Origin of the sequence: Dactylosporangium sp. NPDC051485 (assembly GCF_040682015.1) — a bacterium.
Taxonomy (GTDB): Bacteria; Actinomycetota; Actinomycetes; order Mycobacteriales; family Micromonosporaceae; genus Dactylosporangium.
Window position 1 is genome coordinate 1 of the sequence record NZ_JBFAZW010000082.1, and the last position, 49,456, is coordinate 49,456.

General features: G+C 73.2%; 46 protein-coding genes, 1 rRNA gene and 3 pseudogenes. 19 read left to right on the forward strand and 31 right to left on the reverse strand.

From position 1 onward, the window contains the following. The 3 genes from AB0M46_RS35960 to AB0M46_RS35970 all read right to left on the reverse strand — a co-directional run. The coding region (locus tag AB0M46_RS35960) for a glycosyltransferase family 4 protein (protein WP_363343583.1) at nucleotides 1–863 on the reverse strand (863 nt) is incomplete at its 3' end. A 197-nt stretch (nucleotides 864–1,060) separates the two neighbouring features. Next, nucleotides 1,061–1,459 carry a 6-carboxytetrahydropterin synthase gene (locus AB0M46_RS35965; protein ID WP_363343585.1) on the reverse strand — a complete coding sequence of 133 codons (399 nt, stop codon included), beginning with the start codon at nucleotides 1,457–1,459 and terminating at the stop codon, nucleotides 1,061–1,063. A 38-nt stretch (nucleotides 1,460–1,497) separates the two neighbouring features. Beyond that, complete coding sequence (locus AB0M46_RS35970; protein ID WP_363343587.1) at nucleotides 1,498–2,469, reverse strand: zinc-binding alcohol dehydrogenase; 972 nt, start codon at nucleotides 2,467–2,469, stop codon at nucleotides 1,498–1,500. A gap of 135 nt (nucleotides 2,470–2,604) precedes the next feature. On the opposite strand from AB0M46_RS35970, the gene AB0M46_RS35975 reads away from it, so the two are divergent. The 3 genes from AB0M46_RS35975 (at nucleotide 2,605) to AB0M46_RS35985 (ending at nucleotide 6,257) form a co-directional block, all read left to right on the forward strand. Further along, nucleotides 2,605–3,318 (forward strand): CDP-alcohol phosphatidyltransferase family protein, encoded by a 714-nt coding sequence (locus AB0M46_RS35975; protein WP_363343589.1) that lies wholly within the window; start codon nucleotides 2,605–2,607, stop codon nucleotides 3,316–3,318. Further along, nucleotides 3,318–4,925 (forward strand): sulfatase-like hydrolase/transferase, encoded by a 1,608-nt coding sequence (locus AB0M46_RS35980; protein WP_363343591.1) that lies wholly within the window; start codon nucleotides 3,318–3,320, stop codon nucleotides 4,923–4,925. Before AB0M46_RS35975 ends, AB0M46_RS35980 begins: the two co-directional genes overlap by 1 nt. Before the next feature lie 78 nt (nucleotides 4,926–5,003). After that, entirely contained in the window at nucleotides 5,004–6,257 is a 1,254-nt protein-coding gene (locus AB0M46_RS35985) for a glycoside hydrolase family 3 N-terminal domain-containing protein (protein WP_363343593.1), read from the forward strand. A gap of 353 nt (nucleotides 6,258–6,610) precedes the next feature. On the opposite strand, the gene der is transcribed toward AB0M46_RS35985, so the two are convergent. The 3 genes from der to AB0M46_RS36000 form a co-directional block, all read right to left on the reverse strand. Further along, entirely contained in the window at nucleotides 6,611–7,984 is a 1,374-nt protein-coding gene (gene der, locus AB0M46_RS35990) for a ribosome biogenesis GTPase Der (protein WP_363343595.1), read from the reverse strand. Next, nucleotides 7,981–8,652, reverse strand: a complete 672-nt coding sequence (cmk, locus tag AB0M46_RS35995) for a (d)CMP kinase (RefSeq protein ID WP_363343597.1) — start codon at nucleotides 8,650–8,652, stop codon at nucleotides 7,981–7,983. The genes der and cmk overlap by 4 nt, the downstream gene beginning before the upstream one ends. Nucleotides 8,653–8,764: 112 nt before the next feature. After that, nucleotides 8,765–9,361, reverse strand: a complete 597-nt coding sequence (locus tag AB0M46_RS36000) for a MarR family winged helix-turn-helix transcriptional regulator (protein WP_363343599.1) — start codon at nucleotides 9,359–9,361, stop codon at nucleotides 8,765–8,767. A 126-nt stretch (nucleotides 9,362–9,487) separates the two neighbouring features. Between AB0M46_RS36000 and AB0M46_RS36005 the strand changes: the two genes are divergently transcribed. Then, nucleotides 9,488–10,051, forward strand: a complete 564-nt coding sequence (locus tag AB0M46_RS36005) for an NAD(P)H-dependent oxidoreductase (RefSeq protein ID WP_363343601.1) — start codon at nucleotides 9,488–9,490, stop codon at nucleotides 10,049–10,051. A gap of 114 nt (nucleotides 10,052–10,165) precedes the next feature. Here the strand turns inward: AB0M46_RS36005 and AB0M46_RS36010 are convergent, their stop codons facing one another. The 5 genes and pseudogenes from AB0M46_RS36010 to AB0M46_RS36030 all read right to left on the reverse strand — a co-directional run bounded on the left by AB0M46_RS36010 (nucleotide 10,166) and on the right by AB0M46_RS36030 (nucleotide 15,317). Then, entirely contained in the window at nucleotides 10,166–11,152 is a 987-nt protein-coding gene (locus AB0M46_RS36010) for a WYL domain-containing protein (protein WP_363343603.1), read from the reverse strand. Between the two features lie 208 nt (nucleotides 11,153–11,360). Beyond that, nucleotides 11,361–12,185, reverse strand: coding sequence for a pseudouridine synthase (locus AB0M46_RS36015; RefSeq protein ID WP_363343605.1), 825 nt, complete (start codon nucleotides 12,183–12,185; stop codon nucleotides 11,361–11,363). Next, a pseudogene (gene scpB / locus AB0M46_RS36020) lies at nucleotides 12,172–12,744 on the reverse strand (SMC-Scp complex subunit ScpB); the annotation flags it as partial. The gene AB0M46_RS36015 and the pseudogene scpB, both read right to left, overlap by 14 nt. Before the next feature lie 587 nt (nucleotides 12,745–13,331). Then, the gene (locus AB0M46_RS36025) at nucleotides 13,332–14,276 is read right to left on the reverse strand and encodes a ScpA family protein (RefSeq protein WP_363343671.1); all 945 of its coding nucleotides are present in this window, start codon (nucleotides 14,274–14,276) and stop codon (nucleotides 13,332–13,334) included. A 105-nt stretch (nucleotides 14,277–14,381) separates the two neighbouring features. Then, complete coding sequence (locus AB0M46_RS36030; RefSeq protein WP_363343607.1) at nucleotides 14,382–15,317, reverse strand: ParA family protein; 936 nt, start codon at nucleotides 15,315–15,317, stop codon at nucleotides 14,382–14,384. Nucleotides 15,318–15,480: 163 nt separating this feature from the next. Here AB0M46_RS36030 and AB0M46_RS36035 point away from each other — a divergent pair, with 163 nt between their 5' ends. The 4 genes from AB0M46_RS36035 to AB0M46_RS36050 all read left to right on the forward strand — a co-directional run bounded on the left by AB0M46_RS36035 (nucleotide 15,481) and on the right by AB0M46_RS36050 (nucleotide 19,176). Next, nucleotides 15,481–16,773, forward strand: a complete 1,293-nt coding sequence (locus AB0M46_RS36035; RefSeq protein ID WP_363343609.1) for a serine/threonine-protein kinase — start codon at nucleotides 15,481–15,483, stop codon at nucleotides 16,771–16,773. Between the two features lie 207 nt (nucleotides 16,774–16,980). Then, complete coding sequence (locus tag AB0M46_RS36040; RefSeq protein WP_363343611.1) at nucleotides 16,981–17,622, forward strand: SigE family RNA polymerase sigma factor; 642 nt, start codon at nucleotides 16,981–16,983, stop codon at nucleotides 17,620–17,622. After that, complete coding sequence (locus tag AB0M46_RS36045; protein ID WP_363343613.1) at nucleotides 17,552–18,751, forward strand: hypothetical protein; 1,200 nt, start codon at nucleotides 17,552–17,554, stop codon at nucleotides 18,749–18,751. The genes AB0M46_RS36040 and AB0M46_RS36045 overlap by 71 nt, the downstream gene beginning before the upstream one ends. Before the next feature lie 227 nt (nucleotides 18,752–18,978). Continuing rightward, nucleotides 18,979–19,176, forward strand: a complete 198-nt coding sequence (locus tag AB0M46_RS36050) for a hypothetical protein (protein WP_363343615.1) — start codon at nucleotides 18,979–18,981, stop codon at nucleotides 19,174–19,176. Nucleotides 19,177–20,896: 1,720 nt separating this feature from the next. Here the strand turns inward: AB0M46_RS36050 and AB0M46_RS36055 are convergent. Both AB0M46_RS36055 and ald read right to left on the reverse strand, forming a co-directional pair. Continuing rightward, a complete protein-coding gene (locus AB0M46_RS36055) occupies nucleotides 20,897–21,865 on the reverse strand; it encodes a site-specific tyrosine recombinase XerD (protein ID WP_363343617.1) in 969 nt (322 codons plus the stop codon). A 6-nt stretch (nucleotides 21,866–21,871) separates the two neighbouring features. Then, entirely contained in the window at nucleotides 21,872–22,987 is a 1,116-nt protein-coding gene (gene ald / locus AB0M46_RS36060) for an alanine dehydrogenase (RefSeq protein WP_363343619.1), read from the reverse strand. A gap of 153 nt (nucleotides 22,988–23,140) precedes the next feature. On the opposite strand from ald, the gene AB0M46_RS36065 reads away from it, so the two are divergent. Beyond that, nucleotides 23,141–23,845, forward strand: a complete 705-nt coding sequence (locus tag AB0M46_RS36065) for an RICIN domain-containing protein (protein WP_363343621.1) — start codon at nucleotides 23,141–23,143, stop codon at nucleotides 23,843–23,845. 37 nt (nucleotides 23,846–23,882) lie between these two features. Then, nucleotides 23,883–24,158, forward strand: coding sequence for an FAD-dependent monooxygenase (locus AB0M46_RS36070; protein WP_363343623.1), 276 nt, complete (start codon nucleotides 23,883–23,885; stop codon nucleotides 24,156–24,158). On the opposite strand, the gene AB0M46_RS36075 is transcribed toward AB0M46_RS36070, so the two are convergent. Further along, complete coding sequence (locus AB0M46_RS36075; RefSeq protein WP_363343625.1) at nucleotides 24,148–24,624, reverse strand: anthrone oxygenase family protein; 477 nt, start codon at nucleotides 24,622–24,624, stop codon at nucleotides 24,148–24,150. The two genes, AB0M46_RS36070 and AB0M46_RS36075, sit on opposite strands and share 11 nt — an antisense overlap. A gap of 81 nt (nucleotides 24,625–24,705) precedes the next feature. On the opposite strand from AB0M46_RS36075, the gene AB0M46_RS36080 reads away from it, so the two are divergent. Beyond that, a complete protein-coding gene (locus AB0M46_RS36080; protein WP_363343627.1) occupies nucleotides 24,706–25,644 on the forward strand; it encodes an AraC family transcriptional regulator in 939 nt (312 codons plus the stop codon). Next, complete coding sequence (locus AB0M46_RS36085; RefSeq protein WP_363343629.1) at nucleotides 25,641–26,012, forward strand: YchJ family metal-binding protein; 372 nt, start codon at nucleotides 25,641–25,643, stop codon at nucleotides 26,010–26,012. The genes AB0M46_RS36080 and AB0M46_RS36085 overlap by 4 nt, the downstream gene beginning before the upstream one ends. Here the strand turns inward: AB0M46_RS36085 and AB0M46_RS36090 are convergent. Both AB0M46_RS36090 and AB0M46_RS36095 read right to left on the reverse strand, forming a co-directional pair. Then, nucleotides 25,991–26,560, reverse strand: a complete 570-nt coding sequence (locus AB0M46_RS36090; RefSeq protein ID WP_363343631.1) for a GNAT family N-acetyltransferase — start codon at nucleotides 26,558–26,560, stop codon at nucleotides 25,991–25,993. The two genes, AB0M46_RS36085 and AB0M46_RS36090, sit on opposite strands and share 22 nt — an antisense overlap. A 9-nt stretch (nucleotides 26,561–26,569) precedes the next feature. Next, nucleotides 26,570–26,977: an ATP-binding protein gene (locus tag AB0M46_RS36095; RefSeq protein ID WP_363343633.1), complete on the reverse strand. Its 408-nt coding sequence runs from the start codon at nucleotides 26,975–26,977 to the stop codon at nucleotides 26,570–26,572. Nucleotides 26,978–27,094: 117 nt separating this feature from the next. On the opposite strand from AB0M46_RS36095, the gene arfB reads away from it, so the two are divergent. The 5 genes from arfB (at nucleotide 27,095) to AB0M46_RS36120 (ending at nucleotide 31,287) form a co-directional block, all read left to right on the forward strand. Beyond that, complete coding sequence (gene arfB, locus AB0M46_RS36100; protein ID WP_363343635.1) at nucleotides 27,095–27,520, forward strand: alternative ribosome rescue aminoacyl-tRNA hydrolase ArfB; 426 nt, start codon at nucleotides 27,095–27,097, stop codon at nucleotides 27,518–27,520. A gap of 17 nt (nucleotides 27,521–27,537) precedes the next feature. Continuing rightward, entirely contained in the window at nucleotides 27,538–28,239 is a 702-nt protein-coding gene (locus AB0M46_RS36105; RefSeq protein WP_363343637.1) for a hypothetical protein, read from the forward strand. Nucleotides 28,240–28,244: 5 nt separating this feature from the next. Beyond that, nucleotides 28,245–28,889, forward strand: a complete 645-nt coding sequence (locus AB0M46_RS36110; protein WP_363343639.1) for an NAD-dependent epimerase/dehydratase family protein — start codon at nucleotides 28,245–28,247, stop codon at nucleotides 28,887–28,889. A 107-nt stretch (nucleotides 28,890–28,996) separates the two neighbouring features. Further along, nucleotides 28,997–30,703, forward strand: a complete 1,707-nt coding sequence (locus AB0M46_RS36115; protein ID WP_363343641.1) for a CTP synthase — start codon at nucleotides 28,997–28,999, stop codon at nucleotides 30,701–30,703. Then, the gene (locus AB0M46_RS36120; protein ID WP_363343643.1) at nucleotides 30,700–31,287 is read left to right on the forward strand and encodes an NUDIX hydrolase; all 588 of its coding nucleotides are present in this window, start codon (nucleotides 30,700–30,702) and stop codon (nucleotides 31,285–31,287) included. Before AB0M46_RS36115 ends, AB0M46_RS36120 begins: the two co-directional genes overlap by 4 nt. Before the next feature lie 117 nt (nucleotides 31,288–31,404). On the opposite strand, the gene AB0M46_RS36125 is transcribed toward AB0M46_RS36120, so the two are convergent. From AB0M46_RS36125 to steA, 6 genes and pseudogenes are all read right to left on the reverse strand, one after another. Continuing rightward, on the reverse strand, nucleotides 31,405–33,534 hold the full coding sequence (locus AB0M46_RS36125; RefSeq protein WP_363343645.1) for a hypothetical protein: 2,130 nt from the start codon (nucleotides 33,532–33,534) through the stop codon (nucleotides 31,405–31,407). Continuing rightward, entirely contained in the window at nucleotides 33,534–34,628 is a 1,095-nt protein-coding gene (locus tag AB0M46_RS36130; protein WP_363343647.1) for a glycosyltransferase family 4 protein, read from the reverse strand. Before AB0M46_RS36130 ends, AB0M46_RS36125 begins: the two co-directional genes overlap by 1 nt. Next, nucleotides 34,629–36,194: a lipid II flippase MurJ gene (locus AB0M46_RS36135; protein ID WP_363343649.1), complete on the reverse strand. Its 1,566-nt coding sequence runs from the start codon at nucleotides 36,192–36,194 to the stop codon at nucleotides 34,629–34,631. It abuts the gene before it with no gap. Between the two features lie 100 nt (nucleotides 36,195–36,294). Further along, a pseudogene (locus AB0M46_RS36140) lies at nucleotides 36,295–37,083 on the reverse strand (hypothetical protein); the annotation flags it as partial. Continuing rightward, on the reverse strand, nucleotides 37,073–38,020 hold the full coding sequence (locus AB0M46_RS36145) for a copper transporter (RefSeq protein WP_363343673.1): 948 nt from the start codon (nucleotides 38,018–38,020) through the stop codon (nucleotides 37,073–37,075). The gene AB0M46_RS36145 and the pseudogene AB0M46_RS36140, both read right to left, overlap by 11 nt. Nucleotides 38,021–38,035: 15 nt before the next feature. Continuing rightward, nucleotides 38,036–39,208 (reverse strand): putative cytokinetic ring protein SteA, encoded by a 1,173-nt coding sequence (steA, locus tag AB0M46_RS36150; protein WP_363343651.1) that lies wholly within the window; start codon nucleotides 39,206–39,208, stop codon nucleotides 38,036–38,038. Nucleotides 39,209–39,415: 207 nt separating this feature from the next. On the opposite strand from steA, the gene AB0M46_RS36155 reads away from it, so the two are divergent. Further along, a complete protein-coding gene (locus AB0M46_RS36155; RefSeq protein ID WP_363343653.1) occupies nucleotides 39,416–39,634 on the forward strand; it encodes a PASTA domain-containing protein in 219 nt (72 codons plus the stop codon). Between the two features lie 114 nt (nucleotides 39,635–39,748). Here the strand turns inward: AB0M46_RS36155 and AB0M46_RS36160 are convergent. The 6 genes and pseudogenes from AB0M46_RS36160 to AB0M46_RS36185 form a co-directional block, all read right to left on the reverse strand. Further along, a pseudogene (locus AB0M46_RS36160) lies at nucleotides 39,749–40,219 on the reverse strand (VTT domain-containing protein); the annotation flags it as partial. Between the two features lie 270 nt (nucleotides 40,220–40,489). Then, nucleotides 40,490–42,247 carry a DNA repair protein RecN gene (gene recN, locus AB0M46_RS36165; RefSeq protein WP_363343655.1) on the reverse strand — a complete coding sequence of 586 codons (1,758 nt, stop codon included), beginning with the start codon at nucleotides 42,245–42,247 and terminating at the stop codon, nucleotides 40,490–40,492. Nucleotides 42,248–42,318: 71 nt separating this feature from the next. Then, entirely contained in the window at nucleotides 42,319–43,212 is an 894-nt protein-coding gene (locus tag AB0M46_RS36170) for an NAD kinase (RefSeq protein WP_363343657.1), read from the reverse strand. Then, nucleotides 43,209–44,009, reverse strand: a complete 801-nt coding sequence (locus AB0M46_RS36175; RefSeq protein ID WP_363343659.1) for a TlyA family RNA methyltransferase — start codon at nucleotides 44,007–44,009, stop codon at nucleotides 43,209–43,211. The genes AB0M46_RS36170 and AB0M46_RS36175 overlap by 4 nt, the downstream gene beginning before the upstream one ends. Nucleotides 44,010–44,031: 22 nt before the next feature. Continuing rightward, complete coding sequence (locus AB0M46_RS36180) at nucleotides 44,032–44,250, reverse strand: hypothetical protein (protein WP_363343663.1); 219 nt, start codon at nucleotides 44,248–44,250, stop codon at nucleotides 44,032–44,034. Then, nucleotides 44,247–44,867, reverse strand: coding sequence for a hypothetical protein (locus AB0M46_RS36185; RefSeq protein WP_363343665.1), 621 nt, complete (start codon nucleotides 44,865–44,867; stop codon nucleotides 44,247–44,249). The genes AB0M46_RS36180 and AB0M46_RS36185 overlap by 4 nt, the downstream gene beginning before the upstream one ends. Before the next feature lie 109 nt (nucleotides 44,868–44,976). On the opposite strand from AB0M46_RS36185, the gene AB0M46_RS36190 reads away from it, so the two are divergent. Then, nucleotides 44,977–45,315 carry an SCP2 sterol-binding domain-containing protein gene (locus tag AB0M46_RS36190; RefSeq protein WP_363343667.1) on the forward strand — a complete coding sequence of 113 codons (339 nt, stop codon included), beginning with the start codon at nucleotides 44,977–44,979 and terminating at the stop codon, nucleotides 45,313–45,315. Between the two features lie 29 nt (nucleotides 45,316–45,344). Here the strand turns inward: AB0M46_RS36190 and AB0M46_RS36195 are convergent, their stop codons facing one another. The 3 genes from AB0M46_RS36195 to rrf all read right to left on the reverse strand — a co-directional run. Next, nucleotides 45,345–46,337, reverse strand: coding sequence for an HAD-IIA family hydrolase (locus AB0M46_RS36195; protein WP_363343669.1), 993 nt, complete (start codon nucleotides 46,335–46,337; stop codon nucleotides 45,345–45,347). Continuing rightward, entirely contained in the window at nucleotides 46,334–47,473 is a 1,140-nt protein-coding gene (locus tag AB0M46_RS36200) for a hypothetical protein (protein ID WP_363343675.1), read from the reverse strand. The genes AB0M46_RS36195 and AB0M46_RS36200 overlap by 4 nt, the downstream gene beginning before the upstream one ends. A gap of 1,892 nt (nucleotides 47,474–49,365) precedes the next feature. Continuing rightward, nucleotides 49,366–49,456, reverse strand: a 5S ribosomal RNA gene (rrf, locus tag AB0M46_RS36205); the annotation flags it as partial.

A 49,456-nucleotide genomic window follows, 5' to 3' on the forward strand; every position in this document is an offset into this window, starting at 1 on the left:
GGCGGGACCAGCAGCCCGGGCACGGTGCCGTCCGGGGCCCGCCCGACCGCGTCCGGCAGCCCCTTCGCCGTGGTCGCCAGCACCGGGATGCCGCGGGCCAGGGCCTCGGCCGCGACCATGCCGTAGGTCTCCCCGCGTGAGGGGTGGACCAGCAGGTCGGCGCCCGCGTAGAGGGCGTCCAGGTCGGCGCCGGCGCACGGGCCGGCGAGCGTCAGCCGGCCGCCCAGCCCGGCGGCGTCGATGCGCGACCGCAGACCGGCCACGAACGCCGGGTCGCGCTCCAGCGCGCCCGCACACGCGCAGGTCCACTCACCCGGCAGGCGGGACAGGGCCTCGACCAGCACGTCGTGGCCCTTGTGGCGGCCGAGCACGGCGACACAGAGCAGCGCACCGCCCGCGCCGGAGCCGGGCGCGACCGGGGCCGGGGCCACGCCGGGCGCGGCCACGTCGATGCGGTCGGCGGGCAGGGCGTAGAGCTCGGCCAGGCGCCGCCCGGTCCAGTCGCTGGTGGCGATCACCGCGGTGGCCGCCCGCAGCGCCCGGGCCTCGGCCGGGCGGGCCGCCGGGTCTTCGTCGCCGAAGGGCATGTGCACCAGGACGACGAGCCGCAGCCGGGCCGCGTGTGCGGCCAGCGGGCCCGGGCGGGCCGAGGCGACGAGGCCGTCGAGCAGGACGAGGGCGCCGTCCGGCCGGGCCGCCAGCAGCGCCTCCAGGGGCTCGAGGTCGGCCCGGTGCTCCCGCACCGTCCAGCCGAGGGCGGCCAGCCCGGCGCAGACCTCGCGGTCGTACCGGTTGCCGCCGCTCGGCGTCGTGGTGCTGTCGATGTCGCCCGGCAGCACCACGTGGACGACCGGACCGCTCACGCCATCACCTCCGCTGCGCTCCGTCGCCGGCGCGACGTGAAGGGTGCCCACTTCGCTCCGGACCGCTCACGCGAGTATTACGGTGCCCACTGGTTCGCGGCCCCTCCGATTCGCTGCGGACCGCTCGCGCCATCACCTCCGCTGCGCTCCAGCGCCGGCGCGAATGACACCGGGCCCTCCGCTGCGCTGCGGATCGCTCACAGGGCGCGCTCGTACGTGGCCCAGGCGACGTGGGACTCGCGCAGCGTGACGGCGATGCGCTCCAGGCCGGCCGCGCCCGGGCCGAGCGCGCCGGCGTGCACCCGCGCGGCCAGCCGGTCGGCGACCACGGCGGCGAGGAACTCGGTCGACGTGTTGACGCCGGCGAAGTCGGGCTCGTCGTCGAGGTTGCGGTAGTTCAGGGCGCCCAGGACGGTTTTGAGCTCGTCGGAGGCGAGGCCGATGTCGACCACCAGGTTGTCGGCGTCCAGCTCGGCGCGCGAGAAGGTCACGTCGACCACGTAGGTGGCGCCGTGCAGGCGCTGGGCCGGGCCGAAGACCTCCCCGCGGAAGCTGTGGGCGATCATCACATGGTCACGGACGGTGATGCTGTACACGCTGCTCCTGTCGTTGATCTGGGTTCGTTGATCCGGGGTTACCGGTAGGTGATCGCGTGGCACAGGGCCGGCAGCGCGCCGGTGGCCAGGGCCGGGAGCACCTGCGGCAGGTCCTCGAACGGGGACTCGCCGGTGATGAGCGCGTCGAAGGCGGGGTCGCGCAGCAGGCGCAGGGCCAGGGCCAGCCGGTCGGCGTAGGAGCGGCGCCCGGCCCGGGCCGGGGACACGGTGCCGACCTGGCTGCTGCGGATGGCGAGGCGGCCGGAGTGGAACGCGCCGCCGAGGGAGAGGGTGACGGGGCGGTCGCCGTACCAGCTCAGCTCCAGCACAGTGCCCTCCGGGGCGAGCAGGCCCAGCGCCTGCTGCAGGCCCGCCTCCGTGGCGCTGGCGTGGACCACGAGGTCGCGGCCCGCCGACGCCTCCTGCGGCGTCGCGAAGGTGACGCCGAGTGCCTCGGCGGTGACCCGGCGGGCCGGGTCGACGTCGATGAGCTCGACCTCGACGCCCGGGAAGCGGGCCAGGAGCGCCGCGACGCAGCAGCCGACCATGCCGCCGCCCAGCACGCTCACCCGGTCGCCGACCAGCGGCGCGGCGTCCCACAGCGCATTGACGGCGGTCTCCACCGTCCCGGCGAGCACCGCGCGCCGAGGTGGCACCCCGCCGGGGATTTCCACGACCTTTTCCTGCGGTACCACATAAGCGGTCTGATGCGGGAACAGGCAGAACACCGCGCGGCCGACCAGCCGCGCCGGACCGGCCTCGACGAGTCCCGCGCTGAGGTAGCCGTATTTCACCGGAAACGGGAAGTCGCCCTCCTGGAACGGCGCGCGCATGACCGCGTGCTGGTCCGGGGGCACCTTGCCGGCGAAGACGAGCGTCTCGGTGCCGCGGCTCACACCCGAGTAGAGCGCGCGGACCAGCACCTCGCCCTCGCCGGGTCGGCGCAGCGGCTCGGGCCGGATTTCACCTTGTCCGCCGCCGACGCTCCAGAAAGCGCGGGCCTCGTGCATGAGCGGCTCCTTCGTTGTTCGGGCCCGTACATGTACCCATTCCGGCGAAGCATGCGATCGAACCGTCGCGCCGCCGTGCGCGTATGCATTGTCGGGTCCATGGTCAGAAAGCACAGCCTCGTATACGGAGCGATGATGCCGCGGGTTCGAACCGGTCCGGTCGCTGGACTGATCTTCCACTGCACGGTGCTGGCCGCCCTGGCCGCGAGCGTCGGGCTCGGCGCGGCGGGCTGGGTCGCCGGCCTCGCGAGCGGGCTCGTCGCGTTCGTGGCGCTCGGGCACGGGCTGCAACGCTCCGCCGCGGTGGCCTTCGGCGCGGCGAACTGGGTGACCCAGACCCGGGCCGGGCTCATCGGCGGGGTGGCCGCGCTGACCGCCGACTCGCTCTTCGGCCGCCCGGCGCCGGTCGGCGTGCTGTGCGCGCTGAGCGCTGTCGCCCTGGCCATGGACGCCGTGGACGGCAACGTGGCGCGGCGCACCGGCGGGGTGAGCGCGCTCGGCGCCCGCTTCGACATGGAGACCGACGCCTGGCTCATCCTGGTGCTCAGCGTGCAGGTCGCCCAGACGGTCGGCCCGTGGGTGCTCGCGATCGGCCTCATGCGCTACGCGATCTGGGTGGCGGCCGCGCTGGTGCCGTGGCTGCGCGGGCCGGTCCCGCCGCGGTACTGGCGCAAGGTCGTCGCGGCGATGCAGGGCGTGACCCTCGCCGTGGCCGCGTCCGGGCTGCTGCCGCCGGCGGTGACCACCACGGCGGTCGCCATCTCGCTGCTGTTCCTGGTCGAGTCGTTCGGCTCCGAGGTGCTGTGGCGCTGGCGCCGGCAGTCGCTCGAAGTGGCGGTGTCGTCCTGATGGCCGTGCGCACCGCGCTGCGCTGGACCGGCACCCTGCTGGGGGCCGCCGTCGTGTACTGCACGCTGGTGAGCCCGGACCGCCTGACCCAGTACAGCGCGGCGTCGTTCGTGCGCATCCCGATCGAGGGCCTGCTGCTCGTCGCGCTGTTCCTCGCCGCGCGCGGGCGGATGCGCACGGTCGTGCTCGGCGCGGCCGGCGTGCTGCTCGGGGTGCTGATCATCGTGCGGCTGTTCAACCTCGGCTTCTACACCGCGCTGTCCCGGCCCTTCGACCCGGTGCTCGACTGGGTGCTCCTGCGGCCGGCGTTCGAGCTGGTCGAGTCGTCCGTCGGGCGGGCCGCGGCGGTCGGGGCGGCCGTCGCGCTCGGGCTCGTCGTGCTGTCCGTGCCCGTGGTGATGACCTTCGCGCTGCGCCGGCTCGGCCGGCTGGCGCTGCGCCACCCGGCCTCCACGACCCGCGCCACGGCGGCGCTGGCGGTGGCGTGGGCGCTGCTCGCGCTGCTCAACGTGCAGTTCGTGCACGGCCTGCCGGTGGCCTCCGACGGGGCGACCGGCGCGCTGGGCGACCAGGTGGCGCTCGTGCGGCGGGACATCAACGACGGGCAGAAGTTCGACAGCCAGTCCGCCGTCGACGCGTTCCGGGACGTGCCGGGCGCGCGGCTGCTCACCGCGCTTCGGGGCAAGGACGTGCTGTTCACGTTCGTGGAGAGCTACGGGCGCAGCGCGGTGCAGGACCCGCAGTACGCGCCGGTGGTCGGCGCCACCCTCGACGAGGGCACGCGGCGGCTGGCGGCGGCCGGGTTCTCCGCGCGCAGCGGCTTCCTCACCTCGCCGACCGCCGGCGGCGGCAGCTGGCTGGCGCACGACACGCTGCTGTCCGGGTTGTGGGTCGACAACCAGCGGCGCAGCGACACCCTGCTGGCCGGCGACCGGTTCACCGTCAACGCCGCATTCCGGCGGGCCGGCTGGCACATAGCCGGGCTCATGCCGGCCAACGACCGGGACTGGCCGCAGGGCCGGTACTTCCAGTACCACGACCTGTACGACTCGCGGAACATGGGCTACCGCGGCCCCAAGTTCTCCTACGTCCCGGTGCCGGACCAGTTCACCCTCGCCTCGTTCCAGCGGCTGGAGCGCACCCCCGGCCACCAGCCCGTGTTCGGCGAGATCGCGCTGGTCTCCAGCCACGCGCCGTGGACGCCGATCCCGCAGCTGGTCGGCTGGGACGAGGTCGGCGACGGCACGGTCTACAACTCGATGAGCACCGCGGGCGACCCTCCGGATGTGGCCTGGCGTACGTCGGAGAAGATCCGCACGGCGTACCGCAACTCGATCGTCTACTCGCTGAGCAGCCTCATCTCGTACGTGCAGCGGTACGGCGACGACAACCTCGTGGTGGTCTTCCTGGGCGACCACCAGCCGTCCCCGATCATCGTCGGCGACCAGGCCGGCCGCGACGTGCCGATCACGATCGTCGCCCACGACCAGAAGGTGCTCGACCGGGTCGCCGGCTGGGGCTGGACCGACGGCCTGCGCCCGGACCCGCAGGCCCCGGTCTGGCCGATGAGCGCCTTCCGTGACCGCTTCCTGACAGCGTTCGCCTGACGCCGCGTTTGATCGGGGCGGTGGGTCCTGCCGTATCCTCGATCGCGGTGCGCAGCCCGACTCGCGGATGGAGCAAGGATGCCGAGAGGAACGCGCCGCCTCGGTGAGCGCGGGAGATCCGGCCCGTTCGCGCTGTGGGCGATCGTCACCGTGGCGGTGGCCGCCCTCGTGGCCGGCACGATCGTCGTGATCTCCACGATGCGCGACGACGCAGGCCCGCCGGCCACGGCGAGCGCCTCGCCGCGCCCGGAATCGCCCGTGGTGCCGACGCAGGGCGCCTCCGCCACGCCGGCGGACTGTGCCACCTCGCTGGTCGCCAAGCTGCCGATCGAGCAGCAGGCCGCCCAGCTGCTCATGATCGGCACCGCGATCGACTCGCCGGGCGGGGCCGTGGCGACGATCCAGAAGTACCACATCGGCGGCATCTTCCTGGCCGGCCGCAGCTCGGCGTCGGCCGCCACCATGCGCCAGGCGATCGCCCAGCTACAGGACGCCGCCCGCAAGAACGGCGGCCTCGCCCTGCAGATCGGCATCGACCAGGAGGGCGGCCAGGTCCAGACCCTCAAGGGCGCCGACTTCCCGGCCATCCCGACCGCCGTGTCCCAGGGCAAGCTCGACGCCGCCGCCCTGAAGACCCAGACGGCGGAGTGGGCCGCCCGGCTCAAGGGCATCGGCGTGACCATCGACCTGGCCCCGGTCGCCGACGTGGTCCCGGCCGACGTCGGCAAGTCCAACCCGCCGATCGGGGGCTTCGAGCGGCAGTACGGCACGACCCCCGACCCGGTGGCCGAGGACGTCGCCACCGTGGTCGCCGCCATCCAGGGCGCCGGCGTGCAGACCACCCTGAAGCACTTCCCGGGCCTGGGCCGGGTGCGGGCCAACACCGACACCTCGACCGGCGCCCGCGACGACCTGACCACCGTCGACGACCCGGCGCTGAAGCCCTTCGCCACCGGCATCAGCGCCGGCTCGGCCGCCGTGATGATCTCCTCGGCCGCCTACCCGAAGCTGGACCCGCAGAACGTCGCCGCCTTCTCCCCCGCCATCGTCACCGACCTGCTGCGCGGCAAGATGGGCTTCGACGGCCTGGTCCTGTCCGACGACCTCGGCGCCGCCCAGGCCGTGAGCGCCGTCCCGCTCGGCCAGCGCGCGGTCCGCTTCATCCGGGCCGGCGGCGACATGGTCCTGAGCGTCCGCCTGCAGGACGCCGGCCCGATGACGGAGGCCCTGGTGGCGGCGGCCAAGAGCGACCCCGCCTTCGCCGCCAGGATCACCCAGTCCGCCACCCGGGTGATCCGCAGCAAGCTCGCCGCGGGCCTCGTGAGCTGCTAAGGCGCTCGGCCGCGCTGCCGCACGCCGGCCGCTTCGTCGAGATCCTGATCGCCCCGCGGTCGCCACACCCCTGGCGGACGACCAGGACCGCCGCGGCGGCGAGCGGTCCGAACCGCTGCGGCCGCTGGCCGTACGACGACGTGCCCGCCGCGGCGGCGACACCGACGACGGCCGCGATCGCGATCCGCCGCCACGGCACCGCCGCAGAAGGACGGCGGACACCGACCTCACCGAACCCCGCCGCTGACGAACCGGGCCGCGACAAGTCGGGCGCCGGCGCGCCACGGCTCATCGCACTTGTGCCCGCGCGGGCGGCAAGTGCCGGTACACCCGAATCGGCCCGGCGCGGAGGGCTATTTCTTGTTCTTCTTGCGGGGCTTCACGGTGATGTGGATCGGGGTGCCCGTGAACTCGAACTCCTCGCGCAGGCGGCGCTCGACGAAGCGGACGTAGCCCGGGTCGAGGGCGCCGGTGGTGAAGAGGACGAACTTCGGCGGGGAGACGCCGGCCTGGGTGGCGAAGAGCACGCGCGGGGCGCGACCGCCGCGGACCGGGTGCGGGGTGGCCTGGACAAGGGCGGTCAGCCACTGGTTGAGCTGGCCGGTCGGCACGCGGCGCTCCCAGTTGGTCAGCGCGGTGCGCAGCGCCGGGGCGAGCTTGTCGACCGCACGGCCGGTCAGGGCGGAGACGTTGACCCGCACCGCCCAGGGAACCCGGCGCAGCTCGCGGTCGATCTCCTTGCCGAGCTGGTAGCGGCGGTCCTCGTCGACCAGGTCCCACTTGTTGAAGGCGATGACCAGCGCCCGGCCCGACTCGATGACCATGGTGATGATCCGCTGGTCCTGCTCCGAGATGGGCTCGCTGGCGTCGAGCAGCACGATGGCGACCTCGGCGGCCTCGATGGCGGCGTTGGTGCGCAGGGAGGCGTAGTACTCGGTGCCGCTGGCGTGCGTGACGCGCTTGCGCAGGCCGGCCGTGTCGACCAGGTGCCAGGTCTCGCCGCCGAAGTCGACCAGGCTGTCGACCGGGTCGACGGTCGTGCCGGCGACCGAGTCCACGACCGCCCGCTCCTCCTTGGCCAGCTTGTTGAGCAGGCTGGACTTGCCGACGTTGGGACGGCCGACGAGGGCGATGCGGCGGGGGCCGGCCTCTCGCGGTTCGATCTGCCGGGCTTCCGGAAGGTTCTCCAGGATCTTGTCGAGGAGGTCTCCGGCGCCGCGGCCGTGCAGGGCCGACACCGGGAAGGGTTCGCCCAGGCCCAGGCCCCACAGGCTGGCGATGTCGTTCTCGATCCGGTCGTTGTCGACCTTGTTGGCGACCAGAATGACCTTGCCGGCGCTGCGGCGCAGCATCCGCACGGCCGCCTCGTCGTCGGAGGTCGGCGGGATCGTGGCGTCGACGACGAAGAGGACCACGTCGGCGGTCTGCGCGGCGATCTCGGCCTGGGTGGCGATGGCCTTGGCGCGCTCGCGGGCGTCGGGCAGCCAGCCGCCGGTGTCGACGATCGTGAAGTGCCGGCCGGTCCACTCCGCGTCATACGCGACCCGGTCGCGGGTCACCCCGGCGACGTCCTCCACGACCGCCTGGCGGCGCCCGAGCACGCGGTTGACCAGCGTCGACTTGCCGACGTTGGGGCGGCCGACCACGGCGACGATGGGCAGGCTCAGCTCGGCCTCCAGCTCGGCCTCGACGGCCTGCGCGGAGACCTCCGCGGGCGTTGGGTTCACGCCATGACCTTGTCGAGCATGTGCTGCAGCCGCTCGACCACCTCGTCGATGCCGAGCGCGGTGGTGTCGAGCACGACGGCGTCCTCGGCCTGGCGCAGCGGATCGGCGGCGCGGGTCGAGTCGAGGCGGTCACGGCGGGCGAGGTCGGCGGCGGTCGCGGCCTGGTTGGTCGCGTTCTCGCTGCTGCGGCGGCGGGCGCGCTCCTCGGCGTCGGCGGTGAGGTAGACCTTCAGGTCGGCGTCGGGGGCGACCACGGTGCCGATGTCGCGGCCCTCGACGACGATCCGCTCCGCCTCGGCGATGATCTGGCGCTGCTGGGCGACGAGCAGGGCGCGCACCGACGGCACGGCCGACACGGCGGACACCGCCCCGGTCACCTCCGACCCGCGGATCTCCCGGTCGACCAGAACCCCGTCGACGGCGATGTGCGGCGCGGCCGGGTCGGTGCCGATGGTCAGGTGCACACCCTCGGCCACGGCGGCGACCTTGACGGCGTCGTGCAGGTCGACGCCGTCGCGCAGCACGGCGTACGTCACGGCGCGATACATGGCGCCGGTGTCCAGGTAGCGGGCGCTGAGCGCCTGGGCGACCCGCCGGGAGATGGTCGACTTGCCTGAGCCGGACGGCCCGTCGACGGCAACTACCAGTTGCCGGCCCTCGTCGTGCACGCCCGTCTCCTCTGCTCGATGAAGCCCTTCAAAACAGTACTTGACCCGCCGATGACGCCCACCCACGGGAGGTACCCGTGTATGTGGTTTGGCCCACCGGTCATCATCACATTCACATGCCGGACATTTCGGCGGCGGGCGGGCATTCCGGCACGGCGACCTCGCACGGGTCCACACCGGGCGGGCACGCCTCCCCGGCCTCGGCATCGGCGGTCGACGAACACGGCTCGCACGGCTCGCCGATCGCGCGGTCGGCCTCCGGGAGACGGGACAGCACCGCGCCGGAGAGCTCGATCAGCGCCTCGACATGCTCCGGGCGCAGCGCGTCGAAGAACCAGTGCCGCACGTGCGCGACGTGGCGCGGGGCCGCCGCCTCGATCGCCTCCCGGCCGGCCTCGGTGAGCACGACGAACGCGCCGCGGGGATCGTCGGGGCAGGGCTCGCGGGCCACCAGGCCGCGGGCCGTCATGCGCGTGATCTGGTGCGTGAGCCGGGTCTTCTCCCAGTCGGCCGCCTGGCGCAGCTGGAAGACCCGCAGCCGGCCCCCGGGCGCCTCTGACAGGCTGACCAGCACGGCATACTCGGCGGCGGTCAGGCCGGTCTCGCGCTGCAGCTGGCGGGCCAGGCGCCGCTGAACCTCGGCGTTGAGGGCAACGTACCCGCGCCAGGCCCGCTGCTCCCGCTCGTCGAGCCACCCCGAATTCGTCACACATGCAGTCTAGGGGATGGGTGACATGTCACCGTGGTTCTGCGCTACTGTCTCGGTGACACGTCACCCTTCCGGGTTCGTGCCGAACATCGGGTTCGTGCAGAACATTCAGAAAAGGAAGCATTCATGACCAAGGTCGGAATCATCCTCGGCAGCACCCGTCCGGGCCGCAACGGCGAGGCCGTGGCCAAGTGGGTGTACGACATCGCGTCCCGCCGCGGCGACGCCGAGTTCGAGCTGGTCGACCTGCTCGACTACAACCTCCCCCACCTCGACGAGGCGGTGCCCGCGTCGCTGGGCCAGTACGCGAACGAGCACACCAAGCAGTGGGCCGCCAAGATCGCCGAGTTCGACGCCTACATCTTCGTGACGCCGGAGTACAACCACTCGACGAGCGGCGCCCTGAAGAACGCGATCGACTTCCTCTACGCCGAGTGGAACAACAAGGCGGCGGGCTTCGTGAGCTACGGCTCGGCGGGCGGCACGCGGGCGGTCGAGCACCTGCGGCTGATCGCGGGCGAGCTGCAGCTGGCCGACGTGCGGGCGCAGGTCGCCCTGTCGCTGTACCAGGACTTCGAGAACTTCAGCGTCTTCAAGCCGGGGCCGCAGCACGAGGGCACGTTGAACACCCTGATCGACCAGACGGTGACGTGGGGCAAGGCGCTGGCGACGGTTCGCAACAAGGGCTGACGTTCCGGCCGTGTCGGGCGCCGTCGCGCCCGACACGGCGGGCTCAGCGGTCGCGTGGCGGCAGGGCGTTCGCCGAAGCGGGCGGCGGGGGATTCGGCGCCCGACACAGCCGGCTCAGCGGTCGCGTGGCGGCAGGGCGTTCGCGAAGCGGGCGGCGAGGGACCCGGCGGCCTCGAGCAGCTCGGGCGGGCCGACCAGCTCGAAGTCGACGCCGAACATGCCGAACCAGGCCGCGAGCCCGGTCCAGCTCCACGAGCCGGCCGTGACCCGGCACCGGTCCGGCGCGACGTCCTCGACGACCGCCTGCCCGCGCGCGGCGTCGTTGACGGAGGCCGCCGGGGCCCGCAGGATCGCGGTACCGCGGCACGGCAGCGCATCGTGGCGCTCGAACCGCTCGGCGATGAACTCGGCCAGGCTCGGCGCCGGCAACTCCCGCGGACCGAACCGCGGACCGGTGGGCGTGCGCGGGGTCATGCGGTCGACCCGGAACGTGCGCCAGTCCTTGCGGTCCAGGTCCCACCCCACGAGGTACCAGCGCCCGCCCCACGTCACGAGGTGGTGCGGCTCGGCCCGCCGCGGCGGGCGCTGCGGCCCGGGGCCTTCGGCCATCTCCCGCCGCCCCTCGTAGTCGAAGCGCAGCACCTCCCGGGCGCGGACCGCGGTCCCGATCGCGAGGAGGTGCTCGGCGTCGATGTCACTCTCGCGCCAGGCGTGCTTCACGATCCGGGTGACCTGCAGGGCGTCGACCCGATGGCGCAGGCGGGCCGGCATGACCTGGCGCACCGTGGCCAGCGCTCGCAGCGCCGCCTCCTCGACGCCCTGCACGGCCATCGTCGCCGTCTGCAGCGCCACCGCCACGGCGACGGCCTGGTCGTCGTCGAAGAGCAGGGGCGGCAGCTCGGAGCCGGCGTCGAGGCGATACCCGCCGTCGGGGCCCCTCGTCGCCTGCACCGGATAGCCGAGTTCGCGAAGGCGGTCGACGTCGCGGCGTACCGTGCGGGGGCTGACCTCCAGCCGGGCGGCGAGCGTCTGCCCGGGCCAGTCCCGGCGCGCCTGCAGCAGCGAGAGCAACGCCAGCAGCCGGGCCGAGGTCTCCAACATGCGTCAAGTATCACGGGTGATGAGGACAGCATCTGTCCTCATCACCCGGCCGCCGCCTCGCTGACCGCCTGGCCGAACTGGGCCATGCCGGTGGGCCGGGCAGCCGCCGCTACTCGCCGACCGCCTGGCCGAACTGGGCCACACCGGTGGGCCGGGCGGCCCCTGCTACTCGCCGACCTGGCCATGCCAGTGGGCCGGGCAGCCGCCGCTACTCGCCGACCGCCTTGAAGAGGGCGCCCACCTCGGCCTGGGACAGGTGGCGGGTGCGGCCCGGGCGCAGGTCGCCCAGCCGGATGGGGCCGATCTGGGTGCGGATCAGCCGCTGGACCGGGAAGCCCACCGCGTCGAACAGGCGCCGCACGATGTGGTTGCGGCCCTCGTGCAGGACCACCTCCACCAGCGCCGCCCGGCCGAACGCGTCCACGACCCGGAACGAGTCGACCTTCACCGGGCCGTCCTCCAGGGTGATGCCCGCCTTGAGGTCCCGGCCCATCGAGCGCGGGACCGGGCCGGAGATCTCGACCTGGTAGGTCTTGGCCACCTCATACGACGGGTGCATCAGCTTGTGCGCCAGCCCGCCGTCGTTGGTCAGCAGCAGCAGGCCCTCGCTGTCCTGGTCGAGCCGGCCGACGTGGAACACGCGGGTGTTGATGTTCGGCAGGAAGTCGGCGATCGCGTCGCGGCCCTTGTCGTCGTCCATCGTCGAGACCACGCCGCGGGGCTTGTTCAGCGCCAGGTACACCAGTCGGGTGTCGGTCACCAGCCGCTGGCCGTCCACATGGATCGCGTCGCGCACCGCGTCGGCCTTGTCGCCGAGCGTGGCCTCCTTGCCGTTGACGGTGACCCGGCCCTCGTCGATCAGGCGCTCGCACGTGCGCCGCGAGCCGAGGCCGGCCGCCGCCAAAATCTTCTGCAGGCGCTCCTCGTGACGCGGCGGCACGGCGTCCGGCGGCGCGTCGAAGGCGGAACCCTCGAACTGGCCGGCCACGAACTCGCCGGACTCGGACTCAACTGACGGGTCAACGCTGGGCATCGGCGATCTCATCTATGTCGTCGGGCAGGAACGGGGCAAGGGGCGGCAGCTGATCGACGTTGTCCAGGCCGAGCTTCTCCAGGAACAACGTGGTCGTCCGGTACAGGAACGCGCCGCTCTCCGGCTCACTCCCGGTCTCCTCGATCAGACCCCTGGTAACCAGCGTACGGACAACCCCGTCACAGTTCACACCGCGGATGGCCGAAATCCGGGACCTGGTCACCGGCTGCTTGTACGCGATCACCGCCAGTGTCTCCAACGCCGCCTGGGTCAGCCGAATCTGCTGGCCGTCGAGAACGAACTTCTCGACGTACGCGGCATATTCGGGCCGGGTGTAGAGCCGCCAGCCCCCGGCCACCCGCCGAAGATCAAACCCGAACCCCAGCGACGTGTACTGCGAGGAAGCCGCCTCCAGCGCCGCCAGCACCCGCTCGACGGGCTGCTCCAGCACCTGGGCCAGCGTCACTTCGCTGGTCGGCTCGTCGACGACGAGGAGGATCGCCTCCACCGCGCCGCGCAGCTCGCTGTCCGACATCTCCGCCCGCACGCTCTCGGCGGGAGCCGCCCCCGCCAGCGGCAGCGCCTGCTCGTCAACGGCCCCGGGCAGCGCCTCCGCCTCGGCCTCAGCAACAGGCTCGGCCTCAACAGACGGCTCAGCCTCGGGCTCGGGGACGGGCTCAGGCTCGGGGACGGGCTCAGGCTCGGGGACGGGCTCAGGCTCGGGGACGGGCTCAGGCTCGGGGACGGGCTCAGGCTCGGGGACGGGCTCAGGCTCGGGGACGGGCTCCGATTCGACGGGCTCGGGCTCCGGAGCGGCCTCAGCTTCCGCAGCCGGCTCGGACTCCGAGACAGGTTCGACCTCCGCGACAGGTTCCGCATCGGCCTCCGCGACAGGCTCGGACTCAGGCGGCTCAGCGGCGACCTCGGCAGGCTCCGCCACGACCTCCGAATCGGCCGGCGCCCCCTCCGCAGACTCAGCAACGTCGTGCGAAGCGGGCTCCGAGGCGGAGGGCGACTCCTCGGCGTCGGACTGCCACTGCAGCTCGGGGAAGGACTGCGCCTGCGGCTGCGGCTTCGGGCGGGCCCAGGGTGGAATCCAGTTCGCGGCCTGGTCGGCGAGCGACTCCGTCGGCTTCTCGTCCTGGCTCACTCGTCCACCTCGTTGTCCACGTCCACCGCGGCCTCGCCGGCCCCGGGCCCATCCACGTCCGCCAGGGAATCCGCATCATCCGCAGTGCCGCCGCCGTCCGCAACCGCGGCCCCGTCCGGCGAGCCGGACTCCGCGGCGGGCGGGGGCGCGCCGTCGTACTCCTCGACGGTGATGTCCACGTCCGCGTCCGTGGCCGCCGTCCAGCGGACCACCAGTTCCCCCAGGGCCTGGACCTGTTCGAACGAGATGAGGTCCTCGCGGTACAACTCGAGCAGAGCCAGGAACCGGGCCACCACCTCCAGCGTCGACTCGCAGTCGATGCACAGCTCGCTGAAGGTCGCCACGCGCTGCTCCATGAGGCGGTCGCGCACGATGTTGGCGTGCTCCCGCACGCTCACACGGACCATGTGGATGTGCGCGATCGACACGACGGGCGGCGCCTTGGGCGTGAACGCCTTGATGGCGAGCTTGAGCAGGCGCTGCGGCCCGACGCCCAGCACCAGGTCGGGCAGCGCCTCGGCGTAGCGGGGCTCCAGGGTCACCGCCCGCGGGTAGCGCCGCGAGCCCACCGCCTCCAGGCCCTGGATGTGCGCCGCCGCCTCCTTGAAGGCCTTGTACTGCAACAGCCGCGCGAACAGCAGGTCCCGCGCCTCGAGCAGCGCCAGGTCCTCCTCGTTCTCGACCGTGGCCGACGGCAGCAGGCGGGCCGCCTTGAGGTCGAGCAGCGTCGCCGCCACGACCAGGAACTCCGAGGCCTCGTCGAGGTCCCAGTCGTCGCCCATCGCCCGGATGTACGCGATGAAGTCGTCCGTCACCGTGTGCAGCGCGACCTCGGTGACGTCCAGCTTGTGCTTGCCGATCAGCTGCAGCAACAGGTCGAACGGCCCGGTGAAGTTGGCCAGCTTGACCTGGAACCCGGATGGGGCCGGCGCAGCCGGCACATCGACGTCGGCCGAAGGCGACGGCGACTCCGGGGACACAGAGACCGGCTCAGTCACGCGAAGAACCTAGCGCAAGAACTGCGCAAACCCCGAACAGCAAGCGCGTCAGAGTCGCCGCTCGGCCTGCTGCGCGATCACCTCGCGGGCCAGCTGCCGATAGTTGCGAGCCCCCGACGACGACGGGTCGAGCGTCGTGATGGGCGCCCCGGCCACCGTCGACTCGGGGAACTTCACCGTCTTGGTGATGACGGTCTGGTACACCTTGTCGCCGAACGCCTCCACGACCCGCTGCAGCACCTGGCGGCAGTGCGTGGTGCGGCTGTCGTACATCGTGGCGAGGATGCCCTCGAGCTCGAGGTCGAAGTTGAGCCGCTCGCGCACCTTGTCGATCGTGTCCAGCAGCAGCGCGACGCCGCGCAGCGAGAAGAACTCGCACTCCAGCGGGATCATCACGCCGTGGGCGACGGTGAGGGCGTTGATCGCCAGCAGGCCCAGCGACGGCTGGCAGTCGATGAGGATGAAGTCGTACTCCTTGAGCACCGGGCGCAGCACCCGGGCCAGGGCCATCTCGCGGGCGACCTCGGTGACCAGCTGGATCTCGGCGGCGGAGAGGTCAATGTTGGCCGGCAGGAGGTGCAGGCCGGCGACGTCCGTCTTGATCCTGATGTCCTCGACCGTCACGTCCGAGTCCATCAGGACGTTGTAAATCGTGAGATCGAGGTTGTGGGGGTTGACGCCGAGGCCGACCGAGAGGGCGCCCTGCGGGTCGAAGTCGACGAGCAGCACCCGCCGCCCGTACTCCGCCAGGGCCGCACCCAGGTTGATGGTCGACGTCGTCTTTCCGACACCGCCCTTCTGGTTGGCCATGGCGATAATGCGCGCCGGGCCGTGCCGATCCATCGGCATCGGTTCGGGGATCGGCTTGCGCATCGTGTACGCGGTCGGGTCCGCCGGCCCGAGCTCCGCACCGAGGTCAAGCGAGGCCTGCTCGGCGCGCATCGTGGTGGTCCACGACTCCGCCTGGTCGCCCATGCCTGTCATCGCTGTCTTCGCCCCTCCCGGCGGTGCTGTCTCCACCCGGGACCGATTCGGCGTCGGCCTGAATGGGGGGAGCGAGTCAGCCGCTGACCGACTGTACGTCACTGCAGGGTACATATCGCACAGCGCGCCCGGCGTGTCGCGAAGCTCATCGTTGGGTACCTTCATGCACGTGCTGCAACCAGGGGACGTTCTCGGCGACAGATACCGCCTCGATGAGTTCGTCGCCAGCGGCGGGATGGGACAGGTGTTCCGGGCCACGGACAAGACCCTTACCCGCACCGTGGCCGTGAAGGTGCTGCTGCCGGGGCACGTCAGCAACGCCGAGTTCGGCCGCCGGTTCCGTTCCGAGGCCCGGCTCATGGCCTCGATCGGCCACCCGGGCGTCGTCGGCGTCTACGACTACGGCGAGACCCCCGAGGGCACGCTGTTCCTGGTCATGGCCTTCGTCAACGGCCGCCCGCTGGGCGAGCTGATCAACGAGGCGGGCACCCTGCCGGTCGGGCGGACCCTGGCGATCGTGGCCAAGGCGGCCGACGCGCTGCAGGCCGCCCACGAGCGGGGGATCATCCACCGCGACGTGAAGCCGGGCAACCTGCTCGTGGGCGAGAAGGGCGCGGTGACGCTGGTCGACTTCGGCGTGGCACGCTCCGCGGAAGTGACTGCCGTCACAAAGGTCAACGCGGTCATCGGCACCGCGCTCTACATGTCCCCGGAGCAGGCCTCCGGCGACCCGATCTCGCCGGCGTCCGACATCTACGCGCTGGGCGTGGTGGCGTACCACTGCCTCACCGGCACCCCGCCGTTCACCGGCAACTCGCCGCTCGAGATCGCCATCAAGCACCTGCAGGACGAGCCCCCGCCGCTGCCCGAGACCGTGCCGGCCGCCACGCGGGCGCTGGTCGAGCGGGCGATGAACAAGGACCCGAAGGAGCGCTACCCCACCGCCGCCGCGATGGCCGCCGCGGCCCGGGCCGCCGAGGACGCCACGACGGAGGACGAGATGGCGCCGCTGGTGCGCGGCGCCGCCCCGGCGGCCGGCTCCGACGCCGACCCCGGCGGGGAGCCGGCCGGCCGCCCGTTGTGGGTCCCGATCGCCGCCACCGTGGCGGTCGCGGCGCTGGTCACCGGCGTGCTGCTGGCCGTGATCGCGCTGACGCGCAAGGTGATCAGCCCGCCGGACCCCGAGTCCCGCCCGACCGTCGCCGTCAGCCAGACGGCCCGGACGACGGAGCCGGAGGAGCATGTGACGACGCATGCTCCCAGCCGTACGACATCCGTCCCTTCCACGAGCGCCCCACCGTCCGCCGCGGCGTCCTCGGCCGAGCCCACGACGACCACGACCGCGACCGCGTCGGCGACGCCGACGACGCCCGCGCCGACGACGCAAGGCCCGGCCACGCCCACGACGCAGGGCCCGCCACCCTCGACCGCGGCCCCCACGGTGGGCCTGCCGTAGGCCACGGCGATCACGGCCAGGCCGGCGGCTGCCGCAAGTGCCGGCCACCGCGGTCGCCGTAGACCCGTCATCCGGTCGTGCCGATTTTCGCGGCATTCGCCCGGATAGCTCCCGGTAGCCGGTAGTTCGCCGGAAAAAGAATCTCCGAACGTGTGCAACCCTTCGGTCTGCGGTTCCGTCTACCCGCGACGAAGGGAGCCCGGACGGGTGAACCAAGACGACGAGGCGCACTTCCGCGAATTCGTCACCGCGCGATTCGACGGGCTGCGCTCGCTCGCCTACCTGACGTGCGGGGACTGGCATACCGCCGAGGACGCGGTGGCCGCGTCCCTGGCGAAGCTGTACGTGCGCTGGAACAAGGTCGACACGCCGCTGGCCTACGTGCGGCGGGCGATCGTGCACGCCCTGGTCGACGAGAGCCGCCGGCCCTGGCGCCGCCGGGAGCGCTCGGCCGGCTACGCGCTGCCAGACCTGCCCGGACCGGATCACGCCGACCAGGTCGACGACCGGATCCGGATCCGCGCCGCGCTCGCCCGCATGGCCCCCGGCCAGCGCGCCGTGCTGGTGTTGCGGTACTACGAGGGGCTGAGCGTTGAGGAGACCGCCGAGGTGCTCGGCCGCCAGCCGGGAACCGTCAAGAGCCAGACCGCCAGGGGGCTCGCCGCGCTCCGGGCGCTGCTCGGCTCGGAGGAACTCCGAGTCACGGATGGCGCTGCGGGCGGCGCTGCGACGAGTGATGTCGCCGGGCCCGGCCACAACCAGGATAGGAGGGAAGGGCATGGACCAGGACCTGCACACGCTGCTGAGCTCGGTTCGGGACGACGCGCCGCCACCACGGCTCAGTGTTGACGACATCACGGCCGCCGGCCGTCACCTGGCCCGGCGCCGCCGCGTCGCCCTGCTCTCCTCGATCAGCGGCGGTACGGCCGCCACGATCGCGGCCGTCGCCGCGGCCGTCGTGCTGGTCGCCGGCCCGAGCGCCCCGCTGACCGCGGCCGGCGACCGCAACCCCCTGGCTTCCCCGTCCGCCATACCGGTCGCGACGGCATTCGCCGACACGGCGCCGTTCGTCACCAACTACCGCGGCTACACCGCCGGCGACTACCTGGTGAGCGACCCGGACCTGGTCACCCAGGCCTACCAGCAGTCCTCCATCGACATCGGCTTCAGCGTGCCCGACGGGGCGGAGCCATCGGCGACCGCGCCCGGCGCCGGCGCTGGCGACGCCCCGTCGAGCCCGTCGAGGGCCGCCGACCTGCTGCGCGGCGGCATCCTGGTGGTCTACCGCCCGGGCGCCTTCGATCCCCGGGACTTCGAGAAGAGTGGCGAGAAGGTCCTGGTGCACTCGGCCGTGGGCCTGTTGAGCTACGCCGGCGGCCCGACCGAGCCCACCGTCTCGCAGAGCGACCTCCTGAAGCTGCAGAAGGTTCAGCCGGCGGTGCCGACGCTGGCGTGGCAGTACACCGACGACGCCTGGGCGGCGATCTACTGGTCGTCGTGGGAAACCGTGCCCGACCGTGACACGCTGCTGGCGATCGCCGAGGGCCTGGCCCCGGCGGCCGTCCGCCAGTTCCCGGTCGGCTTCGTCCCGGGCCCGCTCCCCCGCGGCTACCAGCTGCTGTCCGTGAGCTACGGCACCGACGTGAGCCCGGGCAGCCGGGTCCGCTCGGCCGTCCGGCTGACCCCGAAGCCGCCCGCGCTGCCGCTGTTCGCCCCCTACGACTTCAACAACCTCCCGGTGCTGACCCTGTCGATGGGCCGCCCCGACCCGAACCCGACAAAGCCCGGCCACCTCGACTGCCCGGACTCGAGCTCGTGCACCCGTGTGGCGGACGACGGCTCGACGTACGTCAAGGCCGACCTCAGCGGTGTGAAGCCCGCCTCCAACGTCCAGATCAGCCAAATCACGCTGGCCATGAAGCCCGAGAACCCGGACATCCTCTCGGCCTGGCCCTCGGCCCTGAAGACCTTCCCGTAACGCGCAACACCCCGGCCGGCGCGAAACGCACGTGCGCGACCGGCGGGGTGCTGTTACCGTTGTCGCATGCGTTTCTGAGCCCACCGACGCCGCGCGCGCCCGCCGCTGTTTCTGCCTGCGGCCGGCCCCCGTTGTGGGTTCATCACTCCCCGCTTCGCGTTCGCGCGGCCACGCCTGTCTGTTGTCGTGTTCGCCGTTTCTGCCCGTCCCGCGAAGGAGACGCTCGCATGCCTGCCGAAAACCAGCCCGACAACCCGGCCACCGAGACCGACGAGTCCGCCCCGGCCAACCCGCTCGAGGCCATCCGCCGCGCCCAGGCCAACCGCTCCCTCCCGCCGGGCTCCGGCAACCACGGCGGCGGCCGCGGCGGGGTGGGCAAGGGCGGCAGCCCGAAGGCCCCGCGCAAATACAACCGCCACAAGTAACCACACCCGCTGAGGGCCCGCCCGCTCGCGAGGGTGGGCCCTCAGCTTCCTCGGACTCTGGTCCGCGCAACCAGGGTGCCGTTACGCCCACTAGCGCCTGGTCCGGTTCGCCCAAGAGCGAAGCCCCATCGAGCCGGCGAAAACGAAGCGGTCGGCATTGGGCCCTGCCAGCACCGTCGTGCCACGAGCCTGGTCCGGGTCATCCGAGAGCGAAACCTCATCGGGCCGGCGAAATCGAGGCGGTCGGCACTGGGGCCGTCGTGCCACGAGTGACGCCCGGTCTTCTCCACGCGCCCGGGATCGAGCCCCGGCCGGGTCCGCGGCGCCAAGATATACCCGGATAAGTCGAATATTGGCGGAAACCGCTGATTTCGCGCTTGGGCAGGCGTGCGGACTTCGGGCCGGGTGTCGCCCTTTCACGCCTCGGGTCGCGGTCTCGCAGCGGGCGGGGTTGTGCCTACCGTTCCAGCGGGTCCCGGCCGTTCGGGGTGGATGACCTGCCGGACCCGCCGCCTGGAGGCGACCGTGACAGCGAGTGAGTGACAGTTCAGTGGCTCGGCGCTCTGAACTGCCGATGAGCGTGTATTCACTGAAATGCTCCGCCGGTGGCGCATTGGGATGGTGCTCAACCTTTTGCAGGCTTCGGCGGAATTGACAGCCGGCCGGACGCGGCAGATGCAAGAACCGGCTGCGATACGCTGCCGATGAACGCGGATGGCGGCCGATTGTTCGACGCGTTGCCGCACCGGCGGGCCGGCGTGACGGCGGCGGTGGCGTTGGTGCGCGACGGCCCGCGCGGGCACGCCCCGACTCTGCCGTGCCGCCCTTGCGGTCCGGCGGCGCGAGATCGGTGTGATCGGCGACGACCCGGCCGGCGGGGTGTTGGGCGGGGTGTTCGGCCTGTTCGGGCGATAGCGTCGGCGGGACCGGCGCGGGGGCCGGGTCGGGCGCAGGGGCCGGGTCGGGCCGCCGATCGTCGGCCGCGGTCACCGGCGGGACGCCACCATGGATGCGGCGTAGCTTCTCGGCGTGCCGTTGAGCAAGGCCCCACGCTCGATGCCGCTCATGTTCCCGACGGAACTGCTCCCTTGCCGGACAATAGCGCCGAGACCTGGACCTGTCACGCATGGCAGCCAATTCCGTGCGACTGAAGAATGACAGCTGCCCCATGTTTTGATTATCCCCGAGCCCGCCCGGAAAAACCGCCCCGGACGGTAGCGACAATGTCAAATGGTGCATGCTCAGACCGCGATCGCCAGCACGAGGTCCATCGCTACGCCAAGTGATCAACGGTTCAATGGTGCTGCCCGCCCAGACGGGTGTATCGCCGAAGCCGTGCCGGTCGGCCGGTCGGCCGGTCGGCCGGTCGGCCGGTCGGGGCAGAGGCGGCTGGGAACGTTCCATCGCCGTCAACGGGCAGGGCATCCGCTCGGCGTCGTCGCGGTCAGCACGAACCGGCACCACGCGCCGCCGCCCGGCCCAGCCCGGCCCTCAACGCGGCCGACGCGCAAGCTCGGCGGCCGCTGGCCCGACCAGGTCACCGTCCACTTCGACGCCTGCCATGAATCCACATAAATACCCCAAATCCGCATAAATCCGACAAGTCGCGGCGCCCGAAACGCCCCGACCCAGCGGGCTCTCGGTGGGCAGTCGGCGGTCACCACCGCGTACACCTGCGTCGTGGTCACCGAGGCGTGCCCGAGCACCAGCACGCCCCGGATCAGCGAGCCCTCGGATGGGCGGTCGCATAGATCTCGCGCAAGCGGTCGACGGTCACCAGCGTGTACACCTGCGTCGTGGTCACCGAGGCGTGCCCGAGCAGCTCTTGCACCACCCGGATGTCGGCCCCGCCGTCGAGCAGGTGGGTGGCGAAGGAGTGCCGCAGCGTGTGCGGCGACACCCCGGACGGCCCGTCGACCGGCAGCCCCGCCCGGTCCGCCGCCTTGCGCAGGATGGTCCACGCGCTCTGCCGCGACAACGGCCCCCCGCGCGCATTGAGGAACACGTTGGGCGACCCGGTCCCGTTGGCCGCCAGGGGCGGCCGGCCGCGCACCAGGTAGGCGTCCAGCGCCGCGCGCGCGTAGCTGCCCATCGGCACCAGCCGGGTCTTGCCGCCCTTGCCGTGCAGCACCACCATCCCCGGACGGGCGTCCAGGTCGAGGTCGTCGACGGCGATGCCGACCGCCTCCGAGATGCGGGCGCCGGTGCCGTACAGGAATTCGAGCAGCGCGGCGTCGCGCAGGTCCAAGGGCCCGGCCGCGGCCTGGGCCGGCACGGCCAGCAGGCGCACCACCTGGTCGACGTCGAGGGCCTTGGGCAGCCGCTTGGGCAGCGACGGCGGCTTCACCTCGCGGGACGGGTCGCTCGGGGCCAGGCCCTCCAGCAGGGCGAAGCGGTGCAGGCCGCGCACGGCGCTGGCGGCCCGGGCCGCGGAGGAGGCCGACAGCGGCGGGGCGTCGCCGGCCGGCGCGCGCAGGTCGGCGACGTGGGCGGCGATCTCCCGGGTGGTGACGTCGGAGAGGTCGGACACCCCCGCAGTGACCAGCCACTCGACGTAGCGGTCCAGGTCGCGGCGGTACGACGTGAGCGTGTTGACCGCGAGTGCCCGCTCGACCGTCAGGTGGTCCAGGTAGGTGTCGACGGCGCGGCGCAGCCGCGTGCCCGCTCCCCCGCCGTCGACTGTCACCATGGAGTTCTATGCCAGGACGTCCGCCAGGGCAATGTGGCTCATCCCATGCGCGTCGGCCACCGGGCCGTAGGTGACGTGGCCGTCGTGCGTGTTCAGGCCCAGGGCCAGCGCCTGGTCGCGGCGCAGGGCGTCGCGCCAGCCGCGGTTGGCCAGTTCCAGGGCGTAGGGCAACGTCACGTTGGTGAGCGCGTAGGTGCTGGTGTGCGGCACCGCGCCGGGCATGTTCGCCACGCAGTAGAAGATCGAGTCGTGCACCTGGTAGGTGGGCTCGGCGTGCGTGGTCGGGCGGGAGTCCTCGAAGCAGCCGCCCTGGTCGATGGAGATGTCGACCAGCACGCTGCCCGGCTTCATCCGCTTGACCAGGTCGTTGGTGACGAGCTTGGGGGCCTTGGCGCCGGGCACCAGGACGGCGCCGATGACCAGGTCGGCGTCGAGCACGGCCCGTTCGATCTCGTAGCCGTTGGAGGCGATCGTCTGCAGGTGACCCTGGTAGATCGCGTCGGCGCCGCGCAGCCGGGAGATGTTCTTGTCCAGCAGCAGCACCTCGGCCTGCATGCCCACCGCGATCGCGGCCGCGTTGAGGCCTGAGACGCCGGCGCCGATGACGACGACCTTGGCCGGGTAGACGCCGGACACGCCGCCGAGCAGCACGCCGCGCCCGCCGCCGGCGCGCATCAGGTGGTAGGCCCCGACCTGCGGCGCCAGCCGGCCGGCGACCTCGGACATCGGGGCGAGCAGCGGCAGCGACCTGTCGGGCAGCTCGACCGTCTCGTAGGCGATGCCGGTGACCTTGCGCTCGACCAGCGCCTGGGTGCAGTCGCGGGAGGCGGCGAGGTGCAGGTAGGTGAAGAGGACCTGCCCGGCGCGCATCCGGTGGTACTCCTCGGCGACCGGCTCCTTGACCTTCAGCACCAGGTCGCCCTCGGCCCAGGTGTCGTCGGCACCCGGCAGGATGATGGCGCCGGCCTCGCGGTACTCCTGGTCCGTGATCGCCGAGCCCTCGCCCGCGCCGGTCTCGACGAAGATCTCGTGCCCGTTCGCGGCGAGTTCGTGGACACCGGCGGGTGTGATCGCCACGCGATACTCGTGGTTCTTGACCTCGCGCGGAATTGCGACCTTCACGTTGGACCCCTCTCCGCTCAGCGCACCGTTACGCTGTGTGCATACGCCGGAGTTTATGGCCGTCGACCGGGCCGTGCGGGCTGCACAGTGTGAACTCCTGCGCGGGCAGATTGACACTGTGTCTGCCGACCGGCTGATCTATGCTTCACGGCCATGACCGTGTACGGCGGGCCCCGCCCCACGCCCCCCGCGCCCAAGCCAGACAAGTTGCTCCTCGGCGCGTTCGGCTTTCTCGTGGTGGCGGTGATCGTCGGCATCGTCTTCGCCGTGCAGGTCTTCCGCTCGCCGTCGCCGCAGGCCACCGGCGCCGCGGGCCAGCCGGGCCCGGCCAGCAACGCTGCGTCACCGGCCGCCCCGCCGCCGGCCGCCTCCTCGGCGGCGCCCCCGTCGTCGCCGGCCGCCTCACCCACGCCGGCCAAGGCGGCGCTGCTCGCGGCCAAGCCGACGCTGATGCGCCCCGACCACTCCGGCCTGTGCATGCAGGCCAACCAGGGCAACGGGGGCAACGCATCGCAGCAGCAGTGCGACGGCAACAACACCACGATGGTGTGGATACCCCGTGCCATGAACAACACGCAGGACACCTTCGAGTTCGTCAACGCCGCCGACAACCGGTGCCTGGACGTCAACGGCGGCTCGAAGGACAACGGGGCCCAGATCCTGATCTGGGACTGCCACGGAAGCCCCAACCAGCTGTGGAAGCTGGTCCGCAACGGCGACGGCTACCAGCTGGTGAGCCTCAACAGCGGCCGCTGCGTCGGCATCGACTCGGGCAACCCCAGCCCGGGCGCGGCGGCCCGCCAGTGGGACTGCGACAACTCCACCAACCAGCGCTGGAAGTTCCAGGCCCTCGCCTGATCCCCGCCGGGCCGGCCCCGACTTCTACTTCGACGCCATGGCGCAGGTCCGCCTCGAGCGGTACTCCTCGGGAAGGGTGGTCCTGCTCGGCGACGCCGGCTACTGTGCCTCCCCGCTGTCCGGCCAGGGCACCAGCCTGGCCCTGGTCGGCGCCTACGTGCTGGCCGAGGCCATCCGCAACGACGACCTCGGCGAGTACGACGAGCGGATGCGGCCCTTCGTGGCGGCGAACCAGGCCCTGGCCACCGAGAACCCGGGCGGCCCGGCGTCGGAGGAGTCGATCGAGCGGGCCAAGCGGGCCATCACGCTCTGATCAGCGCGATGGCCAGGGTCAGCAGCGAACCCGCCGAGGCGACGGTCCGCACGGTGTTCCAGCCCACCCACGGGCCCTCGAACGCCCGGCGGACCGCGGCCGGGTCGGCGATCGCCGCGGCCGGCCCGGCGGCGTCGAGGGTGTCGTTCATCGGCACGTTCAGCGCCGCGGTGACGATGAAGACGATGCCGTAGAGGGCCAGCGTGGCCAGCAGCCACGGCAGCGGGGCGCGGTGCCCGGGCGCGAGGTGCAGCAGGACGGCCGCGACGGCCAGCAGCAGCGCCCCGACGTACGCGGTCAGGAACCAGCCGTTGAGGATGGCCGTGTTGATCTTCTGCATGACGTCGATGAAGGTGCGGTCCTCGACCTTGCGCAGGGCGAGCATGACCGACGTGGAGTAGGCGAAGAAGACACCGGCGCAGAGCCCGACGAGCAGCGCGGTGGCGGCGAGGACTGCGGTTCTCATGCAGACCAGTGAATCCGTTCACCGCGAGACGTACCATGGCCAGGACGCGCCGATGCATAAGCCGGCGTCTACGGTGGGGCCATGGATGCGCTCACCGCCCTGCTCGACGGCCCCCGTGCCCGGGGCGCGTTCCTGCTGCGCTCGGTGCTCACCCCGCCGTGGTCGCTGCGCATCCGCGACGAGGCGGCCCTGGCCGTCGCGGCGGTGGTGCGCGGTGCGGCGCACTACGTGGGCGACGACGGCGAGACGATGGCGGCCGGCCCGGGTGACGTGCTGCTGATCCGCGGCCCGGAGCCTTACACGGTCGCCGAGCCGCCCGGCACCGAGCCGCAGATCGTCATCCATCCCGGGCAGCGCTGCACTACCCCGGACGGCGTGGACCTGGCCGAGGCCATGCACCTCGGGGTGCGCACCTGGGGCACCGGCCCGGACGGCTCGACGCTCATCCTCACCGGCGCCTACCAGGCGGCCGGCGAGGTGAGCCGGCGCCTGCTCGGCGCGCTGCCGCGGGTGCTGGTGGTGCCGCGGGCGGACTGGGACTCGCCGCTGGTGGCGCTGCTGGCCGACGAGATCGCCAAGGACCGGCCGGGCCAGGAGGCGGTGCTGGACCGGCTGCTCGACCTCGTGCTCATCACCGCGCTGCGCACCTGGCTGGCCCGGCCGTCCTCGGGCGCGCCCGGCTGGTACCGCGCCCAGTCCGACCCGATCGCCGGCCCGGCCCTGCGGCTGCTGCACCACAACCCGCAGCGGCCGTGGACGGTCGGCGGCCTGGCGGCCGAGGTCGGGGTGTCCCGCGCGCTGCTGGCCCGCCGCTTCAGCGAGCTGGTCGGGGAGCCGCCGATGGCCTACCTCGCCGGGTGGCGGCTGGCCCTGGCGGCCGACCTCCTGCTGGAGCCGGACGCCACCCTGGCCGCGGTGGCCCGCCGGGTCGGCTACGGCAGCGCCTTCGCCCTCAGCGCCGCCTTCAAACGGGTCCGCGGGGTATCGCCGCAGGCCCATCGGGAACAATGCTCGGCATGAACAACTGCCCGTGTGGACTCGGCGAACCGTACGACGACTGCTGCGGCAAGTACCACCGCGGCGCCGAGCCGCCGAGCGCCGAGCTGCTCATGCGGGCCCGCTACTGCGCGTACGTCGTGGGCGACCGGAAGTTCCTGCTGCGCACCTGGCACGAGAAGACCCGCCCGCGGGCGCTCACGCTGGAGGCGGACCAGAACTGGCAGGGCCTCGCGATCCTGGACCGGGTGGGCGGCGGGCTGTTCGACACCGAGGGCATCGTCGAGTTCCGGGCCCGCTACGTGGCCGAAGGCCGCCCGGGCACCATGCACGACCGCAGCCGCTTCGTGAAGGTCGACGGCCACTGGCGCTACGTCGACGAGGTCGACTGAAGCGAACGCCACTCGCGGTCGAGGATGGCGTAGATGTACTGGTCGCCGAACGAGCCCTTGAAGATCTCGTCCTCGACGAAGTGCGCCTCCCGGCGCATGCCGAGGCGGGCCAGCAGCCGCCAGGAGCCCTCGTTGCGGGTGTCGCAGGCGCCGAAGACCCGGTGCAGCCCCAGCCCGTCGAAGGCCAGCCCCAGCATCGCCTCGGCCGCCTCGCGGGCGTAGCCCTTGCCCTGGTAGGCCGGGTTGAGCACGAAGCCGAGCTCGCCCTGCCGGTGCTCCACGCTGGCCCACTTCAGCACGACCTGCCCGATCACCGTGCCGTCGAGGTCCAGCGCGAGGACGAGCCACTGCCCCTCCTCGGTCAGCGCGTCCTGGGCCGTCCGCCTGGCCAGCGCGGCGCGGGTCTCCTCCAGGGTGTGCACGTCCCAGTAGAGGTACCGCACCACCTCCGGATCGCCGGTGAGGGCATGCAGGTCGTCGACGTCGCGGCCGGCGAAGGGACGCAGCAGGAGCCGCTCGGTGCGGATCGGATAGTCGGGTCGCAGCACGACCCGATGTTAGACCGGCACCTTGCTGCTCAGCCGCACAATTGTTCCGGCCTCGCCGGTGCTCACGGCGACGTCGTCGACCAGGTGCCGGGCCAGCCACAGCCCGCGGCCGCTGACCGCGTGGCTGGGCGGGAGGGCCTCGCCGCTGAGCCGCTCGCCGGGGATGCCCTCGCCCCTGTCGGTGACCTCGCACACCACGACACCGTCGGACGCCCACATGCGCAGCGTGCCGCCGCCGCCCGCGTGCCGGACCGCGTTGGTGACGATCTCGTTCACCGCGAGCACGAAGTCCTCGAGGCGCTGCCCCCGCAGCCCCGCCGCGGCGGCGCCCTGGCTCACGGCGTGGCGCACCGGGGTGATCTGCGCGACGCCGAAATCCTCGACCAGTAGCGCCGTCGTCTGAACGGCCTCAGCCACGGTGCCACCTTTCCCAAGCGGCTTCGCCCCGGCTGAGACTACCCCCAGCCGCAGCGGGCCCGATGTCAAGTCACCCTGCGGTGCAACATGCATTCCCCACCTCGCATCCTGGACGGCATGGACGACGATCTGCGGGTGACCGACGACATAGCCCTGCCGCGGGCGGAGCTGGCGTGGCGGTTCAGCCGCTCCGGCGGGCCCGGCGGGCAGTCGGTGAACACCACCGACTCGCGGGTCGAGCTCCGCTTCGATCTGGCCGGGACGGATGCGCTGCCCGAGCCGCTCAAGGAGCGGGCGCTGCAGCGGCTGGCCGGGCGGCTGGTCGACGGGGTGCTGTCGATCGTGGCGTCGGAGCACCGCTCGCAGCTGCAGAACCGGCGGGCGGCCGAGGAACGCCTGGTGGCGGCCATCGCGGCCGCGATCGCGCCGCCACCCCGGCCGCGCAAGCGGACAAAGCCTTCCAAGGGCGCGGTACAGCGGCGCCTCGACGACAAGCGCCGGACCGCCATTCGCAAGCAGGAACGCCGCCGCCCGGACGAATAATCGGCGAAAATCCGGATATGTCCCGCCGAATCGCGCCTGCGCTCTGCGCCGTCCTCCTGGCCGCCGCATGTGGCGGCCACCACGACGAGCCGGCGGTGACCGGCGAGCCGCCCGGCCACCCACCGGCGACCGGCGCGTACCCCAGCCTCGCCGGCAGCCTCGCCACGGGGAGCCCGGTGGAGCTGGCCGGCTGGGAGGTCACCGTCTACTACACGGCGGTGGAGACCCTGCACACCGACAAGAAGACCGCAGTCACCGGCTGCCCCACCATCGACTGTGACAAGAACCGCAACCAGCGGCCGCTCGGCGACTTCCCGGCCTCGTTCGTCAAGGCGGTCAAGGACGAGGGCACCGGGAGGACCGCCGACGGGCGGTACCTCAACTGGTCCTACGACACCGGCTACTGGATGGACACCGCCCCGCGCGACACCGCCGGCCGCCCGCTGCAGCCGTGGAGCTCCGCCGCGGCCGACAGCGGCGTGCTCAAGGCGGGCTCGCGCTTCACGATCATGCGCTGCGGCACCGCCGAGGTCACCGCCCGGGTGTGCGCCCGGCTCAAGGCCCCGACCTGGACCATCGTCGACGAGTTCACCCCCGGCCTGGGCGGCGGCAAGCACGTCGACGTCTACATCGGCGAGGAGACCGAGCCGGACTTCACCGGCTCCGACATGTACACGACGCTGGAAGGCGCCACCCTGTCGGCGATCCGGGCATCATGAGAGCCATGAGGATCATCGTCTTCGGTGCGACCGGCATGGTGGGTCAGGGCGTGCTGCGCGAGTGCTTGGGTGCCGCCGACGTCGCCGAGGTCCTGGTGGTGACCCGCACGCCGACGGGCGTGGCCCACCCGAAGCTGCGTGAGATCCACCACGAGGACTTCACCGACTTCGAGGGCGTGGACTTCGGGCCGTACGACGCCTGCTTCTACTGCCTGGGCGTGAGCTCGGTCGGGATGTCCGAGACGCTGTACCGCCGCATCACCTACGACTACACGCTGGCCGCGGCGCAGCGCATGGCGGCGCAGCGCCCCGGCATGACCTTCGTCTTCGTCTCCGGCGCCGGCACGGACACCGGCGGCCGGCAGATGTGGGCCCGGGTCAAGGGCCAGACCGAGGACGACGTCGCCGCCCTCGACCTGCGGGCCTACGCGTTCCGGCCCGCCTTCATCCTCCCGGAGCACGGCGCCCGCTCCAAGGTGCGCCTCTACCGGGCGATGTATGCCCTGCTCAGGCCGCTGTCGGGGGTGCTGGTGCGCTTCGCGCCGGGCGTCGCGACGAGCACCTCCCAGCTGGGGCGGGCCATGCTGGAGGTGGCGCGGCACCGGCCGGACCAGCGGGTGTGGGCGTCGCGCGACATCGCCGCGGTGTGACGCGAGTGACGCCAGGTGTGTCTTCTGCACCGCCGTTTACCTGGTGTTAGGCTGGACTCCCGTGGATCGCTGACTTGGCAGCGTGACGAACCCCACGGGAGCAGGCTTTGTCCTCAACAGCACGGTCCGGTGCGAGCCGGCAGGCTAAGCACATCTTCGTCACCGGGGGCGTCGCCTCCTCACTCGGCAAGGGCCTCACCGGCTCGAGCCTGGGCAGCCTGTTGAGCGCCCGCGGGCTGCGGGTCGTCATGCAGAAGCTCGACCCGTATCTCAACGTCGACCCCGGCACGATGAACCCCTTCCAGCACGGCGAGGTGTTCGTCACCGAAGACGGCGCCGAGACCGACCTCGACATCGGCCACTACGAGCGGTTCCTCGACCAGGACCTCTCCCGCAACGCCAACGTGACGACGGGCCAGATCTACTCGGCGGTCATCGCCAAGGAGCGGCGCGGCGAGTACCTCGGCGACACCGTCCAGGTCATCCCCCACGTGACCAACGAGATCAAGGCCCGCATCCGGGCGATGTCGGCCCCCGACGCCGACGGGGTCGCGCCGGACGTGGTGATCACCGAGGTCGGCGGGACCGTCGGCGACATCGAGTCGCTGCCCTTCCTGGAGGCGATCCGCCAGGTTCGCCACGACATCGGCCGGGACAACTGCTTCTTCCTGCACGTCTCCCTGGTCCCCTACCTGGCCCCCAGCGGCGAGCTCAAGACCAAGCCGACCCAGCACTCGGTGGCCGCGCTGCGCAGCATCGGCATCCAGCCCGACGCGCTGGTCTGCCGGTCGGACCGGGAGATCCCCGACAAGACCAAGAACAAGCTGGCCCTGTACTGCGACGTCGACGCCGAGGCGGTCGTGTCCGCCCCCGACGCCCCGTCCATCTACGACATCCCCCGCGTGCTGCACGAGGAGGGCCTCGACGCCTACGTCGTGCGCCGCCTCGGCCTCTCCTTCCGCGACGTGGCCTGGAAGAAGTGGGACGACCTGCTCGAGCGGGTGCACCACCCGCGCCAGACGGTCACCGTGGCGATCGTGGGCAAGTACGTCGACCTGCCCGACGCCTACCTCTCGGTCACTGAGGCGGTGCGCGCCGCCGGCTTCGCCCACCGGGCCCGGGTCCAGATCCGCTGGGTGCCCAGCGACGCGTGCACGACCCCGCAGGGGGCCGCGCAGGCGCTGGCTGGCGTCGACGGCGTGGTCATCCCCGGCGGCTTCGGGGTGCGGGGCATCGAGGGGAAGATCGGCGCGGCGCAGTACACCCGCGAGCGTGGCATCCCGACCCTGGGCCTGTGCCTGGGTCTGCAGTGCATGACCATCGAGGTGCTGCGGCACGTGGCCGGCGTCAAGGGCGCCAACTCGCTGGAGTTCGACGCCGACGCCGCCGACCCGGTGATCTCCACCATGGCCGACCAGCAGGACATCGTGGCCGGCAAGGGCGACCTGGGCGGCACGATGCGGCTGGGCGCCTACCCGGCCGTGCTGGCCCCCGGCACCCTGGTCGCCGAGGCCTACGGCGAGACCGAGGTCTCCGAGCGGCACCGGCACCGCTACGAGGTCAACAACGCGTACCGCGACGCGATGACCGAGGCCGGCCTGCGCATCTCGGGCACCTCGCCGGACGGCCGGCTGGTCGAGTTCGTCGAGTTCGACCGCGAGCGGCACCCGTTCTTCGTGGCCACCCAGGCCCACCCGGAGCTCAAGTCCCGCCCGACCCGGGCCCACCCGCTGTTCGCCGCGTTCGTCGGCGCCGCGGTCGCCTACAACGCGGCCGACCGCCTGCCGGTCGAGCTGGAGACGGTGGACGCGTGACGACGTACGACGTGCGCTCCCACACGGAGCACCTGCGCAACCGCGTGTTCGCCGTCGTCACCGACTCGATCGAGATGCCCGGCGGCGAGGTCGTGGACCGCGACTACCTGGTGCACGTCGGCGCCGTCGGCGTGGTGGCCCTCGACGCCGACGGGCGGGTCGCGCTCGTGCGGCAGTACCGCCCGGCGGTGCGCCAGGTGCTGTGGGAGCTGCCGGCCGGGCTCATCGACGTGCCGGGCGAGTCGCTGGTCGACGCGGCCGCCCGGGAGCTCGCCGAGGAGGTGGACCTGGTCGCCGCCCGCTGGGACCTGCTGGCCGACGTGCACCCCAGCCCCGGCTGCTCCAACGAGCGGATCCGGCTGTTCCTGGCCCGCGAGATCGGCCCGGTGCCGCCGCAGGAGCGCCACGAGCGCACCCACGAGGAGGCCGAGCTGGAGCTGCACTGGGTCGACCTCGACACCGCGGTGACCATGGCCCTGACCGGCGAGATCACCAACGCCGCCTGCGTGGTCGGCGTGCTGGCGGCGGCGCAGTCCAAGCTGCGCGGCTTCGACACCCTGCGTCCGGCCTCCGCCGCGACATGACGCCGCAGGACCTGGCCGAGGCCTGCGCCGCGAAGCTGTACGCCGAGGACACCGCCTCCCGCGGCCTCGGCGTCGGCATCGCCGGCGTGGGCCCCGGCCGGGCCGTCGCGGTTGGGTCTAGCTTTCGAGGGCCGCCTCGGGAATGCGCGGGGCGGGCTGGCTGCGGTCGTCGGCGTGGTCGAGCACCCGCAGGCAGGACAGCACCACCAGCGGCAGCGCGGTGGCCAGGGCGGCCCCCAGGACGTTGAACGAGACGCCCTCGACGATCCCGGCCAGCAGCGCCGCCACGACGAGGCCCGACAGCGCGCCGCGCACGGGCGGGAACACGCCGAGCAGCCGGCGCAGGCCGCCCCAGTGGCGCAGGAGCACGAAGGTGGCGTACACCAGGGAGCCCAGCACCAGCACCGTGAGCGGGCTCGTCACCGTGGTCACCACGTCGGCCTCGGCGATGCGCCGGGCGATGAACCCGACGGTGCCGTCCTGGGTGAGCGTCAGCGCGCGCCCCACGCTGCTGCGCTCCTCGAGCGGGCGGAAGAGGTCGAGCACCGCGAAGCCGGCGGTGACGAAGAGGGCGGCCGCGCCCGCCCACAACAGCCGGGTCATGCTGAGCCAGCCGCCGACGGCCATCGCCGCGGCGACGCACACCCCGGCGGTGAGGGCGACCGCGCCCAGGGCGTCGGCGCCGAGGTACGGGCTGCCGACGACCACCATGCCGACCGCGCCGATGACGGCCATGACGAACGGGCGCCACCGCCGCTCGTAGCGCTGGGCGAACGCGGCCCCGCCGAGCAGCGCGCCGGTCACGAGCAGGCCGAGGCCGATCACGCCGACGCCGGCGTAGCGGCCACCGATCGCGGCGGAGTACCCGGCCACCCCGTTGAGCTGCAGCCGCGAGCCGGTGAGCACGTCGAAGGCGACGGCGAGGGCGGCCACGGCGGCCACCCCGCCGAGCGGGGCGATCGCGCGGCTGCGCCGGCTGAGGTAGGCGATGGCGAACGTGGCCACGGCCAGCACCCCGAGGGTGACCCCGCCGAAGCCGAGGCCCGGCCGCGACCACCGCCACCAGGGCAGCAGGTCGGCCAGAAGCGCGGCCGGCACGGCGAGCGAGGCGGCGATGAGCAGCACCTCGGCGGCGCGCACGACCGGCCGCGGGACGGGCCGGTGGGTGAGCGGGCCGGCCGGGCGCCGGGCCCGCCGCAGCAGCGGGACGCACGCCAGGAACAGCAGCAGCTCGGCCACGACGAGGGTGGTGAAGAAGTTGGTGCCGACCCGGCGCTGCACGGTCGCCTCCCGGTCGGCGTCGGCCAGCCGGCTGACCGCCGCAGTGACGTCGGACGGGCGGCCGCCGTCGCTCTCGGAGGCGGCCCCGCCGGCGAAGAGCTTGCCGGGCACCGGCCGGTCCAGGGCGGCCAGCGCGGTCGGGGCGAGGTCGACGACCTGCACGTAGCCGGGGCGCGACGTCGACGGGGAGATGAGCCAGCCGCCGCCGAACCCGGGGCCCTGGGCGATGGCCACGTGCAGCCTGCTGGTGGCGTCGAGGTCGGAGAGGCCGGCCAGCATGACGACCGAGCGCTCGGGGCGGGCGGCGAGGATCGAGGCGAGGGCGGCGTCGACCCGGCGGGCGCCGGCGGCCCGCGTGGCGGGGTCGTCCCCGGCGATCTGCCCGAGGTCGATCATGGTGAGCGCGCAGGCGGACAGCAGGCCGCCGTCCAGCGTCTCGGAGTAGCGGTCGATCCTGCCGTACGGGCGGGCCGCGGCCAGGGCGGCCCCGGGCCCGATGGCGGTGGTGCAGCGCACGCCCTCGGCCAGCGCGCCGGGCTGGGCACCCCAGTGCAGGCTGCGGTTGCGGGCCACGATGTCGCCCTGGTCGGGCAGCGAGGCGCCGGACTGGTCGGCGGCGATCGGCACGCTCAGGTCGGGGCAGACCGGGGTGACCGCGCCCGGCGTGTAGACGGCGAAGTTGCCCGAGCCGAGGGTCAGCCAGCCGTCGCCGGCACAGGTGATCCGGCGGGCCGAGCGGACCGACAGCGCCCCGATGGCGCCGTGCTGGGCCATCTGCCACATCGCCGGGGTGTCAGTGGCGTTGACGTCGTCCCAGCGCAGCCCGGCGACGCCGACGATGAGCACGTAGTCGGCGGTGGGGGCGGGCGGGGCGGCGGCCGGCCGCGGGATCAGGGCGACCAGCCCGAGCAGGCCGGCGAGCAGCGCCAGCAGGGCCGGCAGGGACCGATGCAGCCAGTGCCGCATCAGCCCTCCCCGCGGCCGCGCAGCCGCGCGTATACCGCCTCGACCTGATCGATGGTGTCCCGCTCGGTGGGCCAGGTGGCGGCCCGCTCCTGCCCCCGGCGGGCCAGCTTCGCGCGCGCGTCGGGGTCGTCGAGCAGCTCCACGACCGCGGCGTGCACGGCGTCGACGTCATGCGGCTCGACCAGCCGGGCGGCGTCGCCGACGACCTCGGGGACGCCACCCACGGCGGTCGACACCAGCGGTACCCCCGCGGCCAGCGTCTCCTGGATGAACAGCGGCTGGCCCTCCCACACGCTGGTGGCCACGACGAGGTCGGCCGCGCCCAGCAGGTCGGGCACGTCGTCGCGGTGGCCGAGCAGGTGCACCGGGGCGTGCTCGACGGAGATGCGCTGGGCCAGGGACATGTACGACGGCCCGCTGCCGGCGATCGCCACGAACGGCTCGGGGTCCCGGTCCCGCCAGCGGGCGGCCGCGGAGACGAGCGTCTCGAAGCCCTTCTGCGGGTGCAGCCGGCCCACCGCCAGTACCAGCGGCTGCCCCGGCTCGGCGCCCAGCTCCTCGCGCACCGCCTCGCGGTCCTTGCGGATCGGCCGCGGCACCGGCGCCGGCACCTTGGCCAGCTGCGCGTCGCGGGCGCCGAGCTCGCGGGCCCGGGCGACGAGGTCGGTGGACACGGCGAGGGTCACGTCGGCGGCGCGGGCCACCCGCCGCTCCAGCGGGTGGTAGAGCTTGGCCCGCAGCCCCGTGGCCAGCACCAGGTTGTGCCAGGTGACGACGAGCGGGGTGCCCGCCGGGCGGGCCAGCGCGGCAACAAGCCCGGCCCGCAGGCTGTGCGCGTGGATCACGTCGGCGCCGCGCACCGAGCGGCGCAGGGCGCGGACCGCGAGCACGTCGCCGGGCTGCGGGCTTGCCGGGATCTCCACCGGCACGAACCGCGCACCCCGGGCGGCGAAGCCGAACTGCTCGTCGGTGTCGGCGGGCCCGTGCACGCTGACCTGGTGGCCGCGTGCGACCAGGCCTTCGGCGAGCATGCCGACGTGCCGGCCGATGCCGCCCGTGCTCGACGCGAGGACCAACGCGATGCGGGCGCCCACCTAACCGTCCCTTCTCCTGAGCAGTCGCTGCAGGGTTCGACGGTCCGTCACCGCCGCCCCGGCGAGGAACACCACCGCCACCACGACTCCGCACAGCATGCCCTGCACGACGGCCCCGCCCACACCCGGGGTTGTCAGATACCCCCGGACGACCAGGCCGGCGGCCACGGCGGCCGTTGCCGAAAGGCAAGACCCGGCGGTGGTACGCCAGGTGCCGGCCAACGCCTCCGCACCCGCCCGGCGACGGACCGCGACCAGCAGCGCCGCCCCCAGCACCAGCATGCCGACCGAGTTGGCGGCGGCCACCGCGGCCACCCGGTCGGCGACGGGCAGCGTCACCGCGAGCCCCAGCGCCGCCGCCCCGGCGGCCGCCCAGCCCAGCGCCGTGGCGGCCGCGGCCGCGTAGGCGTTGGCCCCGGCGTAGAGCGCCCGGGACAGCAGCGCGAACAGCCCATACCCGAGCAGCCCGGGTGCGAACCAGGCGATCCCAGCGGCCAGCGCCCCGACCGGCGGCGGGTGGGACGCGGCCGCGGCCAGCAGCACCGCGATGGGGCGGGCCAGCACGATGAGCGCGGCCGCCCCGAGCCCGCACAGCAGCACCACGGCCCGCACGGCCGGCGCCAGCGCCGCGGCGAACCCGGCCCGGTTCCTGGCCGCCCCGTGCTCGGCCAGCGCCGGGTACGTCGTGGTGGCCACCGGCACGGCCAGCACCGCCCACGGCAGCAGGAACATGGTCTGGGCCAGGCTGTAGGTGACGATGACCCCGTCGTCGGGGGCATAGCTGACCAGCCGGATGGCCAGCCCGAGCACGAGCTGCTGTGTGCCGACGGTGACGATCCCGGCGATGGCCAGGGGCTTCAGCGTGGCGATCGAGTGCACGTCGAGCCCGGTCCGCGGCCGGATCCGCAGCCCGAGCCGCCCGACCGGCCCGACCAGGCACAGCGACAGCACCGCCACGGCCAGGGTCGTCCCGGCGGACAGTAGCAGCAGCTGCCCGCCGGTCGCGTGGCTCAGCGCGATCCCGCGCCCGGCCACCAGCCCGAACGCGACGTACGTGCCCATGACGGTGAGGCTCGACAGCAGCGGCGCGATGACCGGCCAGGCGAAGCGGCGGTACGTCTGCAGCGCCCCCGTCAGCACGATGCCCACCCCGTACAGGGGCAGCTGCGGCGCGAAGACCCGCAGCATGGCCGCCCCGGCGTCGATCACCTCGGGCGGCTTGCCGCTGGTGAGCAGCTGGACGAGCGGGTGGGCCAGCAGCGCAACCACCAGCGCGACGGGGGCGAGGATGAGCACGACCCAGGTGAGCAGCGCCGACACGGTCCGCCCGACGGTCTCCTTGTCCTTGCCGGCCAGCAGCGGCACCACGAGGCTGGCCAGCGCGCCGCCCGCGACGAGCTCGAAGATGATGTTCGGCACCGTGTTCGCGGCCTGGTACGCGTCACCCAGCTGGGTGGTTCCCACGGTCGAGTTGAACACGAGAATGCGGGCAAAACCGGCAAGCCGGCTCAGCATGGTGAGCCCGGCGACGAGCGCCGCCGCCCCGAACAGACCCTTTCCCGTCACCCGCCCAGTGTCACCCGCGCGGGTACGGCGACGGCTTGCGCGGCTTGCGCTCGTCCGCGCCGCCCTCCGGCTCGGGGCCGGCCTCGGGAGCATCGGGCGGGCGGCGGCCCCACTGGTCGAGGCGGTTCAGCACCGGATTGCCCTCGATGACCTTCGTGAAGCTCACCCGCTCGCTCGCCGCGGTCAGCGCCGCGATCCCGACCAGCGCCACCAGCCGGCCGAACGTGCCGGTGCGGGCCGTATACGCGGTGCCGAGCAGCGCGCCGAGCGCGTTGGCCCCGGCGTCGCCCAGCATGATCTCCTCGCCGAGGTCGGCCGGCAGCAGCGCGCTCGCCGCCCCGAGCGGCCCCGAGGCGCCCAGCGGCGTGCCGGCCGCGAGCCCCGCCTTGAGCGCCCGGCCGGGCCGCAGGTCGAGGAGGTTGAACAGGTTGGCCGCGCCCGCGATGACCCCGGCGCCGAGCAGCACGTCGACCTTGCGGCGGCGGGGCAGCAGCGCGGCGGCCGCGAGCCCGGCGGCGCCGACCCCGGCGATCTTCACCAGGCCGCTGGTCACCCGGCCCTCGCGCAGCGCACCGAGGTGCCCGCGGAAGCCCTTGGCCGCGTGCTCGGGCCGGCCGCCGACCAGGTCGTCGTAGAGCCCGACGGCGCCCGAGCCGAGCCCCGCGATCGCGGTCGCCGCGGCGTGCTCGGGCCGGTGCACGACGGCCCCGGCGGTCGCGCCGAGGGCGAGCGCCGGCCCGCCGGCGAGGGTGACCGTGCGCCCCCGGAAGTTGGTGCGCTCCAGCCGCGGGTCGCCCTGCAGCGCCCGCAGCGCCGCCCGGGCGACCGCGCCCCCAACCGGACCGGCCAGGGCGCCGGAGACGAACCGCAGCACGCGACTACGAGCCATTGGTCACGCTCGCCGTCTTCGGCAGCAGGCCGCTCGCCCCGGCGCCGAGGCCGTAGTGGCCGGTCTTGCCCCCGAGCCGCTCGACGAGGGCCATGACCGCGGCGACCTGCCCGTAGGCGGTGACCGCGTTGTCGACGGTGGAGATGGACTTGGCGACGGAGGCGTCGCCGCGCACCGAGGAGACCAGCCCGGTGGCCGACAGCCCGGCCACGACGACCCGCCCGGCCAGGTCGAACCGGCTGGTCAGGGTCAGCACGGCGGCATTGCGGTCCTTGGCGTCCTTGCCGCTGGCCGGCGCGCCGGCCACGATGATGACCGCCTCGGCGGGCGTCTTGAAGTCGCCGTCGAGCCCGATGAACCCGTTGGACTGGTAGGTGCTCAGCACCGTGCGGGTGCCCTCGACCTGCGGCGTGCCGGCCTTGCCGACCAGCACGGCGGCGAGCAGCGCGGCCGAGGTGTCGACCCCGTTGGCCTGGTTGGGCAGGGCGCCGGAGATGCTCGGCGGGGCCGAGGACTCGGCCGAGTCGAGCAGCACCGCGCTGCTGCTCGGGGCGGTGAACTTCTCCTTGACGGTGAGGGTGCCCACGACCTTCGCGCCGGCGGTGCCGAGCAGGCCGGCGATCCCCTCGGTGGCGGTGTTCACGTCGCCGCTGTCGCTACCGTCGACCTTGATGAGCAGCACGCTCTTGTTCTGCAGCTTGTTGGTCAGCAGCATCGGCGCCACCTCGGTGGCGAAGTCGGCGTTCTTCTTCAACTCGGCCCGGGACTGCTCGAGGGAGTCGCGCAGCTGCGCGTTCTCGTCGGTGATCTTGTTCACCTGGTCGTTGAGGTTCTCGGCGAGCGGCCCGTTCGCCGCCGCGGTCCCCACGACGAGGCCGATGGCGAGCGCCAGGAACACGGCAGCCAGCGACACCACGTGGTACCGGAAGTTGATCACAAGCAAGCGGCCCGTCTAGGAGAACAGCGTGAAGATCAGGTTGTCCCACCACTCGGCGATGACGCTGAGGTAGGCCCGGCCGATCGTGGTGACCGCGAGCGCGGCGGCCATCGCGGCGATCGCCGAGGCGAGCAGCAGGATCAGCGACGACCCGGACAGGCTCTGCCGGTACAGCCTACTGACGCCCTTGGCATCGACGAGCTTGCCGCCGAGCTTGAGCCGGGTCAGGAACGTCGAGGCCATGCCGCCGCGACCCTTGTCGAGAAACTCGATGAGCGTGTTGTGGGTGCCGACCGCCACCAGGAGCGACGCGCCTTTCTCGTCGGCCAGCAGCATCGCGATGTCCTCGCTGGTCGCCGCGGCCGGGAAGGTGATCGCCTCGACGCCGAGCCGCTGCACGCGGGCCAGCCCCGGCGCCCGCCCGTCGGGGTAGGCGTGCACGACGACCTCGGCACCGCAGCGCAGCACGTCGTCGCTGACCGAGTCCATGTCGCCGATGATCATGTCCGGCGTGTACCCGGCCTCGACCAGCGCGTCCGCGCCGCCGTCGACGCCGATCAGCACCGGTTTGTATTCCCGGATGTAAGGCCGCAGCACGTCGATGTCGGCCTTGTAGTCGTACCCGCGCACGACGATCAGGCAGTGACGCCGCGCGATCTGGGTCTGCACCTCCGGCACGCCGACGCCGTCGAGCAGCAGCGCCCGCTCCTGCTTGAGGTACTCCATCGTGTTCGCCGCGAACGCCTCGAGCTGCACGGACAGCCCCTCGCGGGCGTCGGCCATCGCCTCGGCCACGGACTCGGCGTCCTGGCGCACGCCCTTGGCGACCGCGTCCTCGCCGACATACACGGTGTCGCCGTCGATGCGCACCGCGTCACCCTCGCGGAGCCGGTCGAAGAGATCCTCGCCCAGGCCGTCGACGAGCGGGATCCCGGCCTTGATCAACCCCTCGGGCCCGAGGTTCGGATACCGCCCCGACACCGACGGCTTCGCGTTGAGCACCGCCGCCACTCCGGAGGCGGCCAGCGAGTCGGCCGCCACCCGGTCGAGATCCACGTGGTCGATGACCGCGATGTCCCCCGGCCGCAGCCGCCCCACCAGGCGCTTCGTCCGCCGATCGAGCCGCACGACGCCAGCGATGACACCCGGCTCGGCGGGCCGGGTGCGGCGCAAGGTTGGAAGTCGCATCACAACCATCCTGGCATGGACGGACGCCGAAAGCCGTGCACGACATGTCCACGACCAGGTGGTACGCCCCATTTCACGTTTCGGCGTGACGCCGGTCACCCTGCCGAACGTCCGCGCGGTGTCACGCAGTTGACACCTACGAGGCGTATTTACGACCCGCCCGGCTGCCTCAAGTCAGCACAGGGGTCCATCGTGAGGAGTCGCCAGATGGAAACATTATCGTCGATCCGCCTGACCCGCGTGCCCAACCTCGCCGGTAAGACCCCGGCCGAGGCGACGGCCGCGCTACGAGCCGCCGGCCTCGAACTCGGGGTGATCCGCGAGATTGGCCCGGCCGGCACCATGATCGTGCTCGAGCAGTCCACCCTCGCCCTGACCGTCGCCCCCGTCGGCACGAGGGTCAACCTCCTGGTCGGCCGCCGCTGAGCAGCGCCGGAAGACCTCGGCGAACAGCAGCAGCCCCGCCGCCCCGGCATAGGCGAACAGCAGCGCCTTCCACGGCTTGCCCTCGAAGAAGATCCCGCAGCAGTACCCGATGAGCCCGGCCATCGAGGCCCAGAGGCTCACCCCGAGCGCCGTCCACGCCCGAAAGCGCCCCGCCGGGTACCCGACCACCCCGGCGGCGAGCGCCGAGGCCGAGCGCCCACCGGGCAGGTACCGGGCGAAGACCAGCACCTGCCCGCCCCGGCTGCGCAACGTCCTGCGCCCCCAGTGGTACGCGGCCAGCCCCCGGGTCTTGCCCTGCAGCCGCCGCAGCACCCCGGGCCCGGCGCGAACCCCGATCCGGTAGGACAGCAGGTCCCCGGCGAACGCCCCCGAGGCGGCCGCGGCGATCACCAGCACGATGTGCGGCTCCCCCGAACTCCCGGAGAGCACCGAGACGGCGATGAGCGTGGATTCACTGGGCGAAAGCGGAACGATGGCGTCAAGCCCGGCAACGACGAACACCACCAACAACACCCACGGTGACCCCGCGACCGCATCCACCACACGCAAACCGTAGAGCGGCACCTCAAACGGTCCATGAACGACAGCCAATCCGTCAGGGGCCGGCGGCGCGCCCGCACCTGTCCCCGGCCCCCGCAGGCCCGTCTTCTCCCGATCCGCCCACGGACAGCGCCCCCTGGGGCTCGCTCAGGCCCGCGGTCTGCTTCCAGTCCGCCCACGAACAGCGCCCTGGGGGGCTCGCTCAGGCCGGCGGTCTGCTCCCGATCCGCCCACGGACAGCGCCCCCTGGGGGCCCGGCCGCCCCACGACTCGCCGGCCTCGACCCGTCAGCGCTCAGGCCCGCGCCTTCTCCCGATCCGCCACCGACAGCAGCTCCTCCGCGTGGGCAATGCCCAGGTCCGAGTCCGGCAGGCCCGCCAGCATCCGCGCCAGCTCCCGCGCCCGCTCGGTGTGCTCCACCACCCGGACCCCGGACGTGGTCACCGCCCCGCCGGTGTCCTTCGCCACGACCAGGTGACGATCGGCGAACGCCGCCACCTGCGGCAGGTGCGTCACCACCAGCACCTGGTGCTCCCGCGCCAGCCGGGCCAGCCGCTTGCCGATCTCGACCGCCGCCGTCCCGCCGACCCCGGAGTCGACCTCGTCGAAGACGAGCGTCGGAGGGCCGCCGGCCCCCGCGAACACGACCTCGATGGCCAGCATGACCCGCGACAGCTCGCCCCCGGACGCGCCCTTCTGCAGCGGCTGCGCCGGCGCACCCGGGTGCGGCAGGAGCCTCAGCTCGATGTCGTCGCCGCCGTCCGGCCCGACGCCGCTGTCCACCCCGGACGCGGTCGGGATCGTCGGCCCGCTGCCGGCCGGCTTCGGCCCCACGACCACCTCGATCCGCGCGTGCGGCATCGCCAGGCCGGCCAGCTCGACGGTGACGTCGGCGGCGAACCGTCCCGCCGCCTCCTGCCGGGCCGCGGACAGCACCGCCGCCAGCTCGGCCACCTCGCCGTGCAGCCGCTGCCGCTCCCGGTCGAGCTCCTCGAGCAGCTCATCGGAGGTGTCCAGCTCGGAAAGGCGGGTGCGGGCATGGTCGGCCCAGGCCACCACCCCGTCGACGTCCTCGGCATACTTGCGGGTGAGCGCCCGCAGCGCCGCCCGCCGCTCGTAGACCTCCTGCAGCCGGCTCGGGTCGGCGTCCAGCGACGCCAGATAGGTGCCCAGCTCGGTCGACACGTCGCCGGCCAGCGTCGCCACCTCCTCGAGGCGGGCGGCCAGCTCGCCCAGCACCCGGTCGACGCCGGACTGCGCCTCCAGGGTCCGCCGGGCGGTCGCGATGAGGCTCAGCACGTCGGCCACGTCGTCGCCCTCGCCGGTGCCCGACAGCGCCACGTGGGCCAGCTGGGCGGCCGTGCGCAGGCCCTCGACGTGCTCCAGCCGCTGGGCCTCCTCGCGCAGCAGCTCGTCCTCGCCCGGCTGCGGGTCGACCCGGCTGATCTCGTCCAGGCCCAGGCGCAGCAGGTCGGCCTCCTGGGTGCGCTGCCGCGCGTTGGCCCGCCGGTCGGCCAGGTCGTCCTCGACGGCCCGCCACCGGCCGTAGAGCTCGGCGAACTGCCCGAGCAGCTTCTCGTGCTCCGGCCCTGCATAGCGGTCCAGCGCCCCCCGCTGCTCGGCGGGGCGCAGCAGCCGCAGCTGGTCGGACTGCCCGTGCAGGGCGAACACCCGCTCACCGACCTCGGTCAGCAGCGACACCGGCACGGTGCGCCCGCCGGCATAGGCCCGGGACCGGCCCTCGGCGGTCAGCGTGCGGCTCATGAGCAGCGTGCCGTCGTCGTCGACCTCCGCGCCGGCGTCGGCGATGCGGCTCTGCACCGCGGCCCGCACGTGCCGGGGCAGGGTCAGCCGCCCGTCGACGGTGGCGCGGCCCGGGTCGGCGCGCACCCTCCCCGCGTCGGCACGGCCACCGAAGAGCAGGTTGAGGCTCGTCACGACCATGGTCTTGCCCGCGCCGGTCTCGCCCGTGATGACCGTGAGGCCCGGGCCGAGGGGCAGGGTGGCGTCTTCGATCACGCCCAGTCCGGTAATGCGGAGTTCCTCCAGCACGTGAGGAACACTAGCCGCGGGGTATGACAGTTCTCCACTCGGCCGTAGTAAATGTCGCGCTTACGGCGCTGTCAGGCGTGCCGCTTCTGGTGGCGCCATCCCTCCACGGGGAGGCCGAACTTGGCCACGAGACGGTCGGTGAAGGAGCGCTCACGCAGGCGGACCACGCGGACCGGCAGGGCTCCCCGCCGTACCGTCACCGTGGAGCCCGGCGCGAGGTCCATCACCCGCCGGCCGTCGCAGGACAGCAGCGCGAAGCTGGTGAAGGGCTCCACGTTGATCGTGATCGTCGAGTCCGGCGAGATCACCAGGGGCCGGCTGAACAGCGCGTGGGCCGAGATCGGCACCAGCAGCAGGGCCTCCAGCTCCGGCCACACGATCGGCCCGCCGGCCGAGAAGGCGTAGGCCGTCGAGCCCGTCGGGGTGGCGCAGACCACGCCGTCGCAGCCGTACCGCGACAACGGCCGCCCGTCGACCTCGACGAGCAGCTCCAGCATCTTCTCCCGGGCGCCTTTCTCCACGGTGACCTCGTTGAGCGCCCACGAGTTGCCGACCGGCCGCCCCGCGTGCTCGGCGGTGACGTCGATGGTGAGCCGCTCGTCGACCGTGTACGTGCCCTCGACGACCTCCCGGACCGCCTTGTCGACGTCGCCGATCTCGGCCTCGGCCAGGAACCCGACCTTGCCCAGGTTGATCCCCAGCAACGGCGCCTTCGCCGGCCGGGCCAGCTCGGCCGCGCGCAGCAGCGTGCCGTCGCCGCCGAGGGCGAAGACGATCTCGACCCCCTGCGCGGCCTCCTCACCGGAGACCGGCACGGCCCGCGGGATGGCCAGCTCGGCCGCCTCCTCGGCGAGCACCCGCACCGTGAAGCCGTTGTCGAGCAGGTCCGCCGCGACGGTCCGGGCGTGGTCGTTGTTGCTGGCCTTGCCGGTGTGCGTCACCAGCAGCGCCTCGCGAGCGTTCATCCGGCTTCCCCCTCCGCGACGACCTCGTGCACCGCGGCCGGGTCGACGGGCGGTGCGCCGCGTCGCAGCCACAGGAAGAACTCCACATTGCCCTGCGGCCCCGGCAGGGGGCTGCGCGCCACGCCGGCCACCCCGAGCCCCAGCCCGGCGGCCGCGGCGGCCACGTCGAGCACCGCCGCGGCACGCAGCTGCGGCTCGCGCACCACCCCGCGGTCGCCCAGCGCCTCCCGCCCCACCTCGAACTGCGGCTTCACCATCGGCACGAGGTCCCCGTCCGGGTCCGTGCAGGCCGCCAGCGCCGGCAACACCAGGCGCAGCGAGATGAAGGACAGGTCCGCCACGGTGAGCTCGCACGAGCCGCCGATCTGCTCGGGCGTCAGGGCGCGCACGTTGGTCCGCTCGATCACCTGCACCCGCGGATCCGTCCGCAAGGACCAGGCGATCTGGCCGTACCCCACGTCGACCGCCGCCACCGAGGCCGCCCCGCGGCGCAGCAGCACGTCGGTGAACCCACCGGTCGAGGCGCCCGCGTCGAGGCAGCGACGCCCTTGCACGCGCAGCGCGGCGAACGCGTCCAGCGCGCCGGCGAGCTTGTGCCCGCCCCGCGACACGTACTCGTCGTCCGCCGACTCCAGCACCCTGACCGGGTCCGCCGGGTCCACCTGGGCCGCCGCCTTGCCCGCGGCCGTGCCCCGCACCTCCACGCGCCCGGCGGCGATCAGCTCGGCCGCCTGCTCCCGGGAGCGGGCCAGCCCACGGCGCACCAGCTCGGCGTCGAGTCGGTTCCGGCGCGCCATCTGCCAGCAGCTCCCTGAAAGCTCAGCGTTCCTCGATCGTGCCCAGCGTCTCCTGCAGCGTGCGGTGGGCGTCGGCGTACACCGACACCTGCTGCCGCAGCGGAAGCGACGCTACCTCGCCCAGCGCCGCAACCGCCGCATCGACCCGGCCGAGCACGCCCGCGCCGGGCGGCCCGGGCATCGGCGCCGGGCCGGGCACCGGACCCGGACCGGGGCCGCCACCAGGCACCGGGGCCGTCACGACGCGGTCTTGCGGGGCGCGCGAGTGTTCTTCTTCACTGGCAGCTTGTCCGAGGCCGGCCCGGTGTCCACCGCCGCCTGGTGCACCGTCTCGATCGCCTTCTTCGCCGCGGCCTTGCGCGCCGGGGCCGCCTTCTTCGCCGGCGGGGCCGTCACGGGCTCGGGGGCGGGCGCGGCCGGGGCCGCCTTCTTGGCCACCGTCTTCTTCGCCACGGTCTTCTTCGCCACGACCGCCTTCACCGCGGGCGGCTCCTCGGCGATCGCCTCGGCCCCGACCGGCGGCGCGTGCTCGTGCGCCGGCGCCACCGCGTTCACGGTCGCCTCCTTGAGCTGTGCCTCGAGCTCGTGCACGCGGGAGGTCAGCGAGGCCACCTCCTCCGCGGTGGCCAGGCCGACGGCGCCGAGCGCTCGGTCCAGCTCGTAGCGCACCAGCTTCGTCAGCGCCTCACGGTTGGCCGTCCCGGCCTTGAGCAGGTCCTCGGCCATCGCCTGCAGCTGCTCCGCGGTGGCGCCGCTCTTGCCGACCAGGCGCCGGACCGTCTTGGTCGCCTTCTTGGTGGTGGCCTCGGTCATGCCGTAGGCGAGCTCCAGATACGCCCGCCATGCTTCCTGCGCCATATTGCGTCTCTCCTCCACGTGGTGTACGCCATCACGCTACCGGGCGAGCCTGGGCGCCGTACGGTACCGTCACATTCCACGCAATCGCACGGAGACGGGGATTCACGCAATGGCAACGGTTGAGGACTGTCGCGCCGCGCTGCAGAAGATGGCGGAGCGCCTGGCGGCCAACGCCGCCGAGGCCCGGGAGAAGCTCGACTTCGAGCGGTCCCTTGCCTTCCGCATCACCGACCTCGACGTCGCCTTCCACGGCCAGCTCAAGGACGGGCAGATCACCGGCCTCACCGACGGCGACGACCCGCGCGCCAAGATCAAGCTCACGACGTCCAGCGACGACCTCGTCGAACTGGTCAACGGCCGACTCAACGTGATGTCGGCCTGGACCAGCGGCCGCATCAAGATCGACGCCGGCATGCTCGACCTGCTGAAGCTGCGCAAGCTGCTCTGAGCCGCGCAGCTGGTCTGAGCAGGTCCGAGTTACGTGAGCTTGAGCCACTTCAGCGCCGCCTGAGCGGCCTCGTCTGCCGCCGTCACCGGGCGCACCTCCCCGGCCGCCCACGCCACCCGGCACAGCGCCATGAGGGCGTCCACCCGGCGTCCGTCCCCGGCGAGCTCCCAACGCCCGTCGCGGTCCGTGACCTGCCACTGCGATTCCTGCGGTACCGCATGAGCCTCGAACAGCCCCGAGAGGTCCTCGGCGACGAACGTGGGCCGCCGCTCCACCGGCGCCGCCAGCAGCTCGGCCGCGTCGGACACGCCGGTCAGCACCAGCAGGCTGTCCATGCCGGCCCGGTACGCGCCCTCGATGTCGGTGTCGAGCCGGTCGCCGACCACGAGCGGCCGCTGGGCGCCCCGCTCGCGGGCCGCCTCCAGGAACAGCCCCGGGTCCGGCTTGCCGACGATCGCGTCCGGCTGCCGCCCCAGCGCCGTGGCCATCGCCACGACCAGGGAACCGTTGCCCGGCAGCGGCCCCCGCGGCGACGGCAGCGTCTTGTCGGCGTTGGTCGCGATCCAGTCCGCGCCGCCGCGGATGGCCACGGCGGCGTCGCCCAGGTCCCGCATGCGCACGTCCGGGCCGTACCCCTGGACGACGACCCGCGCCTGCTCGGCCTCGGTCACCGGGGTGAGCCCGACGGAGACGACCTCGTCGCGCAGCGCCGGCGCCCCGAGCACGAGCACCGGCGCCCCGGCCGGGTACCGCTCCGCCAGCAGCAGCGCGGTCGCGTGGGCCGACGTGACGACCTCACCCGCCTCGGCCGGGATGCCGATCCGGGTGAGCAGCGCCGCCACGTCCCCGGGCAGCCGGGATGCGTTGTTGGTCGCGTACGCGCTGGGGATGCCCCGCTCCCGCAGCCGGGCGCAGGCCTCCGCCGCGCCCGGGATGACCTGGTCGACGAGGTACAGCACCCCGTCAAGATCGAAGATCACCAGGTCGTAGTGCCCGACCAGGTCGTCCCCTGCCGCGGTCACGCCTTCCCCTTCTCGCTTCCGCCCTTGGCGTCGTCCTTGTCGTCCTTGTCGGCTTTCGCGGCGTTGGACTTGGGTTCCGCGTCGGACCGGGCGTCGGCGTCGTTCTCAGCCTCAGCGTCGTTCTCGGCTTCAGCGTCGTTCTCGACGAAATCCCCGTCGCGCTCGTCGTCGCCGGCGGCCAGGTCCGGGTCGCGCGGCTCGTCGTTCTCGCCGTCCGCGTCCTCGTCGCCGTCGCGCTCGTCGTCTACGTCGTCGTAGTCCTCATCGTCCTCGTCGTCGTAGTCGTCGTCTTCATCGTCGTCATAGTCATCGTCGTCGTCTTCGTCGAGGTCGTCGTCATCTTCGTCGTCGTCGAGGTCGTCTTCGTCTTCGTCGTCGAGGTCGTCGTCTTCCTCGTCGTCGTAGTCGTCGTCCTCGTCGTCCTCGTCGCCTTCGTCGTCGTCCTCGTCGTAGTCGCCGCTCGCCTGCTCCCGGCCGGCGTCCTCGCCCTCGGCGTCCTCGCCGTCCGTGTCGCCGTCCAGGGTGATCCCGTCGAGCTCCAGCAGCCGCTCGGCCGCGTCGGTGCGCAGGTCCTCGTCGAGGTCCGCGGCCCGGGCGAACCACTCCCGCGCCTCTTCCCGGCGCCCGGCCCGCAGCAGCGCATCGGCGTACGCGTACCGCAGCCGCGCCGCCCACGGCGCCTCCGGCGCCGAGGTGAGCTCGCGCACCTGCAGCATCGCCACCGCCGCGTCGTGCTGACCGAGGTCCCCGCGGGCCCCGGCGGCCACGATGAGCAGCTCCACGATCTCCTCGGCCGACAGCGCCTCCCGGTCCGCGGTGCGGAACAGGTCGATCGCCTTCTCCGGCCGCCCGAGCGCCCGCTCACAGTCCGCGATCACCGCGATGTGGGTCTGCCGACCGGTCATCCGGTGGTACGTCCGCAGCTCGCCCAGCGCCGTCTGCCACTCCCCGGCGTGGTACGCCGCGAGCCCCGCCGCCTCCCGCACGACCGCGATCCGCGACGCCTTCCGCCGCGCCACCAGGGCGTGCGCCAGCGCCAGCTCGGGGTCCTCGTCGATCAGCTGCCCGGTCGCCACCAGCCGCCGCGCCACCTCTTCGGCCACGGGCCGGGCGAGCGAGCTCAGCTCGGCCCGCACCTCCCGATCGAGCTCCGAGGCCACGATGTCGTCGGCGAGCACCGGATCGGCGACCCGGCTGACGCTCTCCTCGCCCTCCTGCTCGGTGCTGACGAACCCGGGGTCGCTGGTACGCGGCCGGTACCCGCCGGAGTCGCTGCGCCGCAGCCCCTCGGACCGCTGGACGCCGGCACCACGCTCACCGGTCTCCCGGTCCCGGAACCCGCCGGTGCGGCCGTCCCGATCGCGGAAGCCACCACCGGCGGGACGCTCGCCACGGTCACGGTCACGGAACCCACCGGACGGCCGGTCCCCGCGGTCACGGAAGCCACCGCCGGTGGGGCGCTCGCCACGGTCACGGTCACGGAACCCGCCGGACGGCCGGTCCCCGCGATCGCGGAAGCCACCACCGGCGGGACGCTCGCCACGGTCACGGTCACGGAACCCACCGGACGGCCGGTCCCCGCGATCGCGGAAGCCACCGCCGGTCGGACGGTCGCCGCGGTCGCGGTCGCGGAAGCCGCCCGAGGGACGCTCACCACGGTCACGGTCGCCGAAGCCACCCGAGGGACGGTCGCCGCGGTCACGGTCACGGAACCCACCAGAGGGCCGGTCCCCGCGATCGCGGAAGCCACCCGAGGGACGGTCGCCACGGTCACGGTCGCCGAAGCCGCCCGAGGGACGGTCGCCGCGGTCACGGTCGCGGAACCCGCCGGACGGCCGGTCCCCACGGTCACGGAAGCCACCGCCGGTCGGCCGGTCGCCGCGGTCACGGTCACGGAAGCCACCGCCGGTCGGCCGGTCGCCGCGGTCACGGTCACGGAACCCGCCCGAGGGACGGTCGCCGCGGTCACGGTCGCGGAACCCGCCGGACGGCCGGTCCCCACGGTCACGGAAGCCGCCGCCGGTCGGACGGTCGCCACGGTCACGGTCGCCGAAGCCACCCGAGGGACGGTCGCCGCGGTCACGGTCACGGAACCCACCGGACGGCCGGTCCCCACGGTCACGGAAGCCACCGCCGGTCGGCCGGTCGCCACGGTCACGGTCGCGGAACCCGCCCGAGGGACGGTCGCCGCGGTCACGGTCGCGGAACCCGCCCGAGGGACGGTCGCCGCGGTCACGGAAGCCACCGCCGGTCGGCCGGTCGCCACGGTCACGGTCGCCGAAGCCACCCGAGGGCCGGTCGCCGCGGTCACGGTCACGGAACCCACCGGACGGCCGGTCCCCACGGTCACGGAAGCCACCGCCGGTCGGCCGGTCGCCACGGTCGCGGAAGCCACCCGACGGACGGTCGTCACGGCCGCCCTCACGGAAGCCACCCGGCCGGTCCCCCTCGCGGAAGGTACGCCGCGGCCGGTCCTCGCCATCACGAGAGCCGCCACGGGGCCGGTCGCCACCATCGCGGAACCCACCGCGCGGCCGGTCATCCCGGCCACCGTCACGGAAACCACCCGGCCGGTCACTCCGGCCACCTTCGCGGAAGCCACCCTGCCGGCCATCGCGGTCACCCTCGCGGAAGCCACCTGGGCGCTCGCCCCGGCCACCATCGCGGAACCCGCCACGCGGACGGTCGCCGCCGCCGCCGCCGCCGCCGCTGCCGCTGCCGTCCCGGAACCCCGAGCGGGGCCGGTCGTCGCGCGAACGGTCGCCGCGCGGCCCGTCGCCCCGGCCGCCGTCGCGGAAACCACCCGACCGGTCACCCCGGCCGTCGCGGAAACCACCCGGACGTTCATCCCGCCCACGAGCCGGCCTGTCGTCGTCTCGGCGCGGCCGCCTCGGGCCGTCCTGGCCGTTGCCGTTTTCTGGCGTAGCGTTCACGGCTTCATCCTTCCCAACCGGGGTGCGTCACATGCGCTCGACCCGGTAAAACGAGTCGAGGGCCGCCCAACGGGGCGACCCTCGATCGAAAGTTTGTCCGGCGGCGTCCTACTCTCCCACACTCTCTCGGGTGCAGTACCATCGGCGCTGGAGGGCTTAGCTTCCGGGTTCGGAATGGGACCGGGC

Bases quoted from the DNA above. Each gene is read 5' to 3' on its own strand.
- AB0M46_RS35970 (WP_363343587.1), bottom strand. From the start codon at position 2,469: ATGCACGAGGCCCGCGCTTTCTGGAGCGTCGGCGGCGGACAAGGTGAA.
- AB0M46_RS35975 (WP_363343589.1), top strand. From the start codon at position 2,605: ATGCCGCGGGTTCGAACCGGTCCGGTCGCTGGACTGATCTTCCACTGC.
- AB0M46_RS35980 (WP_363343591.1), top strand. From the start codon at position 3,318: ATGGCCGTGCGCACCGCGCTGCGCTGGACCGGCACCCTGCTGGGGGCC.
- AB0M46_RS35985 (WP_363343593.1), top strand. From the start codon at position 5,004: ATGCCGAGAGGAACGCGCCGCCTCGGTGAGCGCGGGAGATCCGGCCCG.
- AB0M46_RS36005 (WP_363343601.1), top strand. From the start codon at position 9,488: ATGACCAAGGTCGGAATCATCCTCGGCAGCACCCGTCCGGGCCGCAAC.
- AB0M46_RS36010 (WP_363343603.1), bottom strand. From the start codon at position 11,152: ATGTTGGAGACCTCGGCCCGGCTGCTGGCGTTGCTCTCGCTGCTGCAG.
- AB0M46_RS36015 (WP_363343605.1), bottom strand. From the start codon at position 12,185: ATGCCCAGCGTTGACCCGTCAGTTGAGTCCGAGTCCGGCGAGTTCGTG.
- AB0M46_RS36030 (WP_363343607.1), bottom strand. From the start codon at position 15,317: ATGACAGGCATGGGCGACCAGGCGGAGTCGTGGACCACCACGATGCGC.
- AB0M46_RS36035 (WP_363343609.1), top strand. From the start codon at position 15,481: ATGCACGTGCTGCAACCAGGGGACGTTCTCGGCGACAGATACCGCCTC.
- AB0M46_RS36045 (WP_363343613.1), top strand. From the start codon at position 17,552: ATGGACCAGGACCTGCACACGCTGCTGAGCTCGGTTCGGGACGACGCG.
- AB0M46_RS36050 (WP_363343615.1), top strand. From the start codon at position 18,979: ATGCCTGCCGAAAACCAGCCCGACAACCCGGCCACCGAGACCGACGAG.
- AB0M46_RS36055 (WP_363343617.1), bottom strand. From the start codon at position 21,865: ATGGTGACAGTCGACGGCGGGGGAGCGGGCACGCGGCTGCGCCGCGCC.
- AB0M46_RS36065 (WP_363343621.1), top strand. From the start codon at position 23,141: ATGACCGTGTACGGCGGGCCCCGCCCCACGCCCCCCGCGCCCAAGCCA.
- AB0M46_RS36070 (WP_363343623.1), top strand. From the start codon at position 23,883: ATGGCGCAGGTCCGCCTCGAGCGGTACTCCTCGGGAAGGGTGGTCCTG.
- AB0M46_RS36075 (WP_363343625.1), bottom strand. From the start codon at position 24,624: ATGAGAACCGCAGTCCTCGCCGCCACCGCGCTGCTCGTCGGGCTCTGC.
- AB0M46_RS36080 (WP_363343627.1), top strand. From the start codon at position 24,706: ATGGATGCGCTCACCGCCCTGCTCGACGGCCCCCGTGCCCGGGGCGCG.
- AB0M46_RS36085 (WP_363343629.1), top strand. From the start codon at position 25,641: ATGAACAACTGCCCGTGTGGACTCGGCGAACCGTACGACGACTGCTGC.
- arfB (WP_363343635.1), top strand. From the start codon at position 27,095: ATGGACGACGATCTGCGGGTGACCGACGACATAGCCCTGCCGCGGGCG.
- AB0M46_RS36105 (WP_363343637.1), top strand. From the start codon at position 27,538: ATGTCCCGCCGAATCGCGCCTGCGCTCTGCGCCGTCCTCCTGGCCGCC.
- AB0M46_RS36110 (WP_363343639.1), top strand. From the start codon at position 28,245: ATGAGGATCATCGTCTTCGGTGCGACCGGCATGGTGGGTCAGGGCGTG.
- AB0M46_RS36125 (WP_363343645.1), bottom strand. From the start codon at position 33,534: ATGCGGCACTGGCTGCATCGGTCCCTGCCGGCCCTGCTGGCGCTGCTC.
- steA (WP_363343651.1), bottom strand. From the start codon at position 39,208: ATGCGACTTCCAACCTTGCGCCGCACCCGGCCCGCCGAGCCGGGTGTC.
- AB0M46_RS36155 (WP_363343653.1), top strand. From the start codon at position 39,416: ATGGAAACATTATCGTCGATCCGCCTGACCCGCGTGCCCAACCTCGCC.
- AB0M46_RS36170 (WP_363343657.1), bottom strand. From the start codon at position 43,212: ATGAACGCTCGCGAGGCGCTGCTGGTGACGCACACCGGCAAGGCCAGC.
- AB0M46_RS36175 (WP_363343659.1), bottom strand. From the start codon at position 44,009: ATGGCGCGCCGGAACCGACTCGACGCCGAGCTGGTGCGCCGTGGGCTG.
- AB0M46_RS36185 (WP_363343665.1), bottom strand. From the start codon at position 44,867: ATGGCGCAGGAAGCATGGCGGGCGTATCTGGAGCTCGCCTACGGCATG.
- AB0M46_RS36190 (WP_363343667.1), top strand. From the start codon at position 44,977: ATGGCAACGGTTGAGGACTGTCGCGCCGCGCTGCAGAAGATGGCGGAG.